Below are 57,671 nucleotides of genomic sequence, written 5' to 3' on the forward strand. Positions count from 1 at the left end.
ACAAGGTTTTTTTAACAAAATATTTGGGTTCAGAAAGAAATAAACGAGGATAAATGTTGGTAATACAAAACTCTCTTACTGCCACAAGGGATTTCGGCGTTTTGGAACACTAACTAGGAAAGTCCCGCAAACCGCTCTTAAACAAACTAGAGCTGTGTTTCCGGGCAGCACCGAGAGTCGAGTCGGCAGAGTTGGCAGTCGGCAGTCTGACTATCGTCAGTTGGAGTCGGCTGCAGGCAATCGGCTGTGTACGTCGGCAGTCCGGCACTCGGCTATGAACAGTCGGCTATCGGCCGTGAACGTCAGCTGCGATCCTCCTTATATTTGCACATGTACAGGCGCTCAACGAAATGCTAGCTAGTTTGGGTAGACATAAGAGCGATCTGCAGCTCTTATTGTTGGCGTTTGCAGGGTTGGCGGAGGAATAAGAGTTTTTGGAGACTGCTATTTGCGAGCAAACCGCCGGTTCTTCCGGTGAGTGCCCGAAATAAGAGGGGGAAACGTCCTCTATTTCCACATACATGCTCGCAATTGGCAAAATAGCAGTCCCAAACCGCTCTTAAACAAACTTAGAGCTACGTTTCCGGGCAGCACCGAGAGTCGAGTCGGCAGAGTTGGCAGTCGGCAGTCTGACTATCGTCAGTTGGAGTCGGCTGCAGGCAATCGGCTGTGAACAGCTCGGCAGCTCGGCAGTCCTCGATTATGAACAGTCGGCTATCGGCCGTGAACGTCAGCTGCGATCCCTCAGGAGTGCAGCTTAGCTTCATACAAATAGCAGTTTGCCGGTTTCGGTCAGCACGTAGGAGCGTATTCGAACGCTGCCGCCTGCGGAGCGAACAATGTTTTTGGTTTGGAGCCGATGCAGCCATCGGCGCGCATTCTCCGGGCGGATGCCGAGGTGAGCGGCCACGTGTGCCGGGGTAATCGGCTCCAGCCTCCCCGCCGCAAGCCGGACGATGTCCAGCTCGCGTCCGAGAAGCGGTACAACCGGTTCGTGCTCTCCGAACCACCTGCCCAACATTTGCAGGATGACTTGCTGGCAGCGTCTCTGCTTATTCATCATATCGTCGTAAGAGAAACGGATGATTTTCCAGCCGTCGAGCACCAGCTGATTTTGGCGCATCAGGTTGTCGCCGAATCGAGTACGGTCAACGTCCCGCAGATGCGGCCCGAAACCGTCGATCTCGATGGCGATCCGATAGGGCGGGCGGATATAAGCGAAGTCAATATAACGCGAGCCGTCCTGAAAGTCTTTGACTTCATACTCCGGATGAAGTGCGCGGAAATGCCCGACCGCCGGCCACCAAATCTGCTCCAGAAACAGCTTCTCGGCATGCCCGTGACCTTCCTGCAGTCTGCGCCGCCGTTCGCCGGATCGGCGCTCCACGTGTTCCTCGATCCATAAAACGTAAGATTTGCTAAATTCCATCCCTATCGTTCCTCCTAAATAAAAATAACCGCCTTCTCCCGGATGGGAAAAGACGGTGTGCTTCACTCGTCGTTACTGGAAATATAACGGATACATTTGGTGGAACTAAATGAAACGGAAACTCCGTAGAAGGGCCACCCCCTTCGACATCCATCTATCCGAGCAGAGGGTTACCTGTCCTGTTTATTTGTTCGTTTGTTTGTTTGTTTGTTTGTTTGTTCATTTAATGATTGTTAGGTGCGATCAGCTTTCGAATTACGAAAATAATATTCGTTAGCTCATAAGTCTTATTTTACCAGCGAATCCAATCGAAGTCCAACTGACCTATCAAGCCAAGGCAGGTGCGTCTCATGAAGCAATTTGTAGAGTTCGGCATCGGAAACCGGTGGCTGGTACGCACGGAATTTGAGCAGGAAGACGGCACTGAGTATGAACGGCGAGGCATCCACTGGCCCCGCCGGGTGATTTCCCTGTACGTTCGTATATGGGTCGGCAGGAGCGTGTTCATTCTGGATACGTCCGAGGGTGTCCGGTTTGACCGGAAACCGCGGAAAACATTCAAGCTTGTAATCGGAATCCAGGGGACGCCCTAAGTTGGAGCGGATGAAGCAGGGCTGTTTTGACCGTGGCATATTGGGGTATAGATGTAGGATGTACTGCAACCGCTTGTGATGTTTCTCACAGTATCCGGACATGACGAGTGGTACGCTGAAATAAGAACGATCTATCTAACAAAAGAGGTGCTGTATATGCCATTTCAACATGTACTGGTCGCATATGACGGATCGGAGCAAGCCCAGTCGGCGCTCTTGCGCGCAAAGGAGCTCGTTCGCAGCATACCGGGCTCGCGGCTTACGATCGCCCATGTATTCCATTATCCGAACCTGGTCGTAGGCGAAGCGATGATCGCCGCGCCGGTGCGCATGGAGCTGGACGAGTTGTCCGACTCGGAGAGAACGCTGGACGAAGCCAAGGAGCTGGCGACGGATTTGCCGAATGCGGCGACTGCGCTGCTTCAAGGAGATCCGGCGCGCGCCCTGCTCGATTACGCCGAAGAGCTGCAAGCGGATCTGATCGTAATCGGCAGCAGAGGGCTCAGCACGCTGAAGGAGCTGTTCCTCGGCAGTGTCAGCCATTATGTGGTGCAGCATGCGAAAGTCCCCGTTCTTGTCATCAAAAATCCGGACGACCTGTAAGCGGAGTGCCGCAAACCGGTATTGATAAAAAGTTACGTTCGCCGGGACATCTGTACAGTCCGTTACCCGCCCCTCCTCATATTGTAGATCGTGTGGTTCATTCATCCCGACTGTCAATCGGGCCGCCCGGCCGGTTGCAACGGATGTCGGCCGCACAATCATGAAATATCGAGGAGGACTGACCATGGGATACGTTGGCGGTGCAGGATGCGGTTGCGGCCCGGGAGTTGGAGGCTTGTTTACTTCGACAGGCGTAATTCTGGTACTGTTCATCTTGCTTGTTATCGTCAGCCGGGCTTGGATCTAAGGGCTGATCGGCAAGCCGGGGAATCGGGTTAACGCCCGATTCCTTTCTTTTTGAGAGGAACGTGTCCATTTTTAGCGGACTGAACTATCTGGCTCCCAGAAAAAAACTTATTTTGCGCAGGGGCATTCATCGCGAAAAAGGATAAAAATAGTAACCATATGGAATATACCGGGAATAGTTGTCGAAAAAAAGAAGAAAATTGCAAATAATCGGGGCATTTTTCCCGGAATTAGGTACAAAGGAGGATGCGAAGAAGGGGCTTCTCCCCTATTCTAAGAAGGAAGACGCGATACATACCATACCATACCTAACTTCGATTACCTCCCGACAAACGGCAAACCCGGCTAAAGCCGGCGACGCAAAGCTAGAGGGGCTAAAGCAGCAGGTCGGAATCGACCTTGCCAAGCCAGCCAGCTGCCGAACGATTTGGATCGGAGTTTTTTGTAATATAGGAAGTTGTGCCAAGCAATTTCTTATGGATAACGGGAGCTTCCAAAGGAACAGCGATGGGCTACGAAGCAGGTCTGCGCTTTTGGGGGATTTTTTTGTATGCCAGGGGTCGGGGAACGGGAGCAGGACCAGTATCGGCTCTTCATCACTTGGGCGAAGGAGCTGAATCATTATGGAGGAACGGCACGCATCGGCGGAGCAAGGGTATTACCTGAAGATGGGGAACGACTTTGTCGGCATGTATCGTTCGAAGGAAGGGCCGAAGCTTTTTTTTAACCGGGACAAGTACCGGCTGAACGATTCGAAGTGGGATGTGGAGCTCGTCGTCGGGCGGCACAACAATCTGTTTATTTTTTATTGGCAGGGCGAGAGGAAGATTTCGTTCCGGTTCAGCAAAAATTTGGATCGGGTCATTCAATTGTACCGGCTGCTTCAAGAATATTTGGCCGCTCCACGGACGGTATAGGAGCGGATCTTCCGCGGTCGGCCGGGACGGCCGGACCGTACACGGGATAAAGCAGCTTTCGTGCCGTGCGTGGTGCGAGAGCTCTTTATCCCGTTTTTTTCTGCCGCCGCCAGCGCCCGGGTTATGCTTTCCGCCGCCGGAACACGCAGTCAGGGCAGGTCCGTAAGCGGTCTCCTGCCTTGACTGGCGGCACATCGTGCATACCGACTCATTATGAGGTGCAAATCATACCGGGGCGTTGGATTAGGAGTCCGGTTTTCGCAGCTTATGCATGTGAGGCTTCTCATTGCCGGTTTCGACAGAGAGTCGGTATCCGGTGCGATCAGCGTTTGTTATACAGCGGATAATCGGTTTCCGAGGGCACGTCGATCGCGACGAGTCGCAGAGCTTCACCTGCCGCTGCTCTCACAACGGCTGAGCCGCTAGTCCCGCCTGCGTCCAATACGGCGAAATCTTTGGAATGCAGCGCCGACGGTTCGTCATCGGCCGAACCGAGAGATCCGGTGCCGCGAATCGCCAGAACCGCCATCGAACGTCCCGCCGCCAGCTCCAGCACATATTCGCCGCCCGCCTGTATTGTAATATCCCGCATATGCGCATCCACCTTCAGCGCTACCGGCGATTGCCCGCCGATGACTTCTTTGACGGTGACGCCCTCGTGTTCTTGAACCGGGAACTGCTCGTGCTCGAATTGGCGATAGGTCGGCTGATCGTAACGTGTTTGGCGAAGGTCGGGCTCGAACCAGATCTGAAATCCTTCCATATCCGGTCCGACAAAACGTTCCTCGTGGGAGACGCCCGATCCCGTCTGCATCACTTGCGCTCCGCCGGCTCCAATCGTACTCTTGGTGCCCAGCGAGTCTCCGTGCACAGCCTTGCCTTGGATCACATAGGTGACAATCTCGAAGGCCTGATGCGGGTGCGGGGGAATATAGCCATCCTCGGGCGTAAACGCCCACGCCCAGTAGAAGAGAGGACCGACACGTTTCACGGCACCGCCTTCACCGGGAAATCCGATCGGCTTCTGCTCGATAATTTTACCTCCGTCAAACGCTCCCGTTCCTTGCTGAGCTGGTGAAAAACGTTGAATATTCATAGCGAATCAGCCTCCATACCTAGAATAATGGCACATACACAACACACTTCAACAAAGACGGATAGGAAATCATATATCAATAAAAATCTTAATTTTAAGTTAAAATGGTGCAAAAAAATAGTATGCCGCAAGTATCTAGCAACTGCGCTGCGTACATGACGCTTGCGGCTGGGAGGAGTAACGCCGGATCGGATTTCGGGAATCGGATCATGCAGGAAACCGAAGCGGTCTGCATGGCTAGCCGACCGCCGTTGTTACCCCGGACGGTTGTCTGACCGCTGGTCTGTCGGTCTGCCTAGCAGGACGCTCACTTGAAGCTTTGTTCTGCGGTCAGGCCCAGCTTTTTGAGCAGCTCGGATGCCAGCTTTTGTTCTTCCGGCGTCAACCCGGAAACAGCTTCCTCAATTGCTTTCGTATGCTCCGGAAACGCGTTCTCCATAAACGCTTTTCCTTTCTCGGTAATCTCCGCGTAATAGACCCGCCTGTCTTCCGCACAGGCTACCCGTTCGGCGAGTTCCTTCTTCTCCAGCTTGTCGACAACGTAGGTAATGTTGCCGCTCGTCATCAATACTTTGCCGCCAATCTGCTGCAACGGCTGGCGCCCCTTATGATACAACAGCTCCAGAACGCCGAATTCGGTCCGGTTCAAGCCGTGCCTCCGGATGTCCCGGTCGGCATGCGCGTTTACCCATTGGCATGCTCTGGACAAGACGACGTACAGCTGCAGCGATTCGTTTCTCGGTGGAGTCATATCCCTCCGGCCTCCTTTCGCGGTATATTCGTCGCTTACGTTCCTAGCAGACTCATTATACCACCAGCGGATCGTGTTAGGAATGCGAGTCTGCCGGCCCGAACGTCTCGTAGTGGACGAATTCCCCGACCGGTTTCCGGTAGCCCCGCGGCCTTTGGGACGAAGTATCTTCCTTGCCGATTGTGATCATCATGGCAGGCACCAAAGTATCCGGTATGTTCAAAATATCGCTTACCGCATCCGGATCGAATCCGATCATCGGGCACGTGTCCCAGCCTTTGTCCTTCGCGGCCAGCATGAACAGCATCGCCGACAAGCTTGCGCTGCGGACGGCTTCTTCTCTCATGAAGGAGTCGCCCCGCTGCTCGTAGAAGGAAATGGTCGATTCCACGGTGCTGTCGTACTCGCGCTGATCGATTACGCCAAGGTGCAGCAGTCCCTCGTTGATAGGACCGACATTCAGATGGGCGCGCGTATCTCCGAGCACGACCAGAACAGCGGAAGCCGTATGAACTTTATATTGCTTATTTGCCGCTTCATATATTCGTTCCTTCCTCGCCGGGTCCCGAACGACGATGTAACTCGTATGCTGCAGATTGAACGCGGACGGGGCGAACTTGACGAGAGCGAACAGCTCTTCCAGCTCTTTGTCAGGCAACTCGATGCCCGGAATGAATTTGTTCGCCGATCTTCTTGATTTGACCAATGCAGGGAAATCGCTCATATGAACCGCTCCTCGTCGCAACTATCATGTTTAAGAATCTTGATTTAAAGATATATCACAAAAACCAAATTGTCAACGATTTTTGAGCCAAGTCGGAGTACGAGGGTTCTGGCATCCAAGACTAACGGGTTATTCGTCGGCGAAAACGAGCCGGTAAGCGCGTCCAGCCGGCTATACAGCGGCGTACTCACCGGAGTTGGACGGCGGATGCCGTTTCCCCTATACTTAAATCATCGCTCCTGCAAAGGACAAACTGTATTCGCCGGAAAAGAGGTAGTTGGTTTTGAGTATGAATTTTATGTCGCTCGGCATAGCCGGAAGACTTAATGAAGCGCTGCGCAAAGAAGGGCTGGCCGTGCCCACTCCGGTACAGGAGAAGACGATCCCCGTCGCTTTAACCGGGAAGGATGTTATTGTACAAGCCCAGACGGGGACCGGCAAAACGTTTGCGTTTTTGCTTCCGCTGCTGCAAATGATGCGGCCTGGCACAGGTGAGGTGCAGGCCTTGATTCTTACCCCGACGCGCGAGCTTGCAATTCAGATCACCGAGGAAGCGGGAAAGCTGGCTTCGTCGGTCCAAGCGACCGTGCTGCCGGTATACGGGGGGCAGGACGTCATCGCTCAGGCGCATAAGCTCGGTCAAGCTCCGGATCTGGTCATCGCTACGCCGGGGCGGCTGCTCGATCATATACGGCGCGGCACGATCGATTTAACGCGGCTCGGAACGTTCGTGCTGGACGAAGCCGATCAGATGCTGCATATGGGCTTTCTGCCCGAAGTGGAGGAAGTGATCCGGCATACGCCGGACGACCGGCAGACGATGCTGTTCTCCGCTACGTTTCCCGAATCGGTCCGGCTGCTCGCTGAACGGTATATGCGAAGTCCGGACGATATCCGGGTGCAGGGCCGCACCATCACGCTCGATTCGATCCGGCAGTTGGTCGTCGAGACGACCGATCGGGCCAAGCGCGATACGCTGCTTCAACTGATCCGGCTGTACCGGCCGTATCTCGCCGTTATTTTTTGCCGGACCAAAATCCGCGCCAAAAAATTAACCGAAGCGCTGCTCGCCGAAGGGCAAAATGTCGACGAGCTGCACGGCGACTTGTCCCAAGCGAAGCGGGAGGCGGTGATGAAACGGTTCCGCGAGGCCGGTCTCCAGCTGCTGGTGGCCACCGATGTAGCGGCGCGCGGTCTTGATGTCGAAGGCGTAACCCACGTATTCAACTACGACATCCCGCATGACGCCGAAAGTTATATTCACCGGATCGGGCGGACCGGGCGCGCCGGACAGAAAGGGATGGCGATTACGCTTGCCGCTCCGAAGGATGCCGGGCATCTCCGGGAAATCGAGCAAGGCATCGGATCAACGCTTGAGCGGATGCAGGCAGATCAGCCGAGCGGGAGCGACAAGGAAGAAGGGATGCGCCGCCGGGGCAGCGGGTGGCAGTTCGCGTCGGACCGGGAAGCCGGCAGCCGTACCCCGAATTCGAATAGGGGCGGCAGAGGAGGCGCGCCGTCGAGAGTGGCCGATCAAGGCCAGCGGCGGACCGCTTCAAGTGGGGGCCGGATGGACGCACCGAGGCAGGAGCGCCCTTTTTCCGGCAAACCGGCCCCAACCGCCAGCGGCGGCGAACGGTCTCACCAGAACGGCTCCCGGCCATCGCCGTCCCAGGGCGCGGGATCATCCCGCCATTCTACGGGTTATGGCGGCGGCGCAGCCAGATCGCCGGGCAAGGATTCGCGCGGCGGCGGGGGCAAGCCGCAACGGAATTCCGGCCCGAGGCGCTCCGGCGGGAGATGAGGGGATCGGCTCGATCCTCGCCCGCCCGAAGCCAAGGTGCAAGCGGAGTCGATAAAGCATAACCCGTACATGCAGGCTGGTCTTAACGACCGGCCTGTTTTTTTAGTGCCGGGGAAGGAGTCGGCGGGGCGGAGTACGATTTGCTCGTAGGATCAGCTTGCGCTTCCGCAGGCTCTTTCGGCGTGAAAAGTTTTTTGTGAGGATGCGTTGCCTAATCGAACGGAAACGGAACGTTCTTCACCGTACTTAAGCGGAAAAAGGAGCCTCTTCCTTGTCGAGTCAGCTGCAAATCGCGTTAATCGCGAATCGCGCAAGTCGCTTTAGCCGCTAAAATCCGCGAAAAGGGTGCACCCCCTACCAGTTGACCGAAATAAGGGGTACAAACCGCTTCTATCCGTCTCTGTCGTCGCCATATGCCGAAAATAGAGGGTACCGGAGACTCTTATTCTATCAGTTAGCTTATCATCAGTTAGCTCAGGAGCTCACGAACACATGCGCCTCTCTTTTGCGGCGGGCCCATCCGATTCGCGCGGTTCCCCTTCCAATCTTCCCGCAAGCCGACCACGCCGCGTTTCTTTCTGATATAATAGGTTCATAGAAAAGGGGAAAAGGAGCCGATATGGAACAAACATCCCGGAAAGAGAAATTTCAACGCAAGCGCAGTCATTCGAAAAATAAAAAACGCCGTCGTCTGGCGACTACCGTATTGATCGTATCTTTTTTCACGCTGGCGATCCTGTTCTGGATCACTTATAACAGCGCGCAAAAGCAGGAGGCGGCTCCTCCGGGGCAAACAGCCAACCCGGGAACATCGTCGTCCGGCGGTGACGTACCGGCGGGCGGCACCGGCAAGCCTGACCCGGGCGGCGCAAACGTACCGTCAACCGGCACGCCGAAGCCCGGCGACACCGGCACGCCGACGGATTCGGGAAATACACCCGGCACGGGCACGCCGGAACCAAGCGGCAGCGCCGGAGCCGGCCAGGACGATCCGAACCGCGTCCAGCTTACGTTCGTCGGGGATGTCATCTTTGCCGACAACGTGGAAGCGACCCTAAAGAGAAACGGCTACGACTATCCGTACAAAAACGTCCAGTCCTATCTGGAAAAAGCCGATCTGACGATCGCGAACCTGGAGACGCCGATTACCGAGCGGGGGACGGCGCAGATCAAGCAGTACGCTTACCGTTCGACGCCTGCGGCGCTTCCCGCGTTCAAGCAGGCGGGCATCGATCTCGTCAATTTGGCGAACAACCATATTCTCGATTACGGTACGACCGGCCTGCTCGATACGTTCACCCATCTCGACAAAAACGGCATCCGCTGGTTCGGAGCCGGACGGAACGTTACGGAAGCGTTCAAGCCGGTCATTATTGAGAAAAAAGGGATGAAAATCGCCTTTATCGGACTGAGCAAGGTGGTGCCGACGACGGATTGGAAGGCGGGCAAAGATACGCCGGGCGTGGCCGACACGTATGCGTTGACGCTCCCTCTGCAAACGATCGAGAAAGCGAAGAAGGAAGCCGACCTCGTCGTCGTGGTCGCGCATTGGGGGCTGGAACGCCATGATATGCCGGAGGCGTATCAGAAAGATTACGCCCGCCAGTACATCGATGCCGGAGCCGATCTGATTATCGGCGGCCACCCGCATGTGCTGCAAGGCTTCGAGAATTACAAAGGAAAATGGATCGCCTACAGCCTCGGCAACTTTATATTCACGATGAACGAGGACCCGGTAACGTGGGAGACCGTTATTTTGCAAGCTTCCTGCTCCAAGGACGGAGGGTGCGAGCTTCAGGCGGTGCCGGTACTGACGAAGCTGGCCAATCCCGAGCCGATGGGCGAGGAAGCGGCGGCCAAGCTGTTTAAACGATTGACCGATATTTCGTTCGGGGCTCAAATTAACAAAGAGGGCATCATAACTACGAAATAAGATAGACGGGAGACAACCGATGAGCGCATTCAGCGAGATTCGCAACATTTATTGCGTAGGAAGAAACTACAGATTACATGCCGCAGAACTGGGCAACGCCGTTCCCGAGCAGCCGATGCTGTTCTCCAAGCCTACCCATGCATTGGCGCTAATGGACGGAAGCGAGATCGCGGTGCCGGGGACGCGCGGCGAGGTGCATTATGAGGCGGAGGTCGTCATCCGGATCGGCCGCGACTATGAGCCGGGCTTGCCAGTAGACGAGCTGATCGACGGAGTAGCGCTCGGTGTCGATCTGACGCTGCGCGATGTGCAGAGCGAGCTGAAGAAAAAAGGCTATCCTTGGCTGGCCGCCAAAGGGTTTCGCAATTCCGCCCCGATCTCGGCTTTCCGCCCGTTTCCCGGTGTGCTTGCGTTCAGCTCCGAGCCGTTCGGGCTTCGGATCAATGGCCAAGACGTGCAGAAGGGGAGCATCACCGAGATGATCTTCGATTTGCAGACGATCGTCGACTTTTGCGCCGAGCATTACGGCATCGGACGCGGAGACGTGCTGTTCACCGGCACGCCGGCAGGGGTCGGAGCGCTGGCCGACGGCGACCGGCTGGAACTATTTTACGGAAGCGAGACGTGGGGAGAAGGGGTTATCCGGCTCCGTTAAGCGATTCTTACTCCGAAGGGGGACCCGGCGGTCCTCCTTTTTTCAACCGGCTCTTGCTGGGATAGCCGAACCGGAAGCGAGCGCGGAGAAGTCAAGCTGTACGTTCCGCCTCCCCGAAGGTATAATACAAGTAGGTGACAAGCTAGTGAATGGTAAATCCCAATATTGTGTGAAATAAAAATGAGTTCCGGCGGGCAGTCGGTCAACGGCCAGCGGCAGGCTGCAAGCAACTCATGCACCTTGCACCAGCTTTGCTGTAAGCGTTTTAATTCCGCTGCGTAAAACCACTTTAAAACTTTGGACGAAGGAGGTGCGGGGATGAGCGGTAAGCAATCCGGAAAATTTGCCAAAGTGACGTTCACGTTTCAGCGGAAGCTTCTTCTGTATTCGCTGTTTGTAAGCATCATCCCCGTTCTGATCGTCGGGTTGCTATCCTCGTATATCGCTTCGAGAAGCATCCAAAGCGAAGTGGACCAAAACCATAAATATATGCTTAACCAGATGCAGGTGCAGCTGAATCAATTTATGAAAAGCTTGCAAACTTCATCTATCTATATCGCAACGAATCTGGCGGTCGAGAAGTCGGTACGCGACGGGCCGGGAATCGACAACTTGAGCGCCTCTCTCGAAATGAACGAGACGATCCGTAGGATTCGCAGCACATCGCCGGTCGAATACAGCAACGTGTCGCTTATTTATAAGCGGTTCAACAACTTTATATACTCGAATCAATATTCCTCGGAGCAGACTTCAATGTTCCGCCTACCGACGATATTGGACAAGATGAATCCGCTGGAAAACGAGTCCATCTTCGTTCCGGCCAATACGTTCGACGATCAGCCCGATCTGCTGCTGTTCCGGCCGGTACCGATTCAGTCGAACTACAACGAGGGGGTTCTCGTGCTGCATGTGAAGCCGGAGGACATCCTGGAGTTCGTCGGCTCGGTCGAACACGGATACGGCAGCCGGGTGCTCGTTGCGGACGAACGAAACCGGATCGTCATCAGCTCGGAGCACGGGGAGATGGGGAAGCCGCTGAGCGAAGTGATCCGTTACGAAGGGCGCAGCGGCGGCAAAGAACTGGCCGATCAGGTGGAGATCGAAGGAACCCGTTACAAAATTCAGACGTCGACGCAAAACAACTGGACGTACATCGCCATTTCGCCCATGAAGCAGCTTACGGCGCAGTCCGACCGCATCCGGCTGACGACGCTGATCGTAGTCGGAGTGGTCGTCCTCTTGTGGGCGACGGTCGCCGCTGTCGGCTCGAAACGGATGTACTCTCCGATCCAGCGGATGTCGGAACGGTTCGTCCCGCGAAGCCGCCACGACAGGGACCGGGGGGACGGCCTCGCCGTAATCGGAGCGTTCATCGAACAGCTGTCCGATACGAACCGGCAGCTCAGCTACAAGCTGAGCGAACAGTCCCCCTACCTGAAGCAGGGCCTCTTCCAGCAACTGCTGCGGGGAGAAATGTCGGAGCGCGAGCTGGCGATCGCGGCCGGGCACGCGAACTTGAAGCTGGAGGGGGATTCGGTGTTCGTCTGTGTGGCCGAAGCCGACGATATTCCGGAATTTCACCACACGTACCGTGAGAAGGACCGGGCGCTCATCCATTACGCGCTGCTTAAAATGATGGAGGAGACGTTCCAGGGCGTTCCGTTCTGCTCCGGCTTCACTCCGAAAACGGGTCAGGTCGTGCTGCTCGTCGGCATGCATTCGTCCGGCGAAGAAGTGATGGCGCTGCTGAAGCAGCGGGCGGACGAGACGAGGCGCCATGTGCGGGAATATTTCCGCTTCGCGATCAGTGTCGCCGTAGCAAGCCCTCTGCCGGCCTTTACGGAAATCGGCCGCGGTTATGACGAAGCGGTAGCGCTGCTTAGCCACCGGTTTATCCTTGGCGAGGATATTACGATATCCGCGGAACAGGCGGACGAGCGGCTGATGAGACTGAGCCGGGAGACCGGCGAGATCCAGAAGAAGATCGTTCATCACGTGCTGCACGGCAATCTCGACGATTCGCGCCGGCTGCTCACCCGGCTGATCGCCGAACTGCCGAAGTCGCAGATGAATCCCGAGACGGCCAAAGGGTTGTTCTCGTATATGCTGGGCGAGCTCGATTATATGCTGCAGCAGACCGGCATCGACCTTCAGCAGTCCAAGGGGATTGACTTCTACCGCAAGCTGCATGAGCTTCGTTCGCTGCCCGAACTGGAGCGGTGGCTGATCGACGAGCTGTTTCCCGCGGTTAAGGAGCAGATGCTCAAGGAAGCGGTATCCAAGCAGACGAAAACGGTGCGCGAAGTGATGGAATATGTGCGGGAATATCTGGACGAAGAGATGACGCTCCAGAAGGCGGCGGATCATTTTCAGCTGTCGGTGTCGTATTTGAGCAAAATATTCAAGGACGAGTCCGGCGTCAACTTCAGCGAATTCGTGCTCGAGCTCCGGATGGGCAAAGCCCGCGAATGGCTGGAGCACTCGGATATGCCGATCAAAGAAATCGCAGCGAAGATCGGCTACGCCAGCGTGCAAAACTTTAACCGCATCTTCAAACAATGGAGCGGCATACCTCCCGGGGAATACCGCAAGGAGCGGCGTCACGTCGCAGGCTCCTGAACGATAGGAATTCTCTTGCCGCCACACCTGCTTCATCTGTCACACCTGATCCGCCGCTTCGGCTGCACCGCGAATTGTGAACCTTCAGCAAGTCCCGCATCCTTGGTTACCACAATCGCCGGTTGGCCGCAAGCGGCGGTTTTTTGCGCTCTATAGAGCGAAGGACAAGCGGTTTAGCCGCAATCGTTATCTTTTTTTCGCCTGATCTTTATCGTTATTTTAGATTCCGGAATCCAAACAAAGGAGCATTGCACGGTCATGCAAACGGTTTCAATATAAAGGTGAAGGGGGCTTCCCTACACACAGAAAAGGAGCGTGTAAATATGAGCACAACGAAAAAGACGTTAGCTTCCGCATTCGCCGTATCTCTCGTAGCCGCAAGTGTCCTGGCCGGCTGCGGAGCCAAGGAGGAGAAAGGGACGGGAGCTGCGGACGGCAATGCGGCCAACACTCCGAAAAACCTGAGCATCCTAACGAGTCACGCCAACGCAAAATACGCCATGCAGGCGAAGGACGACGACAAGTACATTAAGGAACTGTCGAAGCTGTCCAACTACAATCTGAAATATGAGTTTCTCGGCCACGGCAACGACTTCACGCAGCAGATGACGGTGCGTTTCGCTTCCGGCGAGTTACCGGACATGATCCGGACCGACAGCATCAACTCGACGATGCATCCGGGCGCTCTGGAGAAAAACGTTTTCGAAGACCTGACGCCGCTTATTGAAAAGTATGGTCCGAACCTAAAAAAGAAAATTCCGGAGCATACTTGGAAAAGCCCAAAGGTTAGTAAGGACGGAAAAATTTACGGTATTCCCGCATTAGCTTCGCTTCCTGCGACCCGCGTCGTATATATTCGTCAGGACTGGCTTGATAAGCTTGGCATGCAGCAGCCAAAGACGGTTGACGATTGGCTTAAATATTTCGAAGCGGTCAAAAAAGAAGATATGAACGGCAACGGCGATCCTAATGACGAGTATGGGTTCTATGTCCGTGAGAACTTGATTTATTCAAATATGTTCTTCTCTGAGTTCGGGGCCGATCCGAATGCCTGGTATTTCAAAAACGGTCAGCTTCAGCCAGGGATGATATTGCCTGAAATGAAAGATGCAATCAAATTCTGGAAGGACCTTTACGATAAAGGCTATATTAACCCGAACCTGTTCACGAACAAAGGTGCCGATTGGGGAGCAGGCATTAAACAAGGAAAAGGCGGAGCCTGGATCCATGACGTCACCAACTACAACTCGGACTGGAACTTGGCGGGATTTGTAAATGAGAAAAACGTGAAGCTGTCGATGATCGAGTCTCCTACGGGGCCAAAAGGAAAAGGAATTGCAGCTCAAGGGGACCAAATCTCCTATGTATGGGTAGTACCGACTAAAAACAAAAAAGCCGAAGATGTCATCAAGTTTTTGAACTGGGTATGGTCGGATGAAGCGGAGGAGTTTTTCGCTATCGGCATTAAGGACTATAACTTCAAAATCGAGAATGGCAAACCGAAATGGGATGCGAACGATCCGGCTAACAAGGAAAATGACGCTAGCATTTTCTACCAGTTGTCGATCAATCCACGCGGGGACGGCCGGATGTTGGACAAGGTACTAGAAGTATCGCCGAATGCCGAAGCGATCAAAGCAGGCAAACTGATTGCCGAGAAAAATGTATTCAAAAATGACGCTTTGCACATGCCGTCTCCGAATAGCCTGAAGACGAATCCGGAGTTGACCGTCGGTACGGGAGCAGGAACGTTGTTCCTCGACATGTTTGCCAAAGTTGTAACCGGCAAAGAAGATGCGGACGCCGCATTCGACAAATTTGTAGCGGAATGGAAGCGCCGCGGCGGCGAGGCAGCCATCAAGGAAGCAACCGACTGGTACAATTCGGTGAATAAAAAATAAGGACGATGCGAGGGAAGGCCGGCCGGGCACACGGCTGGCCCGCCCGTCCGCTCGCCGATCGGAGGGTACGCATGCTTAACAAAATAACGTCACGCGACTCCTTGCTGCTATGGCTGATTGCGCTGCCCGGCATCCTGCATTTCGTCGTATTCCGCTACGTTCCCATGTTCGGCAACGTAATCGCGTTTCAGGACTACAGCATTTTTTCAGGTATCTTGGACAGCCCTTGGGTAGGGCTCAAGCACTTTACGAATATGTTTACGTATGCGGAGTTTTATCAAATATTGGGCAACACAATTATGCTCAGCCTGTATTCAATCATTTTTGGATTTCCGGCTCCTTTGGTGCTGGCGCTGTTACTCAATGAAATCCGCAAATCGTGGTTCAAGCGCCCGGTTCAGACACTGCTTTACTTGCCTCACTTTTTATCCTGGGTCATTGTCGGCAGTATTTTTATCAATTTGCTCGGTACAGACGGATTCATAAATACGATCCTGGGCTGGTTCGGTTTTACAAACGTTGACTATTTGACTCAACCCGAATACTTCCGCAGCATTATTGTGTCGATCGGCATATGGAAGGAGATGGGCTGGGGGATGATCATATATTTGGCCGCGTTATCGGGCATTAATCCTAGCTTGTACGAGGCGGCGATGGTGGATGGTGCGGGAAGATTCCGCCAGATGTGGTCAATTACGCTGCCGTCGCTTATGCCGGCTATCATCGTTTTGTTTTTGCTGCGGGTAGGTCACGTTCTGGACTCGAATGTAGAGCAGGTTCTCATTATGCTGAATCCGCTTGTAAGGGATGTCGGGGAGGTCATCGACTCGTACGTATACCGTGTCGGCTTGCTGGGTGCCCAATTTAGCTTGACAACTGCGATCGGACTATTCAAATCAGTTGTCAGCCTGCTGTTAGTAGTAGGATTGAACACGCTCAGCCGCAAAACGACGGGAGAGAGCATTTACTAGAAAAGCGGCTTGCGGCCGCCAACAATCCGGCTAAGGAGGGAGAGAGAGCGATGCCAGTTAGAAAGAAACTGGAACTTTTTCCGATTATAAACGGTACCGCTTTTGTGCTGCTATGTCTGTCCATGATAGCCCCGATCGTCCATCTGATCGCGGTTTCGCTAAGCTCGCCCGAATATGCCGACGCGAAGCTGGTTACGTTTTGGCCAAAAGGGTTTCATCTTGACGTATATGCAACGATTTTCGGCATGAACAATATTTGGAGGGCTATGGGGGTTAGCGTCTACATTACCGTTGTAGGCACATTGTTCGCGCTGGCCTTTACCTCAACGCTTGCATACTCCTTATCGCGTCCTCAGATGATTGGGAAAAAGTGGGTGCTTCGGGGTATTATCGTAACCTTTGTTTTTTCCGCTCCACTAATTCCTAATTACTTGCTCGTTCGTACACTGGGAATGGAGAATACGCTTTGGGCGCTTATGATCCCGGGCGCTCTCGGTGCATTCAACGTTATAATTATGAAGACGTTTTTTCAGGGTATCTCCAGCGAAATGTTTGATGCGGCAAAAATTGACGGATGCAGCGAACTAGGAACATTTGCGCGCATTGCGATTCCGCTTTCCACTCCCGTTATTGCGACAATTGCTCTGTTTCATGCAGTAGGACAATGGAACTCCTACTTTGGAGCGCTTATCTTCATTCGCAGCAAGGAGCTGTTTCCCCTTCAGGTGCTATTGCGAAACTTGGTTGTTGAGGAGCAGGCGAATAATATGGCGAATTCCGCCGATGTGGCGCTGCTGCTCACTCCTGAAATGTTAAAGGCCGGCATTACGCTGGTGGCGACGGCGCCGATCCTGATCGTGTATCCGTTCCTGCAGAAATATTTCGTCAAGGGCGCGATGGTCGGCTCGTTGAAAGAATAGAGAGGAAGTGTCGGTGATGGACGGCACCTATCGGCAAACGGCGGACGGCGGCATCGACGTACCGCCGATTCTTCACGAAGCGGCCCGGCAAGGCGGGCTCGCGCTGCAAGCATACCGGATGCTGCTCCGGTGGATTCCGTTCGCGGACAGCCATTACACCGAATGGGACCGGATGCCGAATTGCGGCTATTTCTTCGGAGGCTCGTACTGGTACGGTCTGGATACGGCGAGGACGATAACGGTCTATGCGGTCTTGTCGGTGATCGGACCGTTCGATGAGAAGGCGGCCGGCTGCACGCGCCAGCGGCTCATGGAGCGGGCGATTGCGGGAATCCGTTATCTCGCCTTCACGCATGACGCGGGACCGCCGGAACTGGTTCGGGTGAAAGGGACGAATCCGTTTTGCAGCGAGAAGAAGTGGGGCGGACGGGACGACAGCTACTTCATGGCGACCCAGACCGGCTACAGCGTATCGTCGCTGGCGATGGCGTCCTGGGTGCTGTGGGACCGGCTGGACGACGAGACGCGGACGCTCGTCTTCAAGGTGGTGGAGCATTACGCCGACCGGTGGTGCGATATCGAGCCGCGGGACGGCGTCTATTACGACACCCAGGTGGAGGAGAATTCCTGGGTCGCTCAGGGCATCGCGGCTGCAGCCGATCTGCTTCCGGGTCATCCGAGAAACGCGCATTGGCGAAGCCGGTTCCGGAAATGGGCGGCCAACTCGCTGACGACGTTCCGCGACCGGTTTAACCTCGATTACCATCAGCACAATGACCGGTCGAAAGGAATCCCCTTGTCGTTTATCAACACCTCGACGCTGCACCCGGACTATACGACGGAAAATCACGGCTTCGTCCATCCGACTTATCTCGTACTCGGCATTAACCAGCGGGCGACGCATGCGCTGTTCGCGCTGATGAGCGGCCGGCAGGCCGATCCGTTTGCCCTGATGAACAACGAGCCGCTGTACGACCGTACGATCAAAATGTGCTGTCAGGCAGACGGCTTCATGATCCCCGTGCAGGGTCAGGACTGGTGGTATAACCGCCAGCATGAGCTGCTGCTCACCCATGCGGTGTTGAACGTGATCCACGGCAACCCGGATGCAGCCAGGCTGGAGCGTCATGCGCTGGACCGGATCGAGCAAATTCAGACGAGCAATGCGAACGGCTGCTTTCTCGAGGAGAACGGCGAAGCGTGCGTCATCCGCGAAGGGTATCAGACCGCCCGGGACTTCGAGAATTGGGCGTCGCAGGACGTGTTGTACGTCTACTTGCTTCATGCGTTCGGAGGAGCCGGAGCTGCGCCGAGCGATCGGGATGAGATGGGCCAGCGGCTGTCGGGCGTGTTTTCGTACCCCTACGGGGGCTTTGTCGTGCATCGGAGCGGGGATCAAAGCACGTTCAGCTCGTTCAGCTGGCGCAACGACGTCATGGGGGTTACGCTCGGGGAACCCGGCATATGGCTGACCGTACCTTCGCATGCCTCGATGACTGGCGTTATTCGACTGGATGGCCATACAGGCGCTCCGGGGCTTACGAACGAAGAGATCGTCCGGGATGCCGGGCACGTATGTCTCGATATGCGACGGGACGGTTTCGGCGTCACGGCGCTGATCCGGCGCGGCGGAGGCGAGCTGGAGCAGGACGTCGCGTTCGTCTCGCTTCCGGACGGGCGGACGGTTTATGCGGAACGGCAGCGGGCTGTGCAGGACTGCTCGATCCGCGACAACCTGACGGGACTCGTCGGCGTCCGCAACGAAACGTACAAGGCCGTTCCGGAAAGCGCGGACGGCAGAAGAACGGTGCACCTGCCTGCGGAAAGCGTAACGTTCGCCGGTTTTTGCGGGGATGCCGATGACGAGGAGCGGTCGTTTGTGGACGTGGCTTACGTCAATTTGGACGGGAAGATTGGTTATGTGCTGTACGGGTCGAACGGCGTTAAGTATGTGAACAAACACCGGTATCCGCGCTGGAAGGGCGTCGAGAATACGCTTATTCTAAACGACTCAGGGGCGAGGGAGCTGAAAGCGGGCGAAGCGCTGCCTGTCTTTGCGGTTATTACGCTGCCGAACCGGAATAAGGAGCAGACGGCGGAGGAAGCGTCAAGGTCTGCGATGCTGTCGGCTTCGGACTCTTCGTACGTGATCATCGAATGCGGCGGGGAAACGGTCGCCTATGCGAACTTCGGCTTCGAGCGGATCGTGATGACTGGGCGGAAGGAGCTGGCCGGCGAAAAAGAGATCCCGCTATACGAGGGGACGAACCGGGTGAGCGACGGCCATGCGGAATGGTCGATGCCGGTCGACGCGCGAAAAGCCGGATATGCCGCAGCCGTACTGCGGATGAGCTGGGAGATGGCTGGGGCTGGCGAAGCTGCCGGTACACCAGACGCACATGCTGCACGCACATGCTCGCTGGATGCTATCGTAAGCGAGGAAGGCGTCTATGTATTAAACAAGGGAGAACATCCGGTCACCGTCCGGCTGTCCGGACCGAAGCCGGTTACGAACCGTACGCTGGAGCTGGCGGCCGGCTCATTTATGGAATTGAAATTGTCGTAGCGATTCGCCTCTTGCTCGGCCTGGTGCCGGGCGGGGGGCGTTTATTTGGTGCCGCCGGGTTATTCCGCATACTGCTCCCGTACTTTGAGAATGGCCGGAAGATTAGCGAAGAAAGCGTCCACGACTTTCGGATCGAAATGTTGGCCGCGTTCTTGGCGGAACAGCTCCAAAATCCGCTCCAGCTCCCAAGCCTTCTTGTACACCCGGTCGCTTCCAAGCGCGTCGAAGACATCGGCGATGGCCGTGATGCGCCCGTACAGATGGATCTCTTCGCTCTTCAGGCCGTGCGGATACCCTTTGCCGTTCCATTTCTCGTGATGCTGCACGGCAACGATGGCCGCTGTTTTCAAAATCCGCCGCTTCGAGTTTTTGAGCAGGTTATAGCCGATGTCCGTATGGGTTTTCATCAGCTCGAATTCGTCCTCGGTCAGCGGTCCGGGCTTGTGCAGAATCGAGTCCGGGATCGCGACCTTGCCGATATCGTGCATAGGCGACGCCATCTTCAGCAGATCCGCTTCCTCCTGATCAAGGCCGAGCCCAAGTGCGAGGATGTACGAATATTCCGCTACCCGCTTCACGTGGTTGGCGGTTTCCTTCGAGCGGCTTTCGCCGATTTCGCCCATCGTGAAGATGATCTCCCGCTGCGTCTCTTCAATCTCATGGACGAGCAGGGCAGATTCGATCGATTTTCCGGAGTAAGAGGCGGCCAGGGACAGGTTGCGCAGATCCCGTTCGGAGAACGTGCCGCTTGGCGTCATTTTATTGATTGCCTGGTAACAGCCGATAACGGCCCCCTCGTTATTGCGAAACGGAATGACGAGCAGCGCTTTCGTGCGGTAGCCGGTCTGCTTGTCGGTTAGCAGCGCTCCTTGCTCTAGCGCGTCCCGAAACGGTTCGTTCGTATAAGCGTCGTCGATGAAGATCGGTTCGCCGGTTGCGATCGAATGACCGGCGAGGCCGGCGCCTAGCGGAATGCGCAGCTCCGTTACGCCGTGGGCGACTTTGGACCACAGCTCGTTTCTCTGTTCATCGAGAAGCCACACGGTGCACCGGTCGGAGACGACGATTTGTTTACCCATATCGGCCATCAGCATAAGCACGCGGTCGAGACTACGCTCGTTGGCGATTTTACCGGTGTAGTCCAGGATCACGGCGAGCAGTTCCTCCGGTTCCAGGTCCCTTCTCAGTTCAGGCGTATCGGGCGTATCAGAACGGGTCTTGTCATGCACCTGGCTCACCTCTTGGTATAGTACGAATTACTCATTATATTCCATGCGGCATGAAGATTTCCTGCAACGACAAGCGAAACGGATCGAGAAAAGTCGAATTCGGATCAAGATCGGGAAGGGCGGAGGCCCGAATGGACACGTTGTCAGAAGAGCCGGAGTGTGATAACTTGATTCGTAACAAGACCGAGTGACAAGCCTGAATGAAGCTTGGTCTCACCCGTTTAACGGATGGAAGGAGAACCGATTTCGATGGAATGGTTAGTCGGCTTGGCAGGCAGTGTGGTCATCGCGGGAGCAGCCAGCAGGAAGCGTTCGCTGTCCGGTTCGGGGTTCGCGGCGGCCGTCGTGCTGGGAACGGTTATGTACGGACTCGGCAGCGCGGTTTGGTTCGGCACGCTTATCGCTTTTTTCATCTCCTCCACCTTGTTGTCCAGATGGAAGAAGAAACGCAAGGAAGCCGCCGAGAGCGGGTACGAGAAGTCGGGTAGGCGCGATGCCGGACAAGTGGCGGCGAACGGAGGCCTCGCATTGCTGCTGTGCGTCGGAGCGGTTGTATGGCCGCATCCCGTTTGGTGGTTCGCTTTTCTGGGCGTGATGGCTTCGGTGAATGCCGATACGTGGGCGACGGAGATCGGGGGCTTAAGCCGGACGCCGCCAAGATCGATTTTGACCGGCAAGCGGGTCACGGCCGGGACGTCCGGAGGCGTCTCCGCACTTGGTCTCGCTGCATCGATGGCGGGCGGTTTGTTCATCGGGCTGACCGCCTGGCTGCTGATGGAGGCGATTCCCGGGCAAATAGAGCCGTCCGGCACCGAATCCGGACTGGTCCGGCTCGCTTCGTGGGCGGCTCTCGGGCTGATCGGCGGCACGGCCGGCTCGCTCTGCGACTCGCTGCTCGGCGCGACGGTGCAGCTGATGTTCCGCTGCGGCGTATGCGGCCGCGAAGTGGAGCAGCGCCGCCACTGCGGGCGGCAGACGGAGCGGATTCGCGGCTTCTCCGGCTGGAACAACGACGCTGTCAATGTTGCCGGTTCCGCAGCCGGGGGGCTCGTTACCGTTGCAGGCGCGCTGCTGCTCGGCTTGCTGTGACTCCGGGCCCGGGCGTTAAGCCGAAGCCTGCTGCATAATCCGGGCGATCGTGCGGCCTACGCCGGATTCGAGGTAGTGCGGGGCGATCATATTGGCCGCTTCCTTGACCTCGTCCGGCGCATTGCCCATGGCGACACCCATGCCGGCCCAGCGAAGCATCCCGATATCGTTGCGGTCGTCTCCGAATGCGACCACCTCTTCCGGGCGGATGCCGAGGCTGGCGCACAAGCTGCCGAGCGCGCTTGCCTTGCCGGTACCCTTCGGCTGAACGTCGATGTGCTGTGGTTCGCCCGGCAAGCCGTAGACGATCAGCTCGACGCGGTTGGTCGCCAGCAAGCGCTCATGGGCATCGTACAAGCTGCGGCGGTTTTCCGACGTAAGCAGCACCTTCAGCCAGCTGTAGTCCATCTGGGCGAGATGATGGCTCCGGTCGGAGTCGAACACCCCTTCCGCGCAATAAGCCCGGTATTGGACGTTATGTTGAAAAGCGAACAGGTGAACGGCTTCGACGTCTTTCCAGGGAAGCACGCAGCGGGAGATCAGACGTCCGTCGGCCGACCACGTTTCGCATCCGTTCGTTGTAATCATAGGCAGACGAAGATTCAAGCGTTCGACTACCGGAACCATCCGAAGCCGGTGGCGGCCGCTGACCAGAACGACGGTAATGCCGGAAGACTGTGCCTTCCGGACCCATTCCGCATTTTCCTCCGAAATCGCTCCGCTCCGATCAAGCAGTGTGCCGTCCAAATCCAGTGCAATCATCTTCCAAGTCATTCTGCAACAACCTCCTTGTATAAGCCTCTACGTATTGTGTCATTTAATATAACACATATCTAGCGTTCCTACAATGACATTAGATGATATTAACAATTCATGCGACAATATGTTATGAAAAATGACATTTTATCTAGAGCAGCGTGTTTCTTGTCGATTTCTATCCTCGCAATTCTAACAGGAACCTGCCAAAAAAGCCGCCTCGGCCAGGTTAGCGGAACCTGAGAGTGCGGCTTTGTTCAAGAGCAGGGAAGAGTTCGCCGGCCTGAACCGGCGGATGAGCGAGCTTATGTCTGCTCTCCCATATAAGGCGCAAACGTGCTGGGCAGCATGATCGTGAATCGCGAGCCGACGCCCAGCTCGCTCGTCGCTTCGATCGTTCCGTTATGCGCTTCGGCCAGCGCCTTGGCGATGCTCAGACCGAGACCGACACCGCCGCTGAAGCGGGAGCGGGACTTGTCCGCCCGGTACAGCCGGTTGAATATATAGGGCAGATCCTGTTCGCTTACACCGATGCCGTTGTCTTCGACAACGATTAATGTACGGTCGACGCTCCACGAGACGGCGATCAGCACTTTGCCGCCCTCCGACGTATACTTGATCGCATTGGACACGATGTTGGACAACACCTGAACGATCTTGTCCTTGTCCACCTCGGCGTAGCAGGGAACATAGGCCGGTTCGAAAATCAGCTTAATTCGTTTGCTGCGGGCGAGCGGCAAAAAGTTGGAGTAAACCGTTCGGGCGAGCTCGACCATGTTCGTCCGGCGGACGTACAGCGAGAAGCGGGCGCTTTCCGCTTCGGAGAGCCGCTCCAGATCGTTAACGAGGCGGGACAGCCGGATCAGCTCGTCGTAGATGTCCTGGAGCCGGTGAGGCTCCGGATCGTATACGCCGTCCACGATCGCTTCGATTTGCGTAAGCAGGGTAGTTAGCGGCGTCCGCAGCTCGTGCGTCAAATCTTCCATCAGAGCGTGGCGCCAGTCTTCCTGCTTCTTCAGCTCCTTGGTCATCTCGTGCAGCGTGACGGCCAGTCTGCGGACTTCCTCCGGGCCTTTGAGCGGCAGGGAGACGTCGCGTTTGCCTTTTCCGATCTCGTTGGCCATCCGGTATACGTCGTTCAGCCGTTTGGTCAACCCGCGCGCGATAAAAAAGCTGAGCAGGACGGAAGCCGCAACGACGCCGATCAGAAGCAGCTTGGAGCGGAACGAAATCGATTTCATAAATTCCGCGTAAGCGGGCTCCAGCTCGCTGCTGCTTAATATATATTCCATGCGCAGATAACCTTGCACTTTACCGTTAGCGGTATAGGGCGATTCGATCGATTTGCTGGACACCGGAATATTCGCCTTGACATACGTATCGAACCAGACTTCCTTGCGGTCCGCGCTTTCGAAACGAAGCAGGATGCCGTACAAGGCGGATCGGCGCTGCAGCCATAACCGCTGCTCGTTCGTCAGAGGACCGCTGATAATGCCGTATCCCCGCATGTCGTCCATGACGAGATAGCTGTTCTTGTCGATCTGCATCGATTGAAACCGCATGAACAAATTTTGCCAGTTCGTATTGTTGACGAACGAGATGAGAAATACGATGCCGATCGAATAAATCAGGAAGCTGCAAAACAAAATAAAGCTCATTTTGCGGAAGGTCGGAAATAGTTTTCTCATGTCTCGGGATCATCCGGCTGCATCGAAAATTTGTATCCCGAGCCTACGACGGTGACGACATACAGAGGGTTCGAAGGGTCGCGTTCGATTTTTTTGCGCAAATTTTTGACATGCGCATCGATTGCCCGTCCGTCTCCTTGAAAGCGATATCCTTGGACGGTATAAGAAAGATCGGAGCGGCTGAATACTTTGCCCGGTTTGCGGATGAGCACGGACAGCAGCTTGAATTCGGTAGCCGTCAGCTGAACGAGCCTCCCGTCCGTAATCACTTCACGGGTATCGGTGTCGACGATCAGTTTGCCGCCGTTGAAATGGACGACCTTCTCCTCGTCGGACGCCCGCTTGACCGGGGCGATGCGGCGGAACAAAGCGTGGATGCGGGCGATCAGCTCCTTCGCCCGGAACGGTTTGACGATATAATCGTCGGCTCCCAGATTCAGTCCGTTTATCGTATCGATTTCACGAGATTTGGAGGTCAGCATAATGATCGGGACGTTCGATTTCTCGCGGATCCGGGAGCATACCTGCTCGCCGGGCATTCCTTCCAGCATCAGATCGAGAATGATCAGGTCGTGCTGGACGTAATCGAACTTCTGAACCGCTTCGATTCCGTTCGAGGTGTAGTCGGTTTGCCAGCCTTCTTTCTCCAAGTAGGCGATAAGCACGTCGCGGATTTTGGGTTCGTCTTCGACAATCAATATATGCAACGGGCATCCCCTCCTCAATGTTCTCTTAAAAAAAGAATTCCACGGCAGGAGTTGAAAATCCTGCCGCGGAAATCGATTTGGCCGAAGCGATTGTGCCGGCCGGGTCTGACTATTCAACCAAACCTGTACGCTCAACGCCTTCAACGAACCAGCGCTGCGTGAACATGTACAGGATCAGCGGAGGCAGGATGACGAGGAACGCCGTCGCCATCTTGAGCGGTTCGTCGAAGATCGACGGACCGAACTCTTTCGCCTGCTGATCCAGCACGGCTGCGATTTGCGAGATGCCCATCGACAGCGGGAGCTCTTTCACGCCGTTCAAGTACATGCTCGGCAAGTAGTAGTCGTTCCAAGTCCACACGAAGGAGAACAGGAAGACGACGAGAATAGCCGGTTTTGCCAGTGGAAGCATAACTCTGAAGAAAATTTTAAAGACGTTGGCGCCGTCGATTTTCGCCGCTTCCTCGAGCTCTTTAGGCTGTGTGGAGAAAAACTGGCGATAGATGATGACGAACAATGCGCCTTTGAGACCATGCCCGAACAAAGCGGGCAGAAGGATCGGGTAGTACGTCTTCATCAGTCCCAATTGGCTTGCAGCGATCAGGTTCGGCAGAATGACGACCTGGGTCGGTACGATAAACGTCAAGATGAGGCAGAAGAACCAAAACTTCTTAAACGGAAACTCGAGCCGGGCGAAGGCGTATCCGGCTACCGCACACGATACCGTCTGGAGGATCGATACGGTAAGCGACATGATCATACTTACCGAGAAGGCGGTCGGATACTTCAGCTTCACCCAGGCGTCCTGCAGGACGCCGGTGTAGATCGCTCTCGGCACCCAACTGACCGAAGGGTCGAGCAGGTCCGCCGAGTTTTTGACCATCGTGGCGATCATGAACAAAATCGGGTTTAAATAAATATAAGCGACGTCGATCAGGATCAAATACAGAAATATTCGGAAAATGAGGCCCTTGTCCGCCTCTTTACCAAGCACCACATAACGGGTCTTGGTAAGTCCGGCTCTCCAGTTCAGTCCCTCGTAGCGTCTTTCCTTGAAAGCCGCCAACAGTTTGGTCATCGTAGGTCTCCTTTCTCCGTCAGCGGGCCATGCCCGCCGCTTTGTTCACTTTATTGAAAATACCCAGTATGATACCGAGGAAGACCAGAATGATAACGAAGTAGATCCATGCCAGCGCGCTGGACTGACCGTAGTTGGAAGTGGAGATCTGGGTCAGGATCGGGTTCGTCGGGAACGTGAACAAGTCGACGGTCGTGTAGATCAGATTGAGCAAAATGAACGGGGTCATGCCTGGCAGCGTAATTTTCCAGAACACTTCCCAAGGCGATGCGCCGTCGATCCGCGCCGCTTCATATACCGAGCTGCCGATCGTCTGGCGTCCGGCGAGGAAGATCAGAATCTGTACGCCGGAGTACCAGAGAATCAGGACGAACGAGCCCATAACGGCTACGATCGGTCCGGCCCAAGCGCCCGACAAGTTCTGCTGGACGAGAGAGGCGATGTTGTAACGCTCGAGGAAGCCGATGTCGCCTTCCCCTTGCGTCATAAATTCCCGTACGACCTGCCCGGTCGTAAAGATGACGGGCAGGAAGAAGATCGAACGGAAGATCGATCTTCCCGGGAACTTCTGATTCAGCATGATCGCGATGAGCAGCGAGAAGACGAGAATGATCGGGATCATGATGAGCGCTTGCCGTAAAAACGGGAACAGCTGATTGTACAAAATAGCGCCGTTCTCAAGCAGGATATACTTGTAATGCTTCAGCCCGACGGGAACGATCTCGATCCCGGTACCCAGGATACGCACCTGATGGAAACTCATGTAGAGCGAGTAGCCGAGAGGGAACGCCATAAAGGCAAAAAATCCGAGTATCCATGGTGCAATAAATAACGAGCCTTCAATCTTGCGGATATGATTGGCCGCTAATCGTTTCTTTTTGACTGTCATGGCGTGGTCCCTCCTTTCACGATCAAGTAGTCGAGCGGCTGAACGGTAATGCTGCCGTTGCGGTACGTTTGAGTGCCGTAGTTAACGATGATCCGCTTGCCGCCGGCATAAGTCGTTTCTTTCACTTCCGGCGCCAGTTCGCGGTGATTAATGATGAACTTGTCTTGCACGTCGCCGAGCGCTTCGTTTACTTTCTGATATTCCTTCACCGCTTCCGCCTCCCAGTCGCGGTAATCCGGGCTGTACGGGTGAAGGTCGGTGTTGGCGTATTTGAACTGTTCGGCGTTTTCGTACAGGAACATGAACGACGGTGCCGAGCCGTATTCCAGATCGCGCAGGAACTGCTTCTGGTATTCGTCGCGGTTGTTGGCCGCGAACGACGTATAGGAGACAAGTCCGTGCAGCGAGATTTGAGCGAACGGGATTGCCGTATCCGAGAACGAGTCGAACGAATAGTCGTCGGACAAACCGTCGATCGCGCTGACGTACGGAACCGCGAAAAAGTTCGTGTGATTCGCGAACGGAGTGTTCGCACCGCGCACGTCGAGACCGCCGTCGCGGAATTTTTTCAGATACGATTGCTGCAGCTTGCGGTTTTCTTCCCGGCTCGCCGGATAGTTCGTGTTAAAGTCGCTGTATACGTCGGCTCCGAGCCCTTCCGCGGTAATGCCGGTTGCTCCGAGATCTTTGATGTACGTGATCTCGCGGTCTAATAGCGAACCGAGGAAGCCCATGCTGACCAGCCGTCCCATCACCGTACCGCCGAGGTCGCGCAATCCGTGACGGTTCCGGTTAAACTTGCCGGCATCCGTGTTATTGAACGCGTAGTTCGTATTCAGGTAAACCGGAATGTCGAGCGTCCGGGCGTACTGGGTGAACTGCTTCATCCCTTCGACGCCGCCGAGCCGCTTGTCGACCCGTAGCGGTGCGCCCAGGGCGTTGTAGCCGTCTTCCTGCCAGCCCAAGTAGTTGACGACCATATTGTCGAGCCCGAGCCCGTACAGCCGCTGGACCATCTTCATAGCGTCCGAGGTGGACGTCGTCTTCAAGTAGCGGTCCGTGATCAGTCCGTCTTCCTGCACAGCGCCGATAATGTTGACGAGCATCGGCATTTTGTTGCTTTTCGGCGTAATTGTCTTCAAGTCGTGCGTCTTGATTAAATATTCGCGGTAACGTTCTGCCATGCCGACATAGTTGGCTTTCGGCTTATCCAGAAGCACGTAGCGGACGGCACGGTCGCCTCCGAAGCGTTCGTCCTTGTTGTAAGTCGTAAAGGAACGGTTTTTGGCTTCGTTCGTTACTTGCCGATACGTGGAACGGTAGTTTTGCTGACCGGTGATCCAGTTGTATCCGCTGAATACGCCCGATGGAGATCCGACGATCTCGACTTGCTCGGCGCCGTCCTCGACGATCGCGAGGTAAGCGCGGTCTTGCGATTTGGCACCATATACGGGCATAACGACCTGATTGCGGGAGTTAGGCTCGCTGTTTACTTTAAACGACAAGTCTTGGCCGTAAATCGGCTCCTGGTAGATCCGGTTGACGTTCGTGCTGTTCGGATCGTAAGGAATCAGGGCGCCCGAGCCGTCCGGTACGAACAAGTAGCCGTCCTGGCCTTCGGAACGCTCCGCTCCGAAGAACGGGTACAATCGGACCCAGATCAGGCTGAGCTTGCCTTCCTTGACGCCGGAATCGATGATTTTGGTAACGACGGAATCGCCGTCCACTTTTACTTCGACCGGAATCGTAATTTCTTTCGACGGCATGTCGAACGTCAAGCGGAAGCCGCCGTCGATTGTAGCGATGTCCTTGATCTCTCCGCGCTCTTCCAGCAGGTTGGATTCTTTCGGCTGGGACAGCTTGCCGGACAGATCGATGTAACGGAACATGACGGGGGAGCGAAGATGCACCCGCCACTGGCCTTCCTGCGTTTCGTTGGCCCATTGGTCCGGGCTCGGATAAGACCGCCATACGTTGCCGTTGCGTTTGTCGACTACGGCGAAATGTCCCGACGCCGCATCCATTTTCAGCTCCAGCTGAGGAGTCTGGGCAACCGTCTTCATATTGGCGTCGTTCGGCAGCTCGGCCGGTCCCTTGTCGACCTTCACGGCTCCAGGAGCCGCTACGGCGGCCGCTTCGGCCGCCTGTCTGCCTAGCGTACCCGTATCGAGACGGGTCAGGACGAAGATGGCGAGCGCCACGACTAGTACGATAATGACCCAAGCCGTTACCGGTATGCGTTTGATAACCGTCACCGCAGCCTCACCTCCTGGTAAACTTCATACACGAAGTCCTTCAGATCGCTGCTGAGGCCCAAGATAACGAGCAGGAGCACGGTAAGGATGAGGAACGCCAGGATGGACAACACCAGGTTGACGATCGTTTCTCCGACCGAGTAGTTTTGCAGCGACTGGACTTTCCAGAAAAACATAAGTCCTGCCCACAGATACATCATGTTAAGAATGAAATCGTAGATCGCCAGCTCGGAATTCGTCATAATATTCGAAATGATCGCAATTGGGATTCCGACCAGGATGACCGGCATCAGCGCGTAGGCGCTGCCGACGAATACGTCCTTGAAGCGGCCTTCACCGCGATAAATCGAGCTGACCAGGTAGTTCGAGACGACCCAGCCGATCCAGATCAGCGCGAACTGCAAAAAGTGCGAGAGCACGTTGAAACGGTTCAAGTCGGTCATGTTAAACGAAAAGCTGGTGTACAGCCGCATAATGACCAGTGATGCGTAAGCGCACGCGAGAACGGCAAGCGCGCTCCAGTATCCGCCTTTATTCTCATAGCGGAGAGCGGTGAAGCCGTCGATCGGATGCTTCAGCAGGTAGAACATATGCCGGAACTGTACGGCGGCAGAATTTTGCGACCGTTTGCGGTTTTTCCAGGCATTCCGCCATTTGGTTTTACGGGTCAGCCGTTCGAACAAGGCAAGACCGATTACAAGAACAAGCACGATGGAAGCCATCAGCGAGAAGTTTTTCTGGAACCATTGAAGCCGGATTTGCCAGAATGCGTTGGAAAATCCTTTGTGGTCTTCAGCGCGTTTGAACAAATCGCGGGCTTCCTCGTAATTGCCCTGCTTGTAGGCGGCTTTTGCGAGACCGAGCATGGCCGGCGAGAAGTTGGCGTTCAGGCGCAGCACTTCGCGCCATGGACCTTCGCTCTCTTCGTAACGGCCGGCAAGCGTCAGCTTGTTCGCCTCGTTCACTTTCATGCCGAATTCCGACAGTCTGAAAATTTGGACGACGCCTTCCTGGCCGTCGAGCAAATACAAATCGTTACGCGAGCTGGCGTCGACGGCGACCGGATTTTTCATCAGGCCGAGCTGCGTCGTATTCGCCGAGGACGGGCCTGCCCAGAAGAACAACAGGTTTCCGTTCGCGTCGTACTGGTTAATATATTTGTACGAAGAGTCGATCGCCGTAATGTTGCCGTTGGAATCGACGGCAAGGTCGATCAGCTGCGGCGTCACTTGCCCGCCGGTAGCGAACCGGATATCCATTCTCCGGACTTCGCCGTATACGTCCGTATCGGTTTTGAGCAGGTTCATGCCCCGGATGCTCAGCTTTTTGATTTGATTTTTCTTGATGCCTTGCCCGGCCGTAGTCGTGTACATGAACCCGTCGTTATCCACGGCGACGCTGCTGATCGCGCCTGGCAGCTTGCTGATTTCGTTCGCGTACATTTCCTTCGTGTAGAGCAGGCGTTTGACCGCATCCAGCGGAGAGAACACTGTGGCGTTGGCTCCGTAGAAGCTTTGGAAGTTGCCTTCCGGATCGAGCTGCAGCAGACCTTGGTAGCCGCCGAGTACGGCGATGTACAGAAATCCGCGCTTGTCGACGACGAGTCTTGTCGGATCGTACTTGAACGCTTCCGGAATGAACTTGGAGTCCGGTCTGCCGTATTCTTTGGTAGATCCGTCCTTGTTAATGCGGATGACCCGCTTGTTGCCGGTGTCGGCGATGTAGATGATGCCGTCGTCCGTAACGAAGACGCCTTCCGGTTTGTTCAGCGGCTTGCCTTCAACAGTAGCTTCGATGTAACGAATCCATTTGCCGTTGGAATCGAATTGGACGATCCGGTTGTTGCCGGTATCGGCTACATAGATGTTATCGCTTTTATCGATAAAAATATCTTTCGGGTTTTGCAGCGGCGAAGCTTTTTCAGTTCCCGGTTTGTCTTTATCCGGCACGGTTAAATCTTTGCCGAATATTCCGACCGGAGTATACGCCGGCTGCGTCCAGATCAGGCGTCCTTGCTTCTCCTTGGAGTTCGTCCAGTACGGCACTTCCGCAAATGCGGTCATCGGCATCACCGCGACGGCAACAGCCAAAGTCAGGACGAGAAGCATCAGGATCCGCCGGCTTTTATTCAGGTTCATGGTCAGACCTCCGAATCAGTCTAGTCCTTATTTAATGCCGGAATGTGCCATCGTGGCGATGACTTTCCGCTGGTAGAACAAGAAGAACAGCAGGTTAGGCAGGAAGAGGACGAGTGTAGCCGCCGCTGCCGCGCCTTGTCTTGCTACTGCGTTCGCCGCTCCGCCGAGAATCGTCTGGAGGAAAAACGGGAACGTCTTCATCGCTTCGTCCTGCATGAACAAGCGGGACGGTTCGATGTTGCTCCAAGCGCCTTGGAACGTCAGGATTGAAACCGTAGCGACAGCCGGCATAATCATCGGAATGACGATCTTATAAAACACGGTCCATTCGCGGGCGCCGTCCATCTTGGCCGCCTCCAGCAGTTCGTTCGGCACCTGATCGACGAACTGCTTCATCAGGAACACGCTGACCGGGGCTGCCAAATAAGGAAGCAGATGGCCCAAATAGTTGTTCATGATGCCCAGTTTCGATACGACGAGGTAACGCGGAATCCCTACGGTCTCGCTCGCGAACATCAGTGTCAGAATGATCGTCGCGAACAAGAAGTTACTCCCGGGAAACTTGTGCTTGGACAGCGGGTAAGCGCACAAGGCGCTGACGATCACGACACCGATAACGGTCAGTGCAGTCGCTATAATACTGTTGAACAAATACCGGGTAACCGGAACGACCGAGTTGCTTGACAGGGTGAACAATTCAATAAAGTTTTGCAAAGTCGGCTCCTCCACATAGATACGTGGGGGAAAAATAAACAGCTCATGAAACGGCTTCAAGGAATGCGCGAATATAAACACCAGCGGGATGAGCATAAAAATCGCAAGCAGTGTTAAGATGGCAATCAGCACTTTTTGAAAGCCGTCGATCCGATTCAGCTTGTTTTTTCTTTTGAGCCGCATCGATGTCCAGAGACGCTTTACCGGGTTGGTGGCGCTAGCAGCCATTACTCATCACCTCGACTTCCAAATAGCCTATGACTGAGCTTGTTCGCCAGGTACATCATGATCAGCAGGAATACCGAGATCGCCGACGCGTAACCCAGCTCGAAGCGGATATCGCCGTAGTCCTGAATATGGCTCATCAGAACGTGCCCCGCATATTGCGGCGTCGGGATGGTACCGGACAACGTCGCTCCGATTTCCCCGGCCTTAAACGTACCGACGATCGCCATTACGGCGCTGAACAACATTTGCGGCTTCATGGACGGAATCGTAATATACCAGATTTCCTGCAGCCTGCTCTTGATGCCATCGATACGTCCGGCTTCGTACAGCTCTTTGTTGACGTTCAGAATACCCGCAAGCTGGGCCAGGAAACCGATCCCCATACTGGCCCATAACGTAACGACGACCATGGAACCCATCAAATATTTAACGTCGGTTACCCAGAGGACCGGTTTGTCGATCAGGCCCAGCTGGAGAAGGATACTGTTCAAGTAGCCGATCCGGTCGCCGTTCAGCAGCGGGAGCCATACGGCGGCCAGCGCTGGACCAGCGACGAGCGAAGGGCTGTAAATGATCAGCGCGTACACGGTCCGCGAGAAGCTCGGCAGCTGCGAGATTAGCCAGGCGAGGATAAAGGAGGCGATGTAGCCTCCCGGCCCGACGAGAATCGCGAACTTGATCGTGTTCGGCAGCGCGTGCTTCAGGAAGATCAAGTCTTGCGACAGCAAATACAGGAAGTTCTGCCAGCCGACGAACCGCGGCGGCTGCAGACCGTTGAAATACGTAAAGCTCAGCAGGATCGCCACGATGATCGGAATTAAAATAAACAGCGTAAAGCAAATGACGAACGGTGCGATAAACAGATAAGACAACCGGTACGACCAGATCAGCTTCATATAGTTTTTCATCCGTGTGCCGAATGCCGGTTTGTTGTTCAGGGGCACCGAAACACCGGTTTTACTTGTTAACAAATCGGTCAACCCCTTCCCACGGTTTGGTTACTTGAGGCAGGTCCAGCGTATGCAGCACAGTACCGTCAGGCGAGACGAAGCCGAACTCCTGTTCCTTCCGGATCATCTCACGGTCGATATTGACGACGGCTTCCTCCAGCGATTCGCGGTAGTTCATTCCGTCGACGACCGTCCGGTTCCAAGCGTTGTTCAGCTCCCGCGCCACGAAGTAAGCGCCTGGCGGGTTCGCCATTTCCTTATACCATCTCCACTGCTCAAGGATGACGTTGCGGTCTTCTCTCGACCATGGAAGTCTTGTGAACGCTTCGACATTAGCGGTCGCCCAGCGGAAGGTGATGCCGTTGAACGACTCGAGATCCATGCCGTATCGCTCTTGCGTATCGGCCGAAAGCAGCCATTTCATATATTCCCAAGCCGCATCTTTTCTTTGCGAGTTTTTGTACATAAACGCCGTCGTTTGACCGCCGGAGGACCAGCGCGCCACCGTGCCGTCCGGCTGCTTGATGCCCGGCAGCGGAGCGATTCCCCACCATCCGGTCAGCTCGGGAGCTGCTACGGCCAGCTGGATGTAAGTCGTATAGTCGGCCACCCCGATCGGCATATAGCCTTTACGGAAATGCTGATAGAAGTTCGGAACGCTCTTCTCCAGATCGTAAATGTTGAACAGATCGGTCCATTGCTTGAAGCCTTTGAACGCTTCCGGCGTGCTCAGTGCCGTTTGCATGCCGTCCTTGGTGAAGAAGTCGGCGCTGTTCTGATAGATGAACGTAATGAAATCGCCTGTCGGGACGTAGAAATTGTAGCCGCTTTGCTGCAGCGTCGGCAGCATCTCGTACACTTCGTCCCACGTATCCGGAATTTTCAGGCCGAGCTGCTCCATAATGTCTTTCCGGTAGAACATGACTTTAAATTGCTGGGTTTCCGGCAGAGCGTAGTACCCTTTGTTATAGAAGAAAGGCATAAGCGCACCGGGTGCAAACTCGCTCTTGACCTTCTCGAAATCCGGGAATTCGCTCAAATCCTGCAGCGCTCCCCGCATCGCGAAGTCGATCGATTTGTCTTGAGGCTGCCCGAGCACAAGGTCGGGAGTGATGCCTGCGGCGTTTGCGTAGATCAGCAGATTTTCGTCGGCAAGCAGGTTGACCTTGACGCGTACACCGGTCTGCGGGGTGTACAGCTCGTCGCTCAGCTCCTGCAGCAGGTTGACGAAGTCGCGTCCGCGGGCTACCCATACGTTAAGCGCATCCGGATCGATGTCGGTAATGTCTTCTTTCTTAATGAAGGATAAGAAGAAGTTGACGATGGTCGCTTTCGATTTCTCGAAAAAGTTCGCTTCCATCTTCGGCATAGCCGTTCCGACCGGTACGATATAAAATTGATCGAGCTGGAGCGGCGACTTAATGAGCGTTTCACGAAGTCCGCCGATTTTTTCCTGGAGGCTTGCGATCGAATCCATATGGTACGGGATCTCGTTCGGATAGCGCAAGTAGCTGTCCAGGTCCCGCTGTACGCTCTGAATCGTCTGATACACGTTGTCCGGCTTGCCGTTCGCTTTCAGCTGCTCGTCGGCCATAATGACCAGCCGCTCGCGCACCGCTCTCAGCTTCTCCGGCAATTCGGGGAATTCTTCCTCGATTTTCCATGTCCGGTTTACGTCTACGACGGCGCCTGTCAACGCTTTAAGTTCCGCTGTCACTTCGCGAAGCAGGTTGGTCGTTTCTTCGGATTGAATGATAACGGTTTGGAAAGGCGACGACGTTGCGATCATCGTAATGGTGTGCTTGCCTTTCTCAAAATAAAACTCGAACGGATTGCCCGCTTCGTCGGAAAGCGTTACCCCTTTCCATTTGTTCACGTACGGGAATTTGTATTCCAGCAGCTCGCGGAACGGGATTTTGCCGTCTATCATAATCGTCCGGTAAGCGGCCATGTTTGTCAGCGTATTTTGCAGGGCGCGCATGGCGATTTTGTAACGTCCGCTTTCGGGCGCTTCGAACGTCCAGGAGACGGTCTGGCCGCCGGTTTGCCAGCGGGTGCCCCCGACGGTATTAAATCTTTCATTCCCTTGGGACAGAGGAACGGAAAGCGGGTCCTTATTAACGACCATTTGAATAGCGACGTCGTTTTTGGTACCCATTTCTTCCGCCTGGAAATTCACGATATTGCCGGAAGAAGCTTGAGTTGCCGGCAGTTGCGCGGCGTATTGCTTGTAATCGACGAATTGCTGCGGAGGGGTAATCCCGATCGAGCCGATCGCGATCGGTTCGCTGCCTGCCAGCCGGATCGTATGCTCGCCTGCCGACAGGTAAAACTTCAACGGTTCGCTGTACGAGTTAATGGAATCCCGGAACGGCTCGTCAAGCCATTGGTTGATGGATACGGACCTTGGCCGGATGTCGTCGTTCTTGAAATCCACCTTGGCGGGAAGTTCGTCCTTGAACAATCTGCGGAAGACGATCGCTCTGGCTTCGCGGTACGGGAACTGTCCATCGACGGTGACGGCCAGCTGTACCGGTCTCCGGTTCAACGAGCTGGTATTGTTCGGATCGTACGGATAATATTGCAGATTCATCTGATACAGTCCGGCTTTATCGACGCGAACCCGGTATTCGACCCAGTTGTCGCGTTCGCTCTTCCAGAGCAGCACGTTGTCTCTTCCTTGATACGATCCGCTCTGCGCCTGCTTAAACTCCGACTGGTTGGAAATGTCTGCGCCGTTGATCTTGTAAGAGCCGGTTCCGGGTGCGTAGCCTTTCGTTGTCCAATCGGCCAGCGTCTGAGCGAAATAGGGCTCGAATTTGCCGTACATGCTCGACGTGGTTAAGTCGGCAGCCTTGGCGGTTGTCGCCGCGTTCTGGGTCTTCGTTGCGGCCGTATCGGCGAAGGCCGACTGCAAAGGCGAAGGACCGACGAAAGTTGGACCGAGAAGGACAGACACCGCGAGGACGACGGCTACGACCGCCCGCTTATTTTTGGTACGGGTACGTTGCAAGGGTAGATCCTCCTTCCTTGAATTACGATTCGGTAAGCCGCACTCCGCTATCCCGATCGAAGAACAGCGCTTTGTGCATATCGAAAGCTACCGATACTTTCATCTCGTCATTGTAAAAGTTGCGCGGACTCGTACGTACGACAAGCATGTTCGGCCCGCCGATATCCAGATGAAGGAAGCGGTCGGCTCCCATCAGCTCGTTGAACTTGTGAATGCCGTTAACGACGGCGTTGGGGAACGCATCGAATACGATCTGATCGACGCTGATGTTCTCCGGGCGAACGCCCAGGGTGACGACTTTGTTGACCAGCCGCTTGGCGGTCAGCTCCTTGGCTTTGCCCAGCGGAATTTCGAGGGCGAAGCGGCTTGTGTGGAATTCCAGCTTGCCTCCGTGTTCCTCCAGTCTTCCATCGATGAAGTTCATCGGAGGCGAACCGATAAAGCTGGCGACGAACGTATTGCTCGGATTGTTGTACACTTCCTCCGGCGTGTCGACCTGCTGGATGATGCCGTCCTTCATAACGACGATCCGGTTGGCCATCGTCATCGCTTCCGTCTGGTCATGCGTAACGTAAATCGTCGTAACTTCAAGCTGCTTGTGCAGCCGGATCAGCTCGGCGCGCATCTGTACGCGCAGCTTGGCGTCAAGGTTCGACAAGGGCTCGTCCATAAGAAACACTTCGGGGTTCCGTACGATCGCGCGGCCGAGTGCGACCCGCTGGCGCTGACCGCCGGACAGCTGCTTCGGCTTGCGTTCCAGATACTGCTCGATCTCGAGAACGCGGGCCGCGCGTTTGACGGCGATGTCGATCTCATGCTTCGGCATTTTGCGGAGACGCAAGCCGAAAGCGATATTTTCGTACACCGACATGTTCGGGTACAGGGCGTAGTTCTGGAACACCATCGCGATGTCCCGGTCTTTCGGAGGAAGATCGTTAACCAGCACGTTGTTAATGTAAATCTCGCCCTTGCTGATGTCCTCCAGGCCCGCGATCATGCGGAGCGTAGTAGATTTGCCGCAGCCCGACGGGCCGACGAACACGACGAATTCCTTGTCTTCGATTTCCAGATTGAAATCTTTGACTACGGGCAACTTGTCTTTGCCGTAATGCTTGTAGACGTGGTTGAACAAGATCCGCGACATATGCCGAATACCCCCTTGATAGTGAATTAACAGAAAGCGTTTGCAAATCGTTATAACTTCCATTATAAGAATAGGGCTGTGAAATTGGTGTGAAGAAAACGACATGATTCGCGAGGAAACCGGATGTTAGACCCGGAACATACCGGTTTCATGTGAATTTCGCGTGAATTTAAAGATATTATGAATAATACGGCAGTCCCGTTCCTTCTTATTCCTATTTGAAGCAAGTAAATTTTATATGAAGATTAAGAGCGCCTGATGCATGTCCGGGCAAGTCGTTGTATGATTGAGAAAACGATTACTATAGGAGGAGTTCCGATGCCTTACGAACAATACGAGGACAGCGTCAGACTGGAAAAAAGAAAACAGGCCAAGCAAAATGAAACCTCGCCATATTGCGACTTTATTTACTACGAATCGTCACGAACGCCGGGGGTGATGCTGGCGGCACGCATCGTAAAACCGGAGAAGCCGTCTTATATTCTCGCAGGCACGCATGGCTGGCATATGAGCATCCCCGCCTTCAAGCCAATGGAGGAGCCGCAGCAGGGCAACCATTATTTGAGGGTGGATGTCGATATGCGAGGCAGGGCGCACTCGGAAGGGGCGCCTGATTGCAACGGCTGGGAGCTGTACGATGTAATCGACGCCATTCAGTATGCGCGGGAGCATTACGCCGAGTATATCCTCGATCCGGATATCGTTTATTTCGAGTCCGGAAGCGGAGGGGGCGGCAATGCGATGGCGATCGCCTGCAAATTCCCGGACTATTTCGCCGCCGTCACCGCCTTGTGCGGCATATCCGATTATGCGCTCTGGTACGATAACGACGAGATCGGCGAATTCCGCGACGAGATGGACGTCTGGATCGGCTGCGCGCCGAAGGACAATCCGATGGCGTTTCGTTCCCGCAGCGGGCTGGATCTGATCGGCAATCTGACGAGCCCGGTCTATCTGGCGCACGGGGAGACGGATATCCGTGTGCCGGCGGATCACTCGCGCCTGTATGCCGCGAAGGCCGCCGAGATCGGCAAGGACGATCTGATCACGTATTACGAGCTGCCCGGAGTAGGCACCCGGGATCATTGGGGCAACGCGACCGGCGAGATGCTGGACAAAGTCCGGAACGAAAGCGAGTTGAACCGCGCCCGTCATCGCCGGCCGGTTGAACTTCCGGAGCGCGGCAGACTGACGGTCGGCGGATACTTGTTCACGCGCCGATTCTCCGTCGTGCTCGATTCGCTCGATAAGGTGGCGGTACTGGAGTACGACCTCGCCGCCGGCAAGTTCGAACTGTCGTGCGAGACGGGGTGCACGTATACGATCACGGCCGGCGGCGAGACGGTTTCGGGAACTGCAGCCGCAGCTTCCTGAAAGCGGAGGGCTGTCCCGGACACGGGCGCGCAACGGTAAAAACGGATATAACGGGCAAACATAATGGACATAATGGACAAATGGATAAATGGATAAACTGATGAACGGATGAACGGACAAACGGATAGATGAACGGATAAACGGAAATAACAGCCGTGACCGACATAATGGACATAGCGGACGTAACAGACACAACAGACACAACAGACACAACAGACACAACAGACACAACAGACACAACAGACACAACAGACACAACAGACACAACGGACACAACGGACACAACGGACACAACGGACACAACGGACACAACGGGCACAACGGACACAACAGACACAACGGGCACAAGGGACACAAGGGACACAACGGACACAACGGACACAACGGACACAACGGACACAACGGACACAACGGACACAACGGGCACAACGGACACCAACAGACACAACGGGCACAAGGGACATAACCCATAAACCGGGCGGTACGAGCAAAGAGCCAGCATCGGCTGTTGAGGAATCCTGTTTGTTGTTGAGAAACCCTGTTTTTTGAAAAAGGATTGTAAGCTTGGAGATTTTCCGTCGCCAGTAGTCTCTCAGATCGTGTTTCCAATCGATTTTCTACTTTATGGAAAGTCCACCCTCATTAGAATTTAGTACCGCAAATTCTATAGGCATCCTTAACAGTCAGGGGTGCACCAGTTTCATCGTATACGGATAAAAGCCCAGCTGCGAAGCGGAGACGCCGCCGCTGACGGTATCGCGATACCCATATTCCGTTCTCAAGGAAGGACTGCTCCCCTGCGGGGCGGTCTTTTTTTTAATTTATCGCCGAAAGTATATCGTTGGAGTGGCTCTAAATCTCGGTAAACGCCAGCGTCAAAAGACCCTGGCAGGCGTTTATCCTTGATCTGCCAGAAAGTTTAAATTCTTTACCGTGCTAAAGTGAAGAGAGGGGGTTCCCTTACTTGGCGTTAGAGAACGTATACTCAGGTTCGATGACTAACGAATCGTATCGTGCTTATGGCTGAAAAACGAGGTTATTCCAGTCTTAACGAATCGGGACATCGTTATCGAACCGAAAGTGGAAAAAAACGATCCGATTTGCGGGAATAACGATACATGAGTTCGTTACAAATTCAAACCTCCCCATTCGGCTCTGATAACGACTGCTGGGTTCGTTAGCCATACCACCGCATGAAGACAACACGACTTTAACGTTAGTTGGAGCAGCACCCCTCCCGACGAGCTGTCGTATGGAGTCGAAGACCAAAGAACCGTCCGGGGGGCTTTACGGACGATCCTTTCTTTTTTACACGCCGGAAAGGTGTTACTCTGACATCTCATCACCGGCATGATTTCGTCCAGACCGCTGGCATCGACAGCGCACATCCTTTCCGTACCGTGCGAAGCTCCCAGCGTGCGGTGCCCGGCGTCACATGACGGTGGTCAACCACATACCCGTAAGTGGAACTATTCGTTCCTTTTTATTATCACAAAAGGCGGCGGGGCGTATTCGCCGATTGTTCGCAAAACGCTTTTCTGAAGTGCAGGCTTCATCCGAGGGTCACGACCAACTGTTACAAGATGGAAATCGGCAGTAAATGCCCTATTTTGCTTCGCTTTCTCGACGAAAACGTGAGTATTTTCTGTTCCGGACGAATATCCGGCATTGACAATGACAATGATAACCATTATCATTTATGAGAGGAAATAATGAGAAACGTTATCAACGATCAATTTAACTCATAACTATGAACCCAAACAATCCTATATTCCGATAAGGAGTGGACGTCATGTCTCGTTTATTTGCCGAGAGGCTTCATATTGCATACGGTGAGAAAGTGATTGTCGATCAACTGAATCTATCGATTCCGGCCGGTAAAGTAACGGCGCTCGTCGGAGCGAACGGTTCGGGGAAATCCACGATCCTGAAAACGATGGCGCGCATTATGAAGCCGCAGAAGGGCGGCGTCTTTCTGGATGGCAAGTCGATCCATCAGATGCAGACGAAGGAAGTCGCCAAGCAGCTCGCCATTCTTCCGCAAAACCCGGTGGCGCCGGAAGGCCTGACGGTTAGCGAGCTTGTATCGTTCGGGCGTTTCCCGCATCAGAAAGGCTTCGGCTCGCTCAGCAAAGAAGACAAGGAAATGGTGGCATGGGCGCTGCAAGTAACCGGAATGACGGAATTCTCGGACCGTCCGATCGACCAGATGTCGGGCGGGCAGCGGCAGCGCGCCTGGATCGCGATGGCACTGGCGCAAGGTACGGATATTTTGTTCCTGGACGAACCGACCACGTTCCTCGATATGGCTCACCAGCTGGAAGTATTGAAGCTGCTGGAGCGGCTTAACAAAGAAGAAGGCCGGACGATCATCATGGTCGTGCACGACCTGAATCACGCTACGCGTTATGCCCATCACGTCGTGGCCATCAAGCACGGCAATGTGCTCTATGAAGGCTCGCCGACCGAGGTCGTTCATAAAGAGATGCTTCGAGAGGTGTTCGGGATCGAAGCGGACGTCATTCCCGATCCGCGGACCGGCTCGCCGCTCTGCCTGCCTTACGGCCTGGAAGGCGACAAATCGGAGGAAGAACCGGCTGTCGTCCCTTATGGCGGTGTCAAAGCCGAGGAAAGACAGCCGGCCGCAGCCGGGTCCGCAGCGGTATAGCCGCGATATAAACGTATACTTGCCCCCCTCTCCCGTGCTATCATACAAGCAGCAGCAGGTTGAAACCGGCCGCTTCGCGTATACGCGGAAAGGGCCGAAGCAGAAGTAGAGGGAGAAGTTCCCTCTACTTCTTTTCGATCCGGCGACGGTATACTGCATGCCAAGAGGGAGGAACGGGAGTGGGAGAAACGATTTGGATCAACGCTACTCTGTATACGGAGCATCGTGTGATCGAGAACGGCCGTATGATTGTAACAGAGAGCGGGACGATACGGGCGCTGGGGGACGAGCTGCTGCCGATCCCTGCGCATGCGCGCGTTTGCGATTGTCGGGGAGCGCTGCTCGTTCCGGGTTTTATCGATGTTCACGTGCACGGCGGTAACGGGTTCGGGATGATGGAGGGGACGCGCGAAGCGCTGGACGGAATGAGCCGCTATCATGCCCGGCACGGGACGACCGCTTTTCTGGCGACGACCTCGACGGCCGATATGGAGACGATCAGGCAGGCGCTGCACAATGCCGCCTCCCATGTCGGGCTTACAGCCGGGGCCGAACTGGCGGGCATCCATCTGGAGGGCCCTTATCTGGACGTCAAGCGGCGCGGCGCGCAAAGTGAAGCGTTTCTGAAGCTTCCCTCCGGAAGTGAAATCGATGAGCTGCTGGACGTTTCCGGCGGACACCTTCGTCTGGTTACGCTCGCCCCCGAGATCGAGGGCGGCCTGCAAGCCGTCACACAGTTCGCGGAGCGCGGCGTAACCGTATCGGCGGGCCATTCAGATGCGACGTTCGCCTTGATGAAGGAAGCGGTCAGCCTAGGGGTGAGCCATACGACACATCACTTCAACGGCATGAGCCCGATGCATCACCGGGAACCGGGACTGGCCGGGGCCGGGCTGCTGATGGACAAGCTGACGACGGAGCTGATCTGCGACGGCATCCACGTTCATCCTGCTGTCGTGAAGCTGCTGTTCGAGATGAAGGGACCGGGGAATGTATGCATGATCACCGATGCGGTCAGCCCGGCGGGATTGCCGGACGGAGCGTACGGCAGCGTCGTCGTAAGGGCGGGAGAAGTGATGCTGAAGGACGGATCTACGCTGGCCGGGAGCTCCCTCACGATGCTGCAAGCGCTCAAAAATGCGATCAAGTTCACCGGATATCCGCTCGAAAAGCTGCTGCCTTCGATGACCTCCGTGCCGGCACGCCAAGTGCGGCTCGACAAAGTAAAAGGATCGCTGAGTCCGGGCAAACACGCCGACTTCCTTCTCCTCACCCAGGAGCTGGAGCTGATCTCCACCTATGTGCGGGGCGGCGAAGTGTACCATGCAGGACTTGACGAGGCGTAAGCACGGGCTATCCAAGGTGCGAAGCAGGCAGCAAAGGAACCGGTGCGTACCAGGTTTCGCAGGTTTGGCCCACATACGAAAAAACCTCCGAAACCCATAAACGGGCTGGAGGTTTTTTCGCATTTGCGGTCCGTGCAGGCTGCCAAGCGGCCTTGCGCGGCGGGGGTTATCCCTATGAGCGCTGGACCAGCCGTTACTTGGTCAGCTGCTCCATCTGCTCAATCAGGCTTTCGAACACGCTCATCGCCTGACGGATCGGCTCCGGCGAAGACATGTCAACGCCGGCGCGTTTCAAGATTTCGATCGAATAGTCGCTGCCGCCGCTTTTCAGGAAGCCGAGATAACGTTCGACGGCCGGTTCGCCTTCGTCGAGAATTTGTTTGGCAAAGCTGGTTGCGGCCGAGAAACCCGTCGCATATTTGAATACATAGAAGCTGTTGTAGAAATGGGGGATACGGGCCCACTCCATCTCGATATCCTGGTCGACCGCCATCGCCTTGCCATGATACAGCACGTTCAGGTCGTAATAAATTTTGCTAAGGTCCTGATGTGTCAGCGCTTCGCCATTCTCCGCTTTTTCGTGAATGATCTTCTCGAATTCGGCGAACATCGTCTGACGGAACACGGTCGTCCGGAACTGGTCGGCGTAATACGTAAGCAGGTACATTTTTTCCTTCGGATCGGTCGACTTGTTCAGCATATAATCCATCAGCAGCGCTTCGTTAAGCGTGGATGCGACCTCGGCTAGGAAGATCGTATACTGGGCGTCGCGGTATTCCTGATTCGTATCCGACAAGTACGAGTGGATCGCATGGCCCATCTCGTGCGTCAGCGTGAACATGCTGTTCAGATTGTCCTTGTGGTTCAGCAGCACGTAAGGATGCGTGCCGTATGCGCCCCAGCTGTAAGCTCCGCTTCGCTTGCCCTCGTTCTCGTATACGTCAATCCAGCCTCCGTTGAAGCCTTCCTCGAGAATGTTCCGGTAGTTTTCGCCGAGCGGTTTGATACTTTCCAAGACGGTTTTTTTCGCTTCTTCGTATGTAATGTCCAGTTTGTACTCGTCGACGAGCGGAGCGAACAAGTCGTACATGTGCAGGTCGTCAACTTTGAGCAGCTTTTTGCGAAGATCCATGTACCGGTGCAGCAGCGGCAAGCTTTCGTGAACGGCGGCGATCAGGTTGTTATACACGTCCACCGGAATTTTATCGCCGTAGAGGGACGCTTCCAGTGCCGACGGGTATTTTCTTGCTTTGGAATAAAACAAGTTTTTGGTGACGTTGGCGCTGAGAGTCGAGGCGAGCGTATTGCGCATTTTGCCGTATGTGGCGTACATCGTCTGGAAGGCGTTTTTGCGGACTTCGCGGTTGCGGCTCTCCAGAAACTGAATGTACCGGCCGTGGGTCAGCTCGACTTCTTCTCCGTCTTCGTTTTTCACTTTCGGGAATTTCATGTCCGCATTGTTGATCATGCCGAAAATCGTGCTGGGCGCTTGGGACATATTGCCGACTTGGGCGAGCAGAGCTTCCTCCGCTTTGGATAAAATATGAGGCTTTTGGCGAAGCATATCTTCCATCGTCTTTTTGTACGGGGCCAGCTCCGAGGCGCTGACGAGCGAGCTCAGCTTGTCGTCCGGCAGGCTTAATATTTCCGGAGTGATATACGACATGGCTTCGTTTACTTCGACGCTCAGCCGTTTCGTTTTCTCGGATAACGCCTGATAGGTCGGGTCGGCCATATCCTCATGATGGCGCATGTTGGCATATACGTATAGCCGCTCGGTATGAAGGGAAATTTTGTCCTCCAGCTCGAAGCATTCTTTAATCGACTTCGCGTTGTCGAGCTTGCCCTCGAATTTGCCGATATCTTTGGCCAGCTTTTTCACTTCGTCGTATTCTTGGTCCCAGACTTTCTGGCTTTCGAACAAATCTTCGAGCTTCCAGCGGTGCTCGGCGGGAACTTCGGAACGTTTGATCACTTGACTCATGGGTACCCTCCTATCGGTTTTCGAAGGTTTGGCATCTTGAACGGCGTAGACGGGTGCGGCTGCGATGGCTGCCAGGCAGACGGTTGCGATGACCGGTACTAGTTTCATGGGACCTCCTGAAATCTTTGCGGAGCAAAGATAACTTCGAAAGCGCTACTGAGCTTTGCGTTAGCAAAGCTTGCTTCGAAAGCGCTACTAATCTTTGCGGAGCAAAGATTTACTTCGAAAGCGCTGCTGAGCTTTGCGTTAGCAAAGCTTGCTTCGAAAGCGCTACAGCAAACTCCCCTAGTATGGCCGAACGGCCGTGCTTTTATGAAAGGGCACGCAAGCCGGTCATCCCGCGCCAAGAAGACTAAACACGATGATAAAAAACGAGCAGCTTACGAGCACGACGGCGACCAGCGCAAGCAAACGCCGCATTTGGGGCGGGATCGATTCTTTTTTCATAATCAGAATAAGCGCCAATGAAAAAGCGAGAATCGTAAACAATACGACCGATCCGGTGTCATTCATGAGGTCACCTCGTTTACTCGTCAAGATGGTGCGGTTTGGAAGCCGCTTCCTGTTACTTATTCTATACCAGGGAGCCGAATTCCTTTCCGGATTAACGGCGATTTGACGAATGCATGTCCCGTCCGGAACGGTTAGCAAACAACCGGTTTGCGACGTTTTTTAGCGCCGGACACAACGCAGCCGGTCATTCGCTTCATAAATCCGGCATATGTTCCAAGCAGCCGCGAATAAAGATGAGCAATGGACTCGAATAAACGCGGGGAAGTCTGAACACCTTCCCGGCGGAGAGGATGGGAAACCGATTGGAAAGCGGCCCGTTACCGATAGGCTGGAGTATGGCGCTAATTGTGGCTTTGGTGATGCTGAACGGTTTTTTTGTCGCGGCACAATTTGCGATGGTCAAAATACGCGGCACCCGGATTGAAAGCCTGGTGCAGGAAGGAAGGCGGCGAGCCAAATTCGCTCAAGCAATTTTGGGCGATCTGAACTTGTATTTATCCGTCTGTCAGTTTGGGATTACATTAACCTCGCTCGGACTGGGCTGGATCGGAGGGCCGGCACTCGCAAAGCTGCTGGAACGTCCTCTGTCCACTCTCCCTTTGTCCGGAGCGGCCGTTCAAGTAATCGGTTTTTTAACCGCTTTCATGCTGATTGCCGCCCTGCATATAACGATCGGGGTGCAGGTGCCGAAGACGGTTGCGATCCATAAGCCGGAACGGACGACGCTGTGGTCCGCGTATCCGATGCTGGCGTTCTACAAGCTGATGCTCCCGATTATGGGGCTGCTGAACGGTCTGTCCGACCGGCTGCTGCAAATATCCGGCATTCAGCCGGAGCGGGGGAACGATTCGGTCCATTCGGAAGAAGAAATTCGCATTCTGGTCAAGGAAAGTCATAAAAACGGGCTGATCGACAATACCGAGCTGACGCTTGTTGAACATATTTTTGAGTTTTCCGATACAAATGCGCGGGAAATTATGATTCCGCGAACCGAGATGGTCTGTTTGTACACCAATCTGTCCTACGAGGAGAACAAAAAAATCGCGATAAACGAGATGCATACCCGTTACCCTGTGGCGGAGATCGACAAAGACAACATTATCGGGTTCGTGCACATTAAAGAGCTGTTGAAGCATAACGATTCGCTGGACAATATCATGACCATTATCCGTCCGCTGATGAATGTGCCGGAGTCGATGCCGATCAGCACGCTGCTGCGGCTGCTGCAGAAAAACCGGACCGAGATGGCGCTGCTGATCGACGAATACGGAGGCACTTCGGGTCTGGTCACCGTCGAGGACATCATGGAGGAAATCGTAGGCGAGATCCGGAACGAATTCGACGAGGAGCGGCCGCGTATCGAGGAAAAGGCCGCTTTGACGTATTCGATCGACGGTCTGCTGCTGATCGACGATGTCAATCAGTACTTCGGCACCGGCATCGAAACGGACAATTACGATACGATCGGCGGCTGGATCTACTCCCAAGTGGAGATTCCTCCCTGCAAAAGCCAGCGGGTGGACCGGGACGGCCTCGAGTTCATCGTCGAGGAGGTCGACCATATGCGAATCTCACGGCTGACCGTCCGCGTACCCGAGCATTACAAGATGCCGCTGCGGCAGGAGGTTTCTTAAAGCGGGGACTGCGGTTTAGGGTAGGGGCGATAGGGGTGGTATAGGAGTTTGCACGTCAAAGAACCGTCCGGACTCTTCACTTATACCGGACGGTTCTCTCTTTAGGCAGGTACAGAGAGTATAAAGTTGCTAAAGTCATAAAGCTTCAAAGCGATGCTTCGAAAACGCGAACTGCGAGCTTCTGCACCAACAATAGCCGCCTCTTGCGGAGGTGTGCACCGCGGCAAAGGTTTTGTTTAGAAGCTTGTTAATGTAATGTACGCCTCCACCAAGCGGGGACGCTTACACGTCTTTGAACGCCTCGAGAATTTGCAGCCGTTCTTCCTCCGTACCTTGGAACCGTTCAGCGGAAAAACGTTCCTCCGCCCAATGCATCAGCGCCGGACGGCTTAAAAACTCAAAATTGTCTTCGCCCCACTGATCGGAGATGACCCGGACCACGATACGCGTGCCGTGTACTTCGACGTTCAGCATGTTCCATTTATCTTGTTTATAAATCGTTACTTTCTTAATTCCTTTAGACATCCAGCATTCTCCTTTATTCGTATCACATGCCGGGTGGATGGCAGCCGCCCTGGCAGAATGCGCCGAATCCGCCGGCGTCCGGATTCGCCCCGGCTTGCAGTCCGCCCTTCATAAGATTGTATCATACGCTGGCACCGTTGGAAATTAATCCGGCGGAAACCGGTCCGGGGAAAGAGCTAAGACCCAAAATCCCTAGAAGACCCGTCCCGATACCGCTTCTTGATCATCGAATCTCGGCCCCCTCGCCGGGTTGCTGATTATTAATTATGAATGGCCGGGATGTTTCGATTTGCGGGCGACTTCGCTCCGGTCGTATTTGCGCAGCAGATCGTCGAGCGCTTCGCGCAGCAGGGCGGATTCTTTTTTATTCAACTGCTCGGCCAGCGACTTCAACCGTCTGACGTTTGTGGAAGGGTAATAACACGATTTCATCACCATCTCTTCATTCGGCGGAAGCGCGACCTGATTGCGCCCGATTTCTTTGGCGGACACGAGTGCGGCGTTTGCCGCCCGGCGCAGGGCGGATTCGGTTTTGCCGTCCCGCGGGTATTGGGCTACGCCGACCGTGACCGTAATCCGGTGTTCCTGCGGCAGTTGAAAGACGTCTGCAGATGCTTCGATCTTGGCGCGAAACCGTTCCATCTGCAGGAAAGCCTGCTCCAACGTCGCCCCTTCGAGGACGAGAGCGAACTCGTCGCCGGACACGCGGTAAGCTTCCGCACCCGGCTCTTCCTTAAGGACGGCGGCCAGGTGCCTTAACACTTGATCGCCCGCCTCGCTCCCCAGAGTCTGGTTGACTTCCAGAAAGTGATCGACGTCGATCATCGCGAGGGCGACCTGCTCATCCTGCCCGATTTTCTCCTGAACGTGTTTCTCCATCGCTTTGTGATTCAGCAGTCCGGTAAGGGAATCCAAGTATTTCGTCACGACATCACTCCTATGTATTGGGTCATTATATTACAAATTATTATATATATTCTCGTAAAATTCAATAGTCTCTTTGGAAAATAATAGATAGAGGCGAGAAGAGACAATTATCCAAAAAAATTTCTTGTTTTTTACATTTGCCTTCTTTATAATCGATACCAATACCCGGCGAGGCCGGGCAGAAGCACGAGCCGAGCGGAGTATGGAATCAATAGCCGAGAATAGCCGAGGAGAGTGGAGAAGATGAAGCAAGAGCAGCATTACGAGCAAGTTGGGGTAGCTATGACATGCAGGGGCTACGCAGAATATGAGCGCATGTTCGGGCTGAATGTGGAGCTGCTGAAGAGCGGACCGGTACTGGACGTGGCGGCCGGAGCGTCGTCGTTTGCAGCGGAAGTGCGTTCCATGGGGGTAGATGTCGTATGCGCGGACCCGCGTTATGCGATGTCACCGGAGCAGATCGGCGAAGAAGGGGCGGCCGAGATCGAATCGTCTACGCTGAAGCTGGCCGGATTGGCGGGCAAGTTCGACTGGAGCTATTACGGCAATCCGCAATCCCACAAGGCCGGACGGCTGGAGTCGCTGGACAGGTTTCTGAGCGATTATTCATTAGTGGGCGCCCGCGAGCGGTATGTGCCCGACAAGCTGCCGTCGCTGTCGTTTGCCGATGACCGTTTTGCCCTTGTATTGTGCAGCCACTTTTTATTTCTATATGGAGATCAGTTCGACGATACGTTTCACCGGGCGGCGCTGGAAGAGCTGCTGCGGGTATGCAGGCGTGGCGGCGAGGTGCGCGTCTATCCGCTGCTGTCGCTTCGCTGGGAGCGGTATCCGGGGCTGCCTGCTCTGATCGCGTTTCTGGAATCGCGGGGCGCATCCTGTGAGCTGCGGACTTCCGGACTTCCTTTTATCCCCGGTTCGTCGGAAATGTTATGTATAACCAAAACGTGACGGCAAGCCTGCATAAAAGTTCCCTCCTCTGCATATAATAGGCGTTGCGCCGCATCAAACGGACGTCTCAAAAGCAAACTGGAGGTAATGGCATTGAAAGGTACTGTAAAATGGTTTAACGCGGAGAAAGGGTACGGATTCATCCGTTCTGACGACGGGGAGGACGTATTCGTACACTACTCGGCGATTCAGGGGGACGGATTCAAATCGTTGGACGAAGGCCAGGAGGTTGAGTTCGATAAAGTAACCGGCGAACGCGGCCCGCAGGCGTCCAACGTTAACAAGCTGTAGTCCTCTGCCTACAGGCAAGTCCAAGAAAAGGCCGCCTCGAACGCATCGGGGCGGCCTTGTTCGTAAAACTATTTCTTAAGCTTCAGTAACAGTAATTACGAGGTTCACAGATAAAACCGGTGTAATTACTACGGTTTCTGCGGTGACCCCTGGAACAGGAACGACAATATCCTGATCGACTCCGAGGATAGGCAAGAGATCGATTGTCATGTTGCCTCCTACATACGGATAAGGTACATTCGTTTGCAGGTTAACTCCTACTGGGATCAAAACCGGCGGAAGGGGCGGGATCGTTTGAACGATAGATGCCAGAGTAATCGTAACAAGACCAAAATCGGATGCTCCCATGTTATCTCCTCCTTTCTGATCTTAGTATATGAATCTAGCAGCAGAACGTTCCTTTTATTTACTGAATTGTATGATTGTTACTAGTTGTTTTGACCTCCCCGATGAAAGACCAGATAACGCGCGTAATCGAGCGGCATGGTCAGCGAATCGCCCCGGTCCGGCTCCAGCCTGTTCATCAGCGGTGTAGGCAGAGGGTTTACTTCGAAGACAAACAAACGGCCGCTGCTCTCCATCCCCAGATCCACACTGATATCCGCGAAATGATGGGCCGTCAGGTCCAAAGTCCGGCCTATGCCGAATCCGATCTCGGCAGCTTCCTTATCCAGCCGGTCGATCCGTTCGGCTCCTTGAGGGTACATACTCTTCCACTGGCTCATCGTTAAGATTCTCGTTTTCAAAGGAATGACATGGCTTGGATTGGGGGCGATCCGAAACACGAAATAAGAGACTTCCCAGCGGCCTGATCCGTTCTTGATCAGATGAAGCCGAAAGTCCGTCGCTCCGCCCATCCATTGCTCGGTCTGAATCGACTGTTGCAGCAAGTAAGGCCGCTTGTTCAAAATCGCCCGATACCGGCTGTAAAAATCGCCGCTGCTCCTGTACGTCTCAAACACCATATCCAGACCCCTTACATAGGAAGCCTGAATGCTCCCGTCCTCCTGATGCGCGGCTCTTACGATCCCGAGACTGCTGTGGCCGTTCGCGGCGTCGATCGGTTTGAGGAACAGATCGCGGTGCCGGAGCAGAAACGATTCGAAATCCGCTTCGCCGGCAAGCCGCTGGGTATCCGGCAAATAAGGGCGGATCGCGCTGTCTGCGGCCAGCAGTTGCCAGCCTTCCCACTTGTCGAACATATGAGAGTTGAACACTTTATTGCCGGTCGCTTGTACGAGCTCGTTCATCCGTTTCGGACCCGCCATACACTGCATATAGACCGCGTCCGGAATCCGGAACGTTTCCTTCCGGGGATGGAAGGAACGGCGCTGAGGCAGCCAGCGGTGGCCGGTTACGGTACGTTCCGCGAGACGGACCGAATCGTGATCGAACATGATCCAGGTGACGTCGGATGGACCCGTGTACGACTGAAGCCGCTTTTTCACGAACGGATGGACGAATCTCCTGTGCTTGGATACGCAGATGCCGATCAGGGGGTGTCCCATAGTCGAGTCCCTTCTTTCCCATCGTGTTAGCCCGGCGTCATACGGTCGCCGTGCCTTTATAATCGAGTGCGGCTGCGGCGGTTTCCAGCGAGTAGACGGGCTGGGGTGTATCGGTGTGCATCACGAAATTGAATTTATCGGCGGAGTACAGCTTCATTCCGCTTCGGATGCAGCGCTCCAGCAGGCCGGCAAACGTAAGTCCCGCCAGCGGCGACGCGAACGCAATCCGGGTCAGCGCTTCCTTCTTCATTACCCATGCCGATTCGTTCAGGGTGGGAACGTAACGGTTCTGGTTATGCTCGTTGCACAAATAAAGCGCCGCCTGTCGCGGAGAATAGGCATAGTAGGCGCTTTTGCCAGCCAAATCGGCTCCCGTGTATTGAAAAGCGTGCATCAGATCCGTCAAATAATAAGGAGCGTAGTAGTGGTCTTCGTGAAAATAGGATACATATGGCATCGGGCTGTAGGCGGAGATGGCTTGCAGCATCTGGACAGGCGACTCCCCCTCGGGGCGGATGAACATCCTTACGTTCGTCCCGGCCTTCGCGAACGCAGGCGCCATGACCATATTCGGGCGATGCGTCAGCAGCATCAGCTCCTTCCTGCCCCAGCGCTGCTTCTGGAACTGGTCGAGCACCCGCTCCAGCGATTCCGGCGAGGAAACGAAGGCGACCACCGCCACGCCGGGCTCCTCCACAGCCCCCCGAATGCCAATCCTGGATAAAATGTCATGAAACCGGTGTTTGTATAGATGCCGGGAATACACTTCCCTCACACCGAGGACGCTCAGCTTCTCCGAGCAAAGCTTGTTGGTCAGCAACTGGTGCAAAATCCGCGACGTTTGCTCCTTCGTATACGCGATCGGGACGAGATCGGGAAACATGCCGGCGATTCCCCGGGAGTAGCTGGTGATGACATTCGCGCCGGAAGCCAGGAGCTCGTACACTCTTCGGGAGAACATCGTGGGGCTGTGTTTAACGGAATTTACGTTCAGGAATACCTTGTACAGCCGGTAAGCTTTTACCATCTCCGCGTAACTGAGCTGGCCGACGATGTGGGGACGGTACACATCCGGGAAACGGTCCCGCGCCGCCCGGTCCGGTCTGTCATAGATATGAAGGCCGTACGGGATCGCCGGAAGCAGCAGCAGCTGCGTATCCGGAATGCGGTCGGGATAAAGCGGATTGTGGTAATAGGTGCCTGCGAACGCAACGTTCCGCTTCCTCGTGTAGTTCGATCCGACCGGATTGTGCAGGGCGGGCTGGGCGGCGAAGGGCAGACTGTATACGCGAGAATGACCGGCATCTCTCTGATACAAGGGAATACAGCTTGCATCCGTCGTAAAGATATGATCGAACAACTTGGCCGTACCTAGAAAATGATCATAGTTGGGAGGGTCTTCCTTGTTCCAAAACACGGTCGGGATGCCAGCCTGCCGGCAATAGGCGACAAGCTTGGCAATCTCGCAGCCGGCTCTCGACGGGTTCAAGCCGTAGAGTCCCCAGCGCCTGTCCTTCCATGCCGATTCGACAAGCAGAAAATGCGGCCGCACCTTATGCAGCTGCCTGCGCCATTTGGACACATGCAGCGGGATTAACGTGCATTCATACTTGAAGCATTCAAAGCTGAACGTATCGAGAATGGAGGCGACCACCAGATCCGGCCTGCCATTGTGCAGCGGCGGAGCCGGAGGAAACGTCTGGATTTGCGCTTTGACGCTGTTGAGAACGGCGGGTGCAAGGCCGTTAATGGTCATCGGCTTCACGGCTCCTTGTACGGTTGATCCCGGGTGTACCGATCCGGTAACAAGCAAATCCGTGAATCTCCAGATCGGCCGGGTCGAGCGCATTCCTCGTATCGAGAAACTGGCGGGTGTTCATGCCGGCGGCGATCCGGGTGTAATCCAGTTCCCGGAACACGGCATGATCCGTCAGGAGGATCAGGCAGTCCGAGCGCTCCGCCGCTTCGTAGACGCTGCTTTTATTGCCATAAGCGTTTCCCGTGTAAGGATCAAACACGTTGACGGCATAACCTTTGGATAAAAGGGCTTGAAGGATAGCGACGGACGGGCTGCCGCGCGTATCATCGCTGTTTCCTTTGTAGGCGAGGCCGAGAAGCGTCAGCACCGGGGTATCGATTCCGGCGACGAGCGATTCGATCATCCGGACGATCCGGGCTGGCGTGTGATCGTTGATCGTTCTGGCAAGCAGCGTCAGAGGGGCGTCACCGTGAGCGCTATCCACGATAAACCACGGGTCGACGGCAATACAGTGCCCGCCTACGCCGGGTCCCGGCTGGAGGATGCGCACCCGGGGATGCGTATTGGCCAGCCGGATCGCTTCCCATACGTTGATCCCGGCCGACTCGGAGATGCGGGCCATTTCGTTGGCGAAGGCGATATTGACGTCCCGGGACGTATTCTCCATCAGCTTAACCATCTCTGCCGTCGCACTGTCCGTAAGATGAATGCTTCCTTTGACAAAACGGCCGTACAGCTTCGCCGCTTCGCGGGCCGACTCTTCGTTCACGCCGCCGATAATGCGGTCATTGCCTACGAGTTCGCTCCACACATTGCCCGGATAGACGCGTTCGGGCGAATACGCGACGAAGAGCTGCCGGCCGATATCCAGTCCGGTTTGTTTCAACTGCGGCACGATATGACGATTCACCGTACCGGGAGGGATCGTAGATTCGACGACAACCAGATTGCCTTCTCTTAAATAAGGAATAATAGAATCGACCGCAGCATGCACATAGCTCAAATCCGGAGAGCGGTCGGGCCCTACCGGAGTTTGAACTGCAATGATATAGGCGTCTGCGTAATCCGGAACGGCAGAGAAGCGAAGCCGGCCTTCCGTCATTTGCGTTCTGACCGAGTCCCGGAGGCCGGGCTCGTTAATTGGAATGCCGCTGCGGTTCAAGGTGGCGATCACGGCGGCATTGATGTCCACTCCGCGTACGTCGATCCCGTGCTCCGCAAGGACGGCGGCGGTAGGCAGGCCAATATATCCCAATCCGATAACGTTGACTTGCATGCTGCAACCTCCTCTTGCCCAGCTTGACGGAAATGCTCGTTTTAGTGTATGAGCGCGCTGCGGCTGCTGTACAGGCGGCTGTCGCTTGTCTGCGTAAATGTGCGGAACAATCGCTTTGACCGCCCTTAGGGGAAAATGGTAAACTATTAGGGCCATACTACGAACGAGGAGCGGTACAAGCTATGCCAAAGTTTAAAAATTTCGCAGCAAAAAAAGGGAAGCTGGACCAGGCCAAAAACAATATGTTCGTCAAGCTGGCCCGGGAAATCTATATGGAAGCCCGCAAGGGCGGACCGAACCCGGACGGCAACTTCAAGCTGAAGACGGCGATCGCCAACGCCCGCCAGATCAATATGCCCAACGACAATATCGAGCGTGCGATCAAAAAAGCGACCGGCGGCGGAGACGGCGTAGAGTACGAGGAGATAATCTACGAAGGCTACGGACCGGGCGGAGTCGCCATCATGGTAAAATGTTTGACCGATAACCGCAATCGCACGGCTGCCGACGTTCGCTCCATCTTCAACAAACGGGGCGGCAACATGGGCGAATCCGGCTGCGTCTCTTATATGTTCGACGAGAAGGGCGTCCTCATGATCGACCGGGAAGATGTGGAGCTTGAAGAGGACGAAGTGATGATGCAGGCGCTGGAATGCGGAGCCGAAGACGTGATCGCAAGCGAGGACAGCTTCGAGATTTTGACCCACCCGCACGAATTCGAGGCGGTGAAGACGGCTCTCGAGGGCCAGGGTTATACTTTTGAGAGCTCGTCCTTGCGCTGGGTGCCGCAAAACTACGTCAAGGTAGAAGGCGACAATGCCGACAAGCTGATGAAGATGATGGAAGGCTTCGACGATAACGACGACGTGCAGGACGTGTACGCCAACTTCGAAACGGATGATGCCTAAGGTTTTCCTATAGGTGCGTGTTCAAAAAGTCTGGTTTTCAGCACCGAGAAGATGGGATGAAGCTAGGAAATGAGGAGCGGAGCGTAGTGGCAGCTTTTGTGAGCACCGGAAGTTCCGGCTGAATTCCATATTCGATGTCGAGTAGGCTTTCGGATCTGCTTCGTGATCAAAAGCGGACTTTCTGAACAACCTCTAAAGGGGAGACAGTTGCCCCGGCAAACGCAGATTGAATACATGGCTGAAGGTCCCGCTAGCCGGGACCTTTGTTTTTGTACAGGAAAGCCGAGCGGGAAACCGGGTGGAGCGGAAGTTCGCAAAGCGGGATTATTTTGAAAGGGGCTGCGGAATGATGAAATCTTTAGTGCTTGCCGAGAAACCGAGCGTAGCGAAGGAGCTGGCCCGGGTGCTGGGCTGCGGGGCCAAGCAGAAAAGCTGGTACGAGGGTCCGAAGTATGTCGTGACTTGGGCGCTCGGCCATCTGGTCGAGCTGGCGGAGCCGGAAGACTACAATCCGGCGTACAAGACGTGGAATTTGGAAGATTTGCCGATATTGCCGGACAAGATGAACTTGAAAGTGATTCGCGAGACGTCGCACCAATACAAAGCGGTTGCCCAGCTGTGCAAGCGTTCCGATATCGGGGAGCTGATCATCGCGACCGACGCCGGACGGGAAGGCGAGCTGGTCGCCCGCTGGATTATGGAGCTGGCTCACTGGCGCAAGCCGTTCAAACGGCTGTGGATCTCGTCGCAGACGGATATGGCGATCCGGGAAGGATTCGCCAAGCTGAAGGCGGGGCGCGACTACGACCGGCTCTATGCATCGGCGGTCTGCCGGGCGGAGGCGGACTGGCTGATCGGCCTTAACGTGACACGGGCGCTGACGAGCAAATATAACGCCCAGCTCGCCGCCGGCCGGGTGCAGACGCCGACGCTTGCGATGCTGATGGACCGCGAGCGGGAGATTAACGGCTTCCATCCCGTTCCCTACTGGACGGTCACAGCGGATTGCGGCGGATTTACCGCGTTGTGGCGCAAGGACGAGAAGCACGACGGCCGCCTGTACGAGAAGGCGGAAGCGGAGGCGCTGGCCGGCCGCGTGAAAGATAAGGCTGCGGTCGTGGACACGCTGCGCAAGACGGAGCGCACCGAGCTGCCGCCGCTCGCTTACGACTTGACCGAGCTGCAGCGGGACGCGAACAAACGTCTCGGCTTTTCGGCGAAACAGACGTCCAACGTGCTTCAGAGGCTGTACGAGCAGCACAAGCTCGTAACGTATCCGAGAACGGATTCGCGTTACCTCACCTCCGATATGGCGCCGACGTTCAAGAGCCGTCTGGAAAGCGTCGCCACCGGCCCTTACGCTGCGCTGGCCAGACCGCTGCTGCGCAAGCCGCTCGCCATCACGAAACGGATCGTCGACGATTCCAAGGTGACCGACCACCACGCGATCATCCCGACGGAGCAGTTCGTGCAGCTAGGGGCGCTTAGTCCGGAGGAGCGCAAGCTGTACGATCTGATCGTACGCCGGTTTATTGCGCTCTTTTATGCTCCGAATCGTTATGACGAGACGAGTGTCGTTATTCGGGCAGGCGAGGAACGTTTCTATGCGAAAGGTTACGTTCAAAAAGATGCGGGCTGGAAAGAAGTATATGGCGGCGCTGCCGCCGGGAGCACCGCGGAAGCCGACGACGAGGACGAGGAGGAGCCGGCGGACGACGGCGGCCGGGGGGCTGGGGCTGGACGCGCCGCAGCGGCGCATATGCCTTCCCAGTCGCTTCCGGAGCTCCAGAACGGCCAGAAGCTCAGCGTGCGCGGCAGCCGCATCGGCAGCTTCGAGACGAAGCCTCCGGCGAGACATACGGAAGCGTCGCTGCTGGCGAGGATGGCGAAGCATAATCTCGGTACGCCGGCGACGCGCGCCGATATTATCGAGAAGCTGCTCGGAACGGATACGATCGAGCGCCAGCAGAGCCGGCTCGTTCCGACCGGCAAAGGCAAGCAGCTGATCGAGCTGGTCGCGGACGACCTGCGGACTCCGGAGCTGACGGCGAGATGGGAGCAGGAGCTGGAGCGGATTGCGCAAGGCAAGGGCGATCCGAAGGCGTTTATCGCCGATATCCGCAGCAAGACGGTACGGCTCGTCGCCGAGGTGAAGGCCAGCCAGAAGGAATACAAGCCTCACAATCTAACGCATACGAAGTGTCCGGAGTGCGGGCAGAAAATGATGGAGACGAAGGGCAAACGCGGCAAAATGCTCGTCTGTCCGAGCCGGGAATGCGGTTTCCGCCGACCGGCGGAACCGGCTTTGTCCGGCAGACGCTGTCCGCAATGCCATAAGCGG

The 57,671-nt window shown here is 55.2% G+C and carries 45 protein-coding genes and 1 riboswitch (1 of these 46 running past the window's edge); of the genes, 21 read left to right on the forward strand and 24 right to left on the reverse strand.

The genetic code is table 11. From position 1 onward, the window contains the following. Window positions 1–763: 763 nt before the first annotated feature. On the reverse strand, window positions 764–1,429 hold the full coding sequence (locus AC3Y2E_RS17995) for a DNA-binding response regulator (RefSeq protein WP_379212715.1): 666 nt from the start codon (window positions 1,427–1,429) through the stop codon (window positions 764–766). 350 nt (window positions 1,430–1,779) lie between these two features. Here AC3Y2E_RS17995 and AC3Y2E_RS18000 point away from each other — a divergent pair, with 350 nt between their 5' ends. The 4 genes from AC3Y2E_RS18000 to AC3Y2E_RS18015 all read left to right on the forward strand — a co-directional run bounded on the left by AC3Y2E_RS18000 (window position 1,780) and on the right by AC3Y2E_RS18015 (window position 3,848). Continuing rightward, a complete protein-coding gene (locus tag AC3Y2E_RS18000) occupies window positions 1,780–2,022 on the forward strand; it encodes a DUF3977 family protein (protein WP_379212717.1) in 243 nt (80 codons plus the stop codon). 156 nt (window positions 2,023–2,178) lie between these two features. Then, window positions 2,179–2,625, forward strand: coding sequence for a universal stress protein (locus tag AC3Y2E_RS18005; protein WP_190928789.1), 447 nt, complete (start codon window positions 2,179–2,181; stop codon window positions 2,623–2,625). Between the two features lie 184 nt (window positions 2,626–2,809). Then, window positions 2,810–2,932 carry a sporulation protein YjcZ gene (locus AC3Y2E_RS18010; RefSeq protein WP_190928791.1) on the forward strand — a complete coding sequence of 41 codons (123 nt, stop codon included), beginning with the start codon at window positions 2,810–2,812 and terminating at the stop codon, window positions 2,930–2,932. 323 nt (window positions 2,933–3,255) lie between these two features. Next, window positions 3,256–3,354, forward strand: a riboswitch (cyclic di-GMP riboswitch). A gap of 200 nt (window positions 3,355–3,554) precedes the next feature. Next, entirely contained in the window at window positions 3,555–3,848 is a 294-nt protein-coding gene (locus AC3Y2E_RS18015; RefSeq protein ID WP_332070314.1) for a hypothetical protein, read from the forward strand. Window positions 3,849–4,170: 322 nt separating this feature from the next. On the opposite strand, the gene AC3Y2E_RS18020 is transcribed toward AC3Y2E_RS18015, so the two are convergent. The 3 genes from AC3Y2E_RS18020 to AC3Y2E_RS18030 form a co-directional block, all read right to left on the reverse strand. Continuing rightward, complete coding sequence (locus AC3Y2E_RS18020) at window positions 4,171–4,944, reverse strand: pirin family protein (RefSeq protein ID WP_379212720.1); 774 nt, start codon at window positions 4,942–4,944, stop codon at window positions 4,171–4,173. 307 nt (window positions 4,945–5,251) lie between these two features. Continuing rightward, entirely contained in the window at window positions 5,252–5,695 is a 444-nt protein-coding gene (locus tag AC3Y2E_RS18025) for a MarR family winged helix-turn-helix transcriptional regulator (protein WP_379212722.1), read from the reverse strand. 76 nt (window positions 5,696–5,771) lie between these two features. After that, complete coding sequence (locus tag AC3Y2E_RS18030; RefSeq protein ID WP_379212725.1) at window positions 5,772–6,419, reverse strand: nitroreductase family protein; 648 nt, start codon at window positions 6,417–6,419, stop codon at window positions 5,772–5,774. 289 nt (window positions 6,420–6,708) lie between these two features. Between AC3Y2E_RS18030 and AC3Y2E_RS18035 the strand changes: the two genes are divergently transcribed. The 8 genes from AC3Y2E_RS18035 (at window position 6,709) to AC3Y2E_RS18070 (ending at window position 19,788) form a co-directional block, all read left to right on the forward strand. After that, window positions 6,709–8,223: a DEAD/DEAH box helicase gene (locus AC3Y2E_RS18035; RefSeq protein ID WP_379212913.1), complete on the forward strand. Its 1,515-nt coding sequence runs from the start codon at window positions 6,709–6,711 to the stop codon at window positions 8,221–8,223. Between the two features lie 619 nt (window positions 8,224–8,842). Next, a complete protein-coding gene (locus AC3Y2E_RS18040) occupies window positions 8,843–10,156 on the forward strand; it encodes a CapA family protein (protein ID WP_379212727.1) in 1,314 nt (437 codons plus the stop codon). A gap of 19 nt (window positions 10,157–10,175) precedes the next feature. Further along, window positions 10,176–10,811, forward strand: a complete 636-nt coding sequence (locus tag AC3Y2E_RS18045) for a fumarylacetoacetate hydrolase family protein (RefSeq protein WP_379212729.1) — start codon at window positions 10,176–10,178, stop codon at window positions 10,809–10,811. A gap of 318 nt (window positions 10,812–11,129) precedes the next feature. Then, complete coding sequence (locus tag AC3Y2E_RS18050) at window positions 11,130–13,430, forward strand: helix-turn-helix domain-containing protein (RefSeq protein WP_379212731.1); 2,301 nt, start codon at window positions 11,130–11,132, stop codon at window positions 13,428–13,430. 323 nt (window positions 13,431–13,753) lie between these two features. Then, window positions 13,754–15,331, forward strand: coding sequence for a type 2 periplasmic-binding domain-containing protein (locus AC3Y2E_RS18055; protein WP_379212733.1), 1,578 nt, complete (start codon window positions 13,754–13,756; stop codon window positions 15,329–15,331). Window positions 15,332–15,402: 71 nt separating this feature from the next. Then, window positions 15,403–16,302: an ABC transporter permease gene (locus AC3Y2E_RS18060; RefSeq protein WP_379212735.1), complete on the forward strand. Its 900-nt coding sequence runs from the start codon at window positions 15,403–15,405 to the stop codon at window positions 16,300–16,302. Between the two features lie 50 nt (window positions 16,303–16,352). Then, on the forward strand, window positions 16,353–17,222 hold the full coding sequence (locus AC3Y2E_RS18065) for a carbohydrate ABC transporter permease (protein ID WP_379212737.1): 870 nt from the start codon (window positions 16,353–16,355) through the stop codon (window positions 17,220–17,222). A 16-nt stretch (window positions 17,223–17,238) separates the two neighbouring features. Then, window positions 17,239–19,788 carry a hypothetical protein gene (locus AC3Y2E_RS18070; RefSeq protein WP_379212739.1) on the forward strand — a complete coding sequence of 850 codons (2,550 nt, stop codon included), beginning with the start codon at window positions 17,239–17,241 and terminating at the stop codon, window positions 19,786–19,788. A gap of 59 nt (window positions 19,789–19,847) precedes the next feature. On the opposite strand, the gene AC3Y2E_RS18075 is transcribed toward AC3Y2E_RS18070, so the two are convergent. Next, window positions 19,848–21,017 (reverse strand): HD domain-containing phosphohydrolase, encoded by a 1,170-nt coding sequence (locus tag AC3Y2E_RS18075; RefSeq protein ID WP_379212741.1) that lies wholly within the window; start codon window positions 21,015–21,017, stop codon window positions 19,848–19,850. A gap of 249 nt (window positions 21,018–21,266) precedes the next feature. Here AC3Y2E_RS18075 and AC3Y2E_RS18080 point away from each other — a divergent pair, with 249 nt between their 5' ends. Then, window positions 21,267–22,106: a DUF92 domain-containing protein gene (locus AC3Y2E_RS18080; protein WP_379212743.1), complete on the forward strand. Its 840-nt coding sequence runs from the start codon at window positions 21,267–21,269 to the stop codon at window positions 22,104–22,106. 15 nt (window positions 22,107–22,121) lie between these two features. Here the strand turns inward: AC3Y2E_RS18080 and AC3Y2E_RS18085 are convergent, their stop codons facing one another. The 11 genes from AC3Y2E_RS18085 to AC3Y2E_RS18135 form a co-directional block, all read right to left on the reverse strand. Then, window positions 22,122–22,880, reverse strand: a complete 759-nt coding sequence (locus AC3Y2E_RS18085; RefSeq protein WP_379212745.1) for an HAD family hydrolase — start codon at window positions 22,878–22,880, stop codon at window positions 22,122–22,124. A 287-nt stretch (window positions 22,881–23,167) separates the two neighbouring features. Further along, entirely contained in the window at window positions 23,168–24,550 is a 1,383-nt protein-coding gene (locus AC3Y2E_RS18090; RefSeq protein WP_190928827.1) for a sensor histidine kinase, read from the reverse strand. Further along, a complete protein-coding gene (locus tag AC3Y2E_RS18095; protein ID WP_190928829.1) occupies window positions 24,547–25,257 on the reverse strand; it encodes a response regulator transcription factor in 711 nt (236 codons plus the stop codon). The genes AC3Y2E_RS18090 and AC3Y2E_RS18095 overlap by 4 nt, the downstream gene beginning before the upstream one ends. Before the next feature lie 109 nt (window positions 25,258–25,366). Beyond that, window positions 25,367–26,335, reverse strand: coding sequence for a carbohydrate ABC transporter permease (locus AC3Y2E_RS18100; protein ID WP_190928831.1), 969 nt, complete (start codon window positions 26,333–26,335; stop codon window positions 25,367–25,369). 19 nt (window positions 26,336–26,354) lie between these two features. Then, on the reverse strand, window positions 26,355–27,224 hold the full coding sequence (locus AC3Y2E_RS18105; RefSeq protein WP_379212749.1) for a carbohydrate ABC transporter permease: 870 nt from the start codon (window positions 27,222–27,224) through the stop codon (window positions 26,355–26,357). Further along, on the reverse strand, window positions 27,221–29,479 hold the full coding sequence (locus tag AC3Y2E_RS18110) for a DUF5696 domain-containing protein (RefSeq protein WP_379212751.1): 2,259 nt from the start codon (window positions 29,477–29,479) through the stop codon (window positions 27,221–27,223). Before AC3Y2E_RS18110 ends, AC3Y2E_RS18105 begins: the two co-directional genes overlap by 4 nt. After that, window positions 29,476–31,617, reverse strand: a complete 2,142-nt coding sequence (locus AC3Y2E_RS18115; RefSeq protein WP_379212753.1) for a YIP1 family protein — start codon at window positions 31,615–31,617, stop codon at window positions 29,476–29,478. Before AC3Y2E_RS18115 ends, AC3Y2E_RS18110 begins: the two co-directional genes overlap by 4 nt. Window positions 31,618–31,644: 27 nt before the next feature. Next, a complete protein-coding gene (locus AC3Y2E_RS18120; RefSeq protein WP_379212755.1) occupies window positions 31,645–32,559 on the reverse strand; it encodes a carbohydrate ABC transporter permease in 915 nt (304 codons plus the stop codon). Next, a complete protein-coding gene (locus tag AC3Y2E_RS18125) occupies window positions 32,559–33,467 on the reverse strand; it encodes a carbohydrate ABC transporter permease (RefSeq protein ID WP_379212915.1) in 909 nt (302 codons plus the stop codon). The genes AC3Y2E_RS18120 and AC3Y2E_RS18125 overlap by 1 nt, the downstream gene beginning before the upstream one ends. Window positions 33,468–33,516: 49 nt before the next feature. Then, window positions 33,517–36,522, reverse strand: coding sequence for an extracellular solute-binding protein (locus AC3Y2E_RS18130; protein WP_379212757.1), 3,006 nt, complete (start codon window positions 36,520–36,522; stop codon window positions 33,517–33,519). Window positions 36,523–36,544: 22 nt separating this feature from the next. Next, on the reverse strand, window positions 36,545–37,666 hold the full coding sequence (locus AC3Y2E_RS18135; RefSeq protein WP_190928841.1) for an ABC transporter ATP-binding protein: 1,122 nt from the start codon (window positions 37,664–37,666) through the stop codon (window positions 36,545–36,547). A gap of 318 nt (window positions 37,667–37,984) precedes the next feature. Between AC3Y2E_RS18135 and AC3Y2E_RS18140 the strand changes: the two genes are divergently transcribed. From AC3Y2E_RS18140 to nagA, 3 genes are all read left to right on the forward strand, one after another. Further along, the gene (locus tag AC3Y2E_RS18140; protein WP_379212760.1) at window positions 37,985–39,040 is read left to right on the forward strand and encodes an alpha/beta hydrolase family protein; all 1,056 of its coding nucleotides are present in this window, start codon (window positions 37,985–37,987) and stop codon (window positions 39,038–39,040) included. 1,792 nt (window positions 39,041–40,832) lie between these two features. Then, complete coding sequence (locus AC3Y2E_RS18145) at window positions 40,833–41,708, forward strand: ABC transporter ATP-binding protein (RefSeq protein ID WP_379212762.1); 876 nt, start codon at window positions 40,833–40,835, stop codon at window positions 41,706–41,708. Window positions 41,709–41,887: 179 nt separating this feature from the next. After that, window positions 41,888–43,054: an N-acetylglucosamine-6-phosphate deacetylase gene (nagA, locus tag AC3Y2E_RS18150; protein ID WP_379212764.1), complete on the forward strand. Its 1,167-nt coding sequence runs from the start codon at window positions 41,888–41,890 to the stop codon at window positions 43,052–43,054. Window positions 43,055–43,247: 193 nt separating this feature from the next. Here the strand turns inward: nagA and pepF are convergent, their stop codons facing one another. After that, a complete protein-coding gene (gene pepF, locus AC3Y2E_RS18155; RefSeq protein WP_379212918.1) occupies window positions 43,248–45,038 on the reverse strand; it encodes an oligoendopeptidase F in 1,791 nt (596 codons plus the stop codon). A 333-nt stretch (window positions 45,039–45,371) separates the two neighbouring features. After that, on the reverse strand, window positions 45,372–45,551 hold the full coding sequence (locus AC3Y2E_RS18160) for a hypothetical protein (RefSeq protein ID WP_190928851.1): 180 nt from the start codon (window positions 45,549–45,551) through the stop codon (window positions 45,372–45,374). 290 nt (window positions 45,552–45,841) lie between these two features. Here AC3Y2E_RS18160 and AC3Y2E_RS18165 point away from each other — a divergent pair, with 290 nt between their 5' ends. Next, window positions 45,842–47,185, forward strand: a complete 1,344-nt coding sequence (locus AC3Y2E_RS18165) for a hemolysin family protein (protein ID WP_379212767.1) — start codon at window positions 45,842–45,844, stop codon at window positions 47,183–47,185. Window positions 47,186–47,467: 282 nt separating this feature from the next. On the opposite strand, the gene AC3Y2E_RS18170 is transcribed toward AC3Y2E_RS18165, so the two are convergent. After that, a complete protein-coding gene (locus AC3Y2E_RS18170; RefSeq protein WP_332070292.1) occupies window positions 47,468–47,710 on the reverse strand; it encodes a hypothetical protein in 243 nt (80 codons plus the stop codon). 264 nt (window positions 47,711–47,974) lie between these two features. Next, window positions 47,975–48,637, reverse strand: coding sequence for a diguanylate cyclase (locus AC3Y2E_RS18175; protein ID WP_379212770.1), 663 nt, complete (start codon window positions 48,635–48,637; stop codon window positions 47,975–47,977). Window positions 48,638–48,880: 243 nt separating this feature from the next. Here AC3Y2E_RS18175 and AC3Y2E_RS18180 point away from each other — a divergent pair, with 243 nt between their 5' ends. Both AC3Y2E_RS18180 and AC3Y2E_RS18185 read left to right on the forward strand, forming a co-directional pair. Beyond that, window positions 48,881–49,588, forward strand: a complete 708-nt coding sequence (locus tag AC3Y2E_RS18180; protein ID WP_379212772.1) for a class I SAM-dependent methyltransferase — start codon at window positions 48,881–48,883, stop codon at window positions 49,586–49,588. 93 nt (window positions 49,589–49,681) lie between these two features. Further along, the gene (locus AC3Y2E_RS18185) at window positions 49,682–49,879 is read left to right on the forward strand and encodes a cold-shock protein (protein ID WP_317891210.1); all 198 of its coding nucleotides are present in this window, start codon (window positions 49,682–49,684) and stop codon (window positions 49,877–49,879) included. Between the two features lie 75 nt (window positions 49,880–49,954). Here the strand turns inward: AC3Y2E_RS18185 and AC3Y2E_RS18190 are convergent, their stop codons facing one another. The 4 genes from AC3Y2E_RS18190 to AC3Y2E_RS18205 all read right to left on the reverse strand — a co-directional run bounded on the left by AC3Y2E_RS18190 (window position 49,955) and on the right by AC3Y2E_RS18205 (window position 54,422). Then, window positions 49,955–50,227: a hypothetical protein gene (locus AC3Y2E_RS18190; protein ID WP_379212775.1), complete on the reverse strand. Its 273-nt coding sequence runs from the start codon at window positions 50,225–50,227 to the stop codon at window positions 49,955–49,957. Between the two features lie 80 nt (window positions 50,228–50,307). Beyond that, complete coding sequence (locus AC3Y2E_RS18195) at window positions 50,308–51,387, reverse strand: YheC/YheD family protein (protein ID WP_379212777.1); 1,080 nt, start codon at window positions 51,385–51,387, stop codon at window positions 50,308–50,310. A gap of 37 nt (window positions 51,388–51,424) precedes the next feature. Beyond that, window positions 51,425–53,143: a CgeB family protein gene (locus tag AC3Y2E_RS18200; protein WP_379212779.1), complete on the reverse strand. Its 1,719-nt coding sequence runs from the start codon at window positions 53,141–53,143 to the stop codon at window positions 51,425–51,427. Further along, the gene (locus tag AC3Y2E_RS18205; protein ID WP_379212781.1) at window positions 53,133–54,422 is read right to left on the reverse strand and encodes a nucleotide sugar dehydrogenase; all 1,290 of its coding nucleotides are present in this window, start codon (window positions 54,420–54,422) and stop codon (window positions 53,133–53,135) included. Before AC3Y2E_RS18205 ends, AC3Y2E_RS18200 begins: the two co-directional genes overlap by 11 nt. A 182-nt stretch (window positions 54,423–54,604) precedes the next feature. Here AC3Y2E_RS18205 and AC3Y2E_RS18210 point away from each other — a divergent pair, with 182 nt between their 5' ends. Together AC3Y2E_RS18210 and AC3Y2E_RS18215 are read left to right on the forward strand one after the other, a co-directional pair. Continuing rightward, window positions 54,605–55,330 (forward strand): YebC/PmpR family DNA-binding transcriptional regulator, encoded by a 726-nt coding sequence (locus tag AC3Y2E_RS18210; RefSeq protein ID WP_379212783.1) that lies wholly within the window; start codon window positions 54,605–54,607, stop codon window positions 55,328–55,330. A gap of 349 nt (window positions 55,331–55,679) precedes the next feature. Continuing rightward, a protein-coding gene (locus AC3Y2E_RS18215) for a DNA topoisomerase III (RefSeq protein ID WP_379212920.1) crosses the window boundary here: on the forward strand, window positions 55,680–57,671 show its 5' portion. It continues 210 nt past the right edge of the window; the window shows 1,992 of its 2,202 coding nt (coding positions 1–1,992); the start codon lies at window positions 55,680–55,682; its stop codon lies beyond the right edge, outside the window.

It is taken from the genome of Paenibacillus sp. MAH-35, assembly GCF_058135425.1.

Excerpts from the sequence above, each read along its gene's own strand:
- AC3Y2E_RS18200 (WP_379212779.1), bottom strand. The coding sequence starts at position 53,143 with ATGACCATTAACGGCCTTGCACCCGCCGTTCTCAACAGCGTCAAAGCG.
- AC3Y2E_RS18040 (WP_379212727.1), top strand. The coding sequence starts at position 8,843 with ATGGAACAAACATCCCGGAAAGAGAAATTTCAACGCAAGCGCAGTCAT.
- AC3Y2E_RS18180 (WP_379212772.1), top strand. The coding sequence starts at position 48,881 with ATGAAGCAAGAGCAGCATTACGAGCAAGTTGGGGTAGCTATGACATGC.
- AC3Y2E_RS18105 (WP_379212749.1), bottom strand. The coding sequence starts at position 27,224 with ATGACAGTCAAAAAGAAACGATTAGCGGCCAATCATATCCGCAAGATT.
- AC3Y2E_RS18160 (WP_190928851.1), bottom strand. The coding sequence starts at position 45,551 with ATGAATGACACCGGATCGGTCGTATTGTTTACGATTCTCGCTTTTTCA.
- AC3Y2E_RS18145 (WP_379212762.1), top strand. The coding sequence starts at position 40,833 with ATGTCTCGTTTATTTGCCGAGAGGCTTCATATTGCATACGGTGAGAAA.
- AC3Y2E_RS18050 (WP_379212731.1), top strand. The coding sequence starts at position 11,130 with ATGAGCGGTAAGCAATCCGGAAAATTTGCCAAAGTGACGTTCACGTTT.
- AC3Y2E_RS18060 (WP_379212735.1), top strand. The coding sequence starts at position 15,403 with ATGCTTAACAAAATAACGTCACGCGACTCCTTGCTGCTATGGCTGATT.
- AC3Y2E_RS18000 (WP_379212717.1), top strand. The coding sequence starts at position 1,780 with ATGAAGCAATTTGTAGAGTTCGGCATCGGAAACCGGTGGCTGGTACGC.
- AC3Y2E_RS18015 (WP_332070314.1), top strand. The coding sequence starts at position 3,555 with ATGGAGGAACGGCACGCATCGGCGGAGCAAGGGTATTACCTGAAGATG.
- AC3Y2E_RS18140 (WP_379212760.1), top strand. The coding sequence starts at position 37,985 with ATGCCTTACGAACAATACGAGGACAGCGTCAGACTGGAAAAAAGAAAA.
- AC3Y2E_RS18100 (WP_190928831.1), bottom strand. The coding sequence starts at position 26,335 with ATGACCAAACTGTTGGCGGCTTTCAAGGAAAGACGCTACGAGGGACTG.
- AC3Y2E_RS17995 (WP_379212715.1), bottom strand. The coding sequence starts at position 1,429 with ATGGAATTTAGCAAATCTTACGTTTTATGGATCGAGGAACACGTGGAG.
- AC3Y2E_RS18025 (WP_379212722.1), bottom strand. The coding sequence starts at position 5,695 with ATGACTCCACCGAGAAACGAATCGCTGCAGCTGTACGTCGTCTTGTCC.
- AC3Y2E_RS18195 (WP_379212777.1), bottom strand. The coding sequence starts at position 51,387 with ATGGGACACCCCCTGATCGGCATCTGCGTATCCAAGCACAGGAGATTC.
- AC3Y2E_RS18165 (WP_379212767.1), top strand. The coding sequence starts at position 45,842 with ATGGGAAACCGATTGGAAAGCGGCCCGTTACCGATAGGCTGGAGTATG.
- AC3Y2E_RS18030 (WP_379212725.1), bottom strand. The coding sequence starts at position 6,419 with ATGAGCGATTTCCCTGCATTGGTCAAATCAAGAAGATCGGCGAACAAA.
- AC3Y2E_RS18120 (WP_379212755.1), bottom strand. The coding sequence starts at position 32,559 with ATGGCTGCTAGCGCCACCAACCCGGTAAAGCGTCTCTGGACATCGATG.
- AC3Y2E_RS18080 (WP_379212743.1), top strand. The coding sequence starts at position 21,267 with ATGGAATGGTTAGTCGGCTTGGCAGGCAGTGTGGTCATCGCGGGAGCA.
- AC3Y2E_RS18205 (WP_379212781.1), bottom strand. The coding sequence starts at position 54,422 with ATGCAAGTCAACGTTATCGGATTGGGATATATTGGCCTGCCTACCGCC.
- AC3Y2E_RS18065 (WP_379212737.1), top strand. The coding sequence starts at position 16,353 with ATGCCAGTTAGAAAGAAACTGGAACTTTTTCCGATTATAAACGGTACC.
- AC3Y2E_RS18170 (WP_332070292.1), bottom strand. The coding sequence starts at position 47,710 with ATGTCTAAAGGAATTAAGAAAGTAACGATTTATAAACAAGATAAATGG.
- AC3Y2E_RS18115 (WP_379212753.1), bottom strand. The coding sequence starts at position 31,617 with ATGAACCTGAATAAAAGCCGGCGGATCCTGATGCTTCTCGTCCTGACT.
- AC3Y2E_RS18020 (WP_379212720.1), bottom strand. The coding sequence starts at position 4,944 with ATGAATATTCAACGTTTTTCACCAGCTCAGCAAGGAACGGGAGCGTTT.
- AC3Y2E_RS18035 (WP_379212913.1), top strand. The coding sequence starts at position 6,709 with ATGAATTTTATGTCGCTCGGCATAGCCGGAAGACTTAATGAAGCGCTG.
- AC3Y2E_RS18045 (WP_379212729.1), top strand. The coding sequence starts at position 10,176 with ATGAGCGCATTCAGCGAGATTCGCAACATTTATTGCGTAGGAAGAAAC.
- AC3Y2E_RS18090 (WP_190928827.1), bottom strand. The coding sequence starts at position 24,550 with ATGAGAAAACTATTTCCGACCTTCCGCAAAATGAGCTTTATTTTGTTT.
- AC3Y2E_RS18070 (WP_379212739.1), top strand. The coding sequence starts at position 17,239 with ATGGACGGCACCTATCGGCAAACGGCGGACGGCGGCATCGACGTACCG.
- AC3Y2E_RS18085 (WP_379212745.1), bottom strand. The coding sequence starts at position 22,880 with ATGACTTGGAAGATGATTGCACTGGATTTGGACGGCACACTGCTTGAT.
- AC3Y2E_RS18135 (WP_190928841.1), bottom strand. The coding sequence starts at position 37,666 with ATGTCGCGGATCTTGTTCAACCACGTCTACAAGCATTACGGCAAAGAC.
- AC3Y2E_RS18210 (WP_379212783.1), top strand. The coding sequence starts at position 54,605 with ATGCCAAAGTTTAAAAATTTCGCAGCAAAAAAAGGGAAGCTGGACCAG.
- AC3Y2E_RS18055 (WP_379212733.1), top strand. The coding sequence starts at position 13,754 with ATGAGCACAACGAAAAAGACGTTAGCTTCCGCATTCGCCGTATCTCTC.
- pepF (WP_379212918.1), bottom strand. The coding sequence starts at position 45,038 with ATGAGTCAAGTGATCAAACGTTCCGAAGTTCCCGCCGAGCACCGCTGG.
- AC3Y2E_RS18010 (WP_190928791.1), top strand. The coding sequence starts at position 2,810 with ATGGGATACGTTGGCGGTGCAGGATGCGGTTGCGGCCCGGGAGTTGGA.
- AC3Y2E_RS18190 (WP_379212775.1), bottom strand. The coding sequence starts at position 50,227 with ATGGGAGCATCCGATTTTGGTCTTGTTACGATTACTCTGGCATCTATC.
- AC3Y2E_RS18005 (WP_190928789.1), top strand. The coding sequence starts at position 2,179 with ATGCCATTTCAACATGTACTGGTCGCATATGACGGATCGGAGCAAGCC.
- AC3Y2E_RS18125 (WP_379212915.1), bottom strand. The coding sequence starts at position 33,467 with ATGAAAAACTATATGAAGCTGATCTGGTCGTACCGGTTGTCTTATCTG.